Annotated in this window: 51 protein-coding genes and 1 pseudogene (2 of these 52 cut by a window edge); 48 read left to right on the top strand and 4 right to left on the bottom strand. The window is 56.0% G+C overall.

Annotation, left to right across the window (positions count from 1 at the left end; genetic code table 11):
• The 14 genes from E0E20_RS10005 to yicI form a co-directional block, all read left to right on the top strand.
• Positions 1 to 375, top strand: partial view of a DUF4422 domain-containing protein gene (locus tag E0E20_RS10005; RefSeq protein ID WP_130838066.1) — the 3' portion only. It extends 453 nt beyond the left edge of the window; the window shows 375 of its 828 coding nt (coding positions 454-828); its start codon lies off the left edge, out of view; its stop codon occupies positions 373 to 375.
• Between the two features lie 88 nt (positions 376 to 463).
• Positions 464 to 1,399 (top strand): LicD family protein, encoded by a 936-nt coding sequence (locus tag E0E20_RS10000; RefSeq protein WP_130838065.1) that lies wholly within the window; start codon positions 464 to 466, stop codon positions 1,397 to 1,399.
• Between the two features lie 54 nt (positions 1,400 to 1,453).
• Positions 1,454 to 2,176 carry an IspD/TarI family cytidylyltransferase gene (locus tag E0E20_RS09995; RefSeq protein WP_130838064.1) on the top strand — a complete coding sequence of 241 codons (723 nt, stop codon included), beginning with the start codon at positions 1,454 to 1,456 and terminating at the stop codon, positions 2,174 to 2,176.
• A gap of 110 nt (positions 2,177 to 2,286) precedes the next feature.
• Entirely contained in the window at positions 2,287 to 3,555 is a 1,269-nt protein-coding gene (locus tag E0E20_RS09990; RefSeq protein WP_130838063.1) for a CDP-glycerol glycerophosphotransferase family protein, read from the top strand.
• Positions 3,552 to 4,754: an acyltransferase family protein gene (locus tag E0E20_RS09985; protein ID WP_130838062.1), complete on the top strand. Its 1,203-nt coding sequence runs from the start codon at positions 3,552 to 3,554 to the stop codon at positions 4,752 to 4,754. The genes E0E20_RS09990 and E0E20_RS09985 overlap by 4 nt, the downstream gene beginning before the upstream one ends.
• Before the next feature lie 55 nt (positions 4,755 to 4,809).
• Positions 4,810 to 5,592 (top strand): ABC transporter permease, encoded by a 783-nt coding sequence (locus E0E20_RS09980; RefSeq protein WP_130838061.1) that lies wholly within the window; start codon positions 4,810 to 4,812, stop codon positions 5,590 to 5,592.
• Positions 5,593 to 5,614: 22 nt separating this feature from the next.
• A complete protein-coding gene (locus E0E20_RS09975) occupies positions 5,615 to 6,538 on the top strand; it encodes an ABC transporter ATP-binding protein (protein ID WP_130838060.1) in 924 nt (307 codons plus the stop codon).
• Positions 6,538 to 7,617 (top strand): NAD-dependent epimerase/dehydratase family protein, encoded by a 1,080-nt coding sequence (locus tag E0E20_RS09970; protein ID WP_130838059.1) that lies wholly within the window; start codon positions 6,538 to 6,540, stop codon positions 7,615 to 7,617. The genes E0E20_RS09975 and E0E20_RS09970 overlap by 1 nt, the downstream gene beginning before the upstream one ends.
• A gap of 41 nt (positions 7,618 to 7,658) precedes the next feature.
• Positions 7,659 to 9,287 carry a glucosyltransferase domain-containing protein gene (locus E0E20_RS09965; protein WP_130838058.1) on the top strand — a complete coding sequence of 543 codons (1,629 nt, stop codon included), beginning with the start codon at positions 7,659 to 7,661 and terminating at the stop codon, positions 9,285 to 9,287.
• Positions 9,288 to 9,716: 429 nt separating this feature from the next.
• On the top strand, positions 9,717 to 11,921 hold the full coding sequence (gene nrdD / locus E0E20_RS09960) for an anaerobic ribonucleoside-triphosphate reductase (protein WP_130838088.1): 2,205 nt from the start codon (positions 9,717 to 9,719) through the stop codon (positions 11,919 to 11,921).
• A gap of 271 nt (positions 11,922 to 12,192) precedes the next feature.
• Positions 12,193 to 13,377: an MmcQ/YjbR family DNA-binding protein gene (locus tag E0E20_RS09955; protein WP_130838057.1), complete on the top strand. Its 1,185-nt coding sequence runs from the start codon at positions 12,193 to 12,195 to the stop codon at positions 13,375 to 13,377.
• A gap of 173 nt (positions 13,378 to 13,550) precedes the next feature.
• The gene (locus E0E20_RS09950; protein ID WP_165444064.1) at positions 13,551 to 14,432 is read left to right on the top strand and encodes a polysaccharide deacetylase family protein; all 882 of its coding nucleotides are present in this window, start codon (positions 13,551 to 13,553) and stop codon (positions 14,430 to 14,432) included.
• An 18-nt stretch (positions 14,433 to 14,450) separates the two neighbouring features.
• Complete coding sequence (nrdG, locus tag E0E20_RS09945) at positions 14,451 to 14,972, top strand: anaerobic ribonucleoside-triphosphate reductase activating protein (RefSeq protein ID WP_130838055.1); 522 nt, start codon at positions 14,451 to 14,453, stop codon at positions 14,970 to 14,972.
• A 259-nt stretch (positions 14,973 to 15,231) separates the two neighbouring features.
• Positions 15,232 to 17,559: an alpha-xylosidase gene (yicI, locus tag E0E20_RS09940; RefSeq protein ID WP_130838054.1), complete on the top strand. Its 2,328-nt coding sequence runs from the start codon at positions 15,232 to 15,234 to the stop codon at positions 17,557 to 17,559.
• Between the two features lie 164 nt (positions 17,560 to 17,723).
• Here yicI and E0E20_RS09935 read toward each other — a convergent pair whose 3' ends face one another.
• Positions 17,724 to 18,473 carry an IclR family transcriptional regulator gene (locus tag E0E20_RS09935; RefSeq protein WP_130838053.1) on the bottom strand — a complete coding sequence of 250 codons (750 nt, stop codon included), beginning with the start codon at positions 18,471 to 18,473 and terminating at the stop codon, positions 17,724 to 17,726.
• Between the two features lie 351 nt (positions 18,474 to 18,824).
• Between E0E20_RS09935 and E0E20_RS09930 the strand changes: the two genes are divergently transcribed.
• The 16 genes and pseudogenes from E0E20_RS09930 (at position 18,825) to prfB (ending at position 36,854) form a co-directional block, all read left to right on the top strand.
• The gene (locus tag E0E20_RS09930) at positions 18,825 to 19,781 is read left to right on the top strand and encodes an ABC transporter permease (protein WP_165444063.1); all 957 of its coding nucleotides are present in this window, start codon (positions 18,825 to 18,827) and stop codon (positions 19,779 to 19,781) included.
• A 19-nt stretch (positions 19,782 to 19,800) separates the two neighbouring features.
• A complete protein-coding gene (locus tag E0E20_RS09925; protein WP_130838051.1) occupies positions 19,801 to 20,721 on the top strand; it encodes a carbohydrate ABC transporter permease in 921 nt (306 codons plus the stop codon).
• Between the two features lie 48 nt (positions 20,722 to 20,769).
• On the top strand, positions 20,770 to 22,419 hold the full coding sequence (locus tag E0E20_RS09920; protein WP_165444062.1) for an extracellular solute-binding protein: 1,650 nt from the start codon (positions 20,770 to 20,772) through the stop codon (positions 22,417 to 22,419).
• Between the two features lie 89 nt (positions 22,420 to 22,508).
• Positions 22,509 to 24,911 carry a hypothetical protein gene (locus E0E20_RS09915; protein ID WP_130838049.1) on the top strand — a complete coding sequence of 801 codons (2,403 nt, stop codon included), beginning with the start codon at positions 22,509 to 22,511 and terminating at the stop codon, positions 24,909 to 24,911.
• Positions 24,912 to 24,988: 77 nt separating this feature from the next.
• Positions 24,989 to 25,930: a dihydrodipicolinate synthase family protein gene (locus E0E20_RS09910; RefSeq protein ID WP_130838048.1), complete on the top strand. Its 942-nt coding sequence runs from the start codon at positions 24,989 to 24,991 to the stop codon at positions 25,928 to 25,930.
• A gap of 300 nt (positions 25,931 to 26,230) precedes the next feature.
• Complete coding sequence (locus E0E20_RS09900) at positions 26,231 to 26,605, top strand: GntR family transcriptional regulator (protein ID WP_130838047.1); 375 nt, start codon at positions 26,231 to 26,233, stop codon at positions 26,603 to 26,605.
• Positions 26,578 to 26,889, top strand: coding sequence for a hypothetical protein (locus E0E20_RS09895; RefSeq protein ID WP_130838046.1), 312 nt, complete (start codon positions 26,578 to 26,580; stop codon positions 26,887 to 26,889). The genes E0E20_RS09900 and E0E20_RS09895 overlap by 28 nt, the downstream gene beginning before the upstream one ends.
• Positions 26,890 to 27,243: 354 nt before the next feature.
• Positions 27,244 to 27,885 carry a phosphoribosyltransferase gene (locus E0E20_RS09890; protein WP_130838045.1) on the top strand — a complete coding sequence of 214 codons (642 nt, stop codon included), beginning with the start codon at positions 27,244 to 27,246 and terminating at the stop codon, positions 27,883 to 27,885.
• Positions 27,886 to 27,918: 33 nt separating this feature from the next.
• Positions 27,919 to 28,218, top strand: coding sequence for a hypothetical protein (locus tag E0E20_RS09885; protein ID WP_165444061.1), 300 nt, complete (start codon positions 27,919 to 27,921; stop codon positions 28,216 to 28,218).
• A 15-nt stretch (positions 28,219 to 28,233) separates the two neighbouring features.
• Positions 28,234 to 28,649 (top strand): annotated as a pseudogene (locus E0E20_RS09880) (glycoside hydrolase family 125 protein).
• Complete coding sequence (locus tag E0E20_RS14780; protein ID WP_165444059.1) at positions 28,606 to 28,875, top strand: glycoside hydrolase family 38 C-terminal domain-containing protein; 270 nt, start codon at positions 28,606 to 28,608, stop codon at positions 28,873 to 28,875. Before E0E20_RS09880 ends, E0E20_RS14780 begins: the two are co-directional and overlap by 44 nt.
• Positions 28,853 to 30,754 (top strand): beta-N-acetylhexosaminidase, encoded by a 1,902-nt coding sequence (locus E0E20_RS09870; RefSeq protein WP_130838041.1) that lies wholly within the window; start codon positions 28,853 to 28,855, stop codon positions 30,752 to 30,754. The genes E0E20_RS14780 and E0E20_RS09870 overlap by 23 nt, the downstream gene beginning before the upstream one ends.
• Before the next feature lie 261 nt (positions 30,755 to 31,015).
• Positions 31,016 to 31,948: a phosphate acyltransferase gene (locus E0E20_RS09865; RefSeq protein WP_130838040.1), complete on the top strand. Its 933-nt coding sequence runs from the start codon at positions 31,016 to 31,018 to the stop codon at positions 31,946 to 31,948.
• Positions 31,949 to 31,995: 47 nt separating this feature from the next.
• Positions 31,996 to 33,063: a butyrate kinase gene (gene buk / locus E0E20_RS09860; protein ID WP_130838039.1), complete on the top strand. Its 1,068-nt coding sequence runs from the start codon at positions 31,996 to 31,998 to the stop codon at positions 33,061 to 33,063.
• 48 nt (positions 33,064 to 33,111) lie between these two features.
• Positions 33,112 to 35,691 (top strand): preprotein translocase subunit SecA, encoded by a 2,580-nt coding sequence (gene secA, locus E0E20_RS09855; RefSeq protein ID WP_130838038.1) that lies wholly within the window; start codon positions 33,112 to 33,114, stop codon positions 35,689 to 35,691.
• Positions 35,692 to 35,735: 44 nt separating this feature from the next.
• Positions 35,736 to 36,854 carry a peptide chain release factor 2 gene (gene prfB / locus E0E20_RS09850; RefSeq protein ID WP_130838037.1) on the top strand — a complete coding sequence of 373 codons (1,119 nt, stop codon included), beginning with the start codon at positions 35,736 to 35,738 and terminating at the stop codon, positions 36,852 to 36,854.
• 29 nt (positions 36,855 to 36,883) lie between these two features.
• Here prfB and E0E20_RS09845 read toward each other — a convergent pair whose 3' ends face one another.
• Together E0E20_RS09845 and E0E20_RS09840 are read right to left on the bottom strand one after the other, a co-directional pair.
• Positions 36,884 to 38,056, bottom strand: coding sequence for a sensor histidine kinase (locus tag E0E20_RS09845; RefSeq protein WP_130838036.1), 1,173 nt, complete (start codon positions 38,054 to 38,056; stop codon positions 36,884 to 36,886).
• Entirely contained in the window at positions 38,049 to 38,729 is a 681-nt protein-coding gene (locus tag E0E20_RS09840; RefSeq protein WP_130838035.1) for a response regulator transcription factor, read from the bottom strand. Before E0E20_RS09840 ends, E0E20_RS09845 begins: the two co-directional genes overlap by 8 nt.
• Positions 38,730 to 38,932: 203 nt before the next feature.
• On the opposite strand from E0E20_RS09840, the gene E0E20_RS09835 reads away from it, so the two are divergent.
• From E0E20_RS09835 to nagB, 15 genes are all read left to right on the top strand, one after another.
• Positions 38,933 to 39,097: a CD1871A family CXXC motif-containing protein gene (locus tag E0E20_RS09835; protein WP_130838034.1), complete on the top strand. Its 165-nt coding sequence runs from the start codon at positions 38,933 to 38,935 to the stop codon at positions 39,095 to 39,097.
• A gap of 19 nt (positions 39,098 to 39,116) precedes the next feature.
• The gene (locus E0E20_RS09830; RefSeq protein ID WP_130838033.1) at positions 39,117 to 40,007 is read left to right on the top strand and encodes a 4Fe-4S binding protein; all 891 of its coding nucleotides are present in this window, start codon (positions 39,117 to 39,119) and stop codon (positions 40,005 to 40,007) included.
• A 17-nt stretch (positions 40,008 to 40,024) separates the two neighbouring features.
• The gene (locus E0E20_RS09825; RefSeq protein WP_130838032.1) at positions 40,025 to 40,882 is read left to right on the top strand and encodes a TlpA family protein disulfide reductase; all 858 of its coding nucleotides are present in this window, start codon (positions 40,025 to 40,027) and stop codon (positions 40,880 to 40,882) included.
• 17 nt (positions 40,883 to 40,899) lie between these two features.
• Entirely contained in the window at positions 40,900 to 41,736 is an 837-nt protein-coding gene (locus tag E0E20_RS09820) for a CPBP family intramembrane glutamic endopeptidase (RefSeq protein WP_130838087.1), read from the top strand.
• 203 nt (positions 41,737 to 41,939) lie between these two features.
• On the top strand, positions 41,940 to 42,779 hold the full coding sequence (locus E0E20_RS09815) for a transporter substrate-binding domain-containing protein (RefSeq protein ID WP_130838031.1): 840 nt from the start codon (positions 41,940 to 41,942) through the stop codon (positions 42,777 to 42,779).
• Positions 42,780 to 42,928: 149 nt separating this feature from the next.
• Positions 42,929 to 43,630, top strand: a complete 702-nt coding sequence (locus E0E20_RS09810; RefSeq protein WP_130838030.1) for an amino acid ABC transporter permease — start codon at positions 42,929 to 42,931, stop codon at positions 43,628 to 43,630.
• Positions 43,617 to 44,339 (top strand): amino acid ABC transporter ATP-binding protein, encoded by a 723-nt coding sequence (locus E0E20_RS09805; protein ID WP_130838029.1) that lies wholly within the window; start codon positions 43,617 to 43,619, stop codon positions 44,337 to 44,339. The genes E0E20_RS09810 and E0E20_RS09805 overlap by 14 nt, the downstream gene beginning before the upstream one ends.
• Positions 44,340 to 44,385: 46 nt before the next feature.
• On the top strand, positions 44,386 to 45,465 hold the full coding sequence (locus E0E20_RS09800; RefSeq protein WP_130838028.1) for a pyridoxal phosphate-dependent aminotransferase: 1,080 nt from the start codon (positions 44,386 to 44,388) through the stop codon (positions 45,463 to 45,465).
• 106 nt (positions 45,466 to 45,571) lie between these two features.
• Complete coding sequence (locus tag E0E20_RS09795; RefSeq protein ID WP_130838027.1) at positions 45,572 to 46,048, top strand: COG2426 family protein; 477 nt, start codon at positions 45,572 to 45,574, stop codon at positions 46,046 to 46,048.
• Between the two features lie 98 nt (positions 46,049 to 46,146).
• Positions 46,147 to 46,635 (top strand): GNAT family N-acetyltransferase, encoded by a 489-nt coding sequence (locus E0E20_RS09790; protein ID WP_165444058.1) that lies wholly within the window; start codon positions 46,147 to 46,149, stop codon positions 46,633 to 46,635.
• A gap of 102 nt (positions 46,636 to 46,737) precedes the next feature.
• A complete protein-coding gene (gene hslO, locus E0E20_RS09785; RefSeq protein WP_130838025.1) occupies positions 46,738 to 47,640 on the top strand; it encodes an Hsp33 family molecular chaperone HslO in 903 nt (300 codons plus the stop codon).
• Positions 47,641 to 47,678: 38 nt separating this feature from the next.
• Complete coding sequence (locus tag E0E20_RS09780; RefSeq protein WP_130838024.1) at positions 47,679 to 49,628, top strand: NAD(+) synthase; 1,950 nt, start codon at positions 47,679 to 47,681, stop codon at positions 49,626 to 49,628.
• 69 nt (positions 49,629 to 49,697) lie between these two features.
• On the top strand, positions 49,698 to 50,609 hold the full coding sequence (gene dapF / locus E0E20_RS09775; RefSeq protein WP_334295342.1) for a diaminopimelate epimerase: 912 nt from the start codon (positions 49,698 to 49,700) through the stop codon (positions 50,607 to 50,609).
• 112 nt (positions 50,610 to 50,721) lie between these two features.
• Positions 50,722 to 51,741 carry an SPFH domain-containing protein gene (locus E0E20_RS09770; RefSeq protein ID WP_130838023.1) on the top strand — a complete coding sequence of 340 codons (1,020 nt, stop codon included), beginning with the start codon at positions 50,722 to 50,724 and terminating at the stop codon, positions 51,739 to 51,741.
• Positions 51,742 to 51,898: 157 nt separating this feature from the next.
• Positions 51,899 to 52,633, top strand: a complete 735-nt coding sequence (nagB, locus tag E0E20_RS09765) for a glucosamine-6-phosphate deaminase (protein WP_130838022.1) — start codon at positions 51,899 to 51,901, stop codon at positions 52,631 to 52,633.
• Between the two features lie 27 nt (positions 52,634 to 52,660).
• Here the strand turns inward: nagB and E0E20_RS09760 are convergent, their stop codons facing one another.
• Positions 52,661 to 54,022: an MATE family efflux transporter gene (locus E0E20_RS09760; protein ID WP_242622749.1), complete on the bottom strand. Its 1,362-nt coding sequence runs from the start codon at positions 54,020 to 54,022 to the stop codon at positions 52,661 to 52,663.
• Positions 54,023 to 54,458: 436 nt separating this feature from the next.
• On the opposite strand from E0E20_RS09760, the gene thrS reads away from it, so the two are divergent.
• The 3 genes from thrS to E0E20_RS09745 form a co-directional block, all read left to right on the top strand.
• Positions 54,459 to 56,237, top strand: coding sequence for a threonine--tRNA ligase (gene thrS, locus E0E20_RS09755; RefSeq protein ID WP_130838021.1), 1,779 nt, complete (start codon positions 54,459 to 54,461; stop codon positions 56,235 to 56,237).
• 56 nt (positions 56,238 to 56,293) lie between these two features.
• Positions 56,294 to 56,800, top strand: a complete 507-nt coding sequence (locus E0E20_RS09750) for an SEC-C metal-binding domain-containing protein (RefSeq protein WP_130838020.1) — start codon at positions 56,294 to 56,296, stop codon at positions 56,798 to 56,800.
• A 118-nt stretch (positions 56,801 to 56,918) separates the two neighbouring features.
• On the top strand, positions 56,919 to 57,671 hold the 5' portion of the coding sequence (locus E0E20_RS09745) for a ZIP family metal transporter (protein WP_130838019.1). 27 nt of this gene lie beyond the right edge of the window; only the first 753 of its 780 coding nucleotides appear in the window; the start codon lies at positions 56,919 to 56,921; its stop codon lies off the right edge, out of view.

Below are 57,671 nucleotides of genomic sequence, written 5' to 3'. Positions count from 1 at the left end.
ATTCTCGCGAACCGCTGTCCGGAATATCTCGCGGCGTTCGACCGCGTCATGATGCAGACCGGCGGCTATATGTTCAACATGATGATTATGGAAAGAGAACTTTTCTCCGCCTATGCGGACTGGCTGTTCTCGATTCTCGGGGAGCTGGAGCGCCGCGTCGACACCACGGAGCTCTCGTATTATCAGGGGCGTTACTGCGGCAGGGTTGGGGAGCTGATCTTCAACGTCTGGCTGGAGTATCAGATCGAAGCGGGAGAACTGCTGCGAAGCGAGATCCGCGAACTGCCGTTTCTGTATACGGAGCCGGTCAACTGGCGGAGGAAAGCCGTATCTTTTCTGAAAGCCAAGTTTTTGCATGAGAAATATGAATTCTGACTGCGGCGCACTGCCCGGAGTCGCATGCGTGGCCTGCGGATTCCGGGTCTGCGTGAGGCAAATCTGAGCTCCGGGGAGGGAGAACGCCGTGTCTTTGTCCACTGTCGATGCGTTCAAGCATATCCGTTCTGACCGCTGCATAGAGCTGAACGACGTGCAGCTCCGGCAGCTTCAGCGTGTGCTCATGGATATTCTGGATGATATCTGCACGATCTGCGATGAAAACGGAATACTCTACGAGCTGGGCGGCGGCTCGGCACTGGGGTGCTATCGCGAGCATGATTTCATCGCGTGGGACGACGATATTGACATCAACATGCCGCGGGCGGATTACGAGCGCTTTGTTCCGCTGTTCCGGGAACGCTTCGGCAGCCGCTACTGGGTGCACACGCCGCAGGATACACCAGATCATGGGCTTTTGCTGTCCCGCGTCGTGCGGAAGGGGACCTCGGTGGTGACGCGGGAGGACTTCTACAACCGGGAGGCGGGCGCCTTTGTGGATGTTTTTGTGATTGAGAATACCTATGACAGCCCGGTTCTGCGCCGGATCCATGAGCTCGGCTGCATGGCCTACGGTTTTCTCGTGTCCTGCCGGAAGTTTTACCGCGACCGGAAGCCACTTATGGAGCTGGCCCGGAGCACCGGAGATGCGGAGCTGATCCGGAAGTTCCGCGTAAAAATCCGTATTGGGAGGCTTCTGGCGTGGAGAAGTCTGGATGCGCTTGTCCGGCGGGGCGACCGCTGGAACGGCCGATGCAGGAACGAGTGCTCCCGCTATGTGGTCATTCCGACGGGGCGCCGCCTCTTTCGCGGAGAGCTCTACCGGCGCGAGGAGCTGTGCGAGACGCGGGAATATCTCTACGGCGGGAAGCTCCGCCGGTGTCCGGCCGCCATCGAGCGCTACCTTTCGAGGCTCTACGGGAGCGATTTTATGACGCCGCCTCCTCCGGAGCAGAGGGAGAGGCATGTTTTTTTCCGACCCTTTGATCTGGGAGGGCTCGGCTTGACAGACCGCGAAAGTTAGGGTAAAACGGAGGGCAGCACGTCCTGTGGGAGGTGCGCCTGCACGGAGGCGGATATGAAGAACTGTGCGCTGATCTTTGCCGGCGGAACCGGAACCCGTATGAAGAATACCTCGGTTCCCAAACAGTTTCTCGAACTGTACGGCAAGCCGATCATCATATATACATTGGAAAAATTTGAAAACCATGAGGAGATCGACGGGATCATCGTCGTCTGCCTCGAAGCATGGATTACGAGGATGTGGAAATATATCCGCAAATTCGGGATCACCAAGGTGAAAGCGGTGGTGCCCGGCGGCGCGAGCGGGCAGGACTCGATTCGCAACGGTCTTGTCGCGGCAACGCAGTATTTCCCGCAGGACTCGCTGATGCTGATTCACGACGGCGTGCGGCCTCTGGTTGCGCCGGAGACGATCAGCAGGGCAATTGCGTGCGCGGACAAGCACGGCAACGCCATCACGGTCGTCCCGGCGACGGAGACGATCTTTCTGGACAGCACGGACGGCATGGTCGGGACGATACTGGACCGGCGGCAGTGCGAAATGGCGCGCGCCCCTCAGTGCTTTCTTCTGATGGACCTGCTGAATCTTCATCAGAGGGCCGCGCTCGAGGGCCGGAACGATTTCATTGACTCCGCCAGCATGGCGCGGCACTACGATATGCCGCTCTACACCGTGCAGGGGCAGACAGAGAACATCAAGATCACGACACCGGTCGATTTCTATATTTTCCGGGCCATCGTCGATGCGGGCGAGAGCCGGAAGATTTTCGGATTATAGCGATTTGTGCCGAAGCCCAAACCGCCCCTGATCGCAGCCGTAAAACCGCCGGCGCAGGGTGGTTTTACGGCGCGTGCCTTGCACGGAGTGCTTCGGCATGGAGGATTAATATGCTGGGAAAGATCATGAAGCGCAAGTGGAGCCGTTTTTATCCGGCCGCGGTGGAGGGCGTCTTCTTCCGCCGCATCGGCGTGGCATGGAAGCAGTTCAAGACATGGGTGGACCGTTCGATCGGCTACCAGTGCAGGAAAGGGCTTTCCCGCCGCATGGCGACGGCTCCGAACCGCATTATGTTCATTACCTTTCAGCACGCCTACGCCTGCAATCCCAAATATATCTGCGAGGAGCTGCTCCGCCGCGGCGAAGACCTCGACATCTGCTGGGGCGTGTCGGATCCCCTCGGCCGCGACGGTGTGCCGGAGCTGCCGAATGTCCGCGTGGTCTGGATGAACAGCTACGAATATTTTGAGGCGGCCTGCTCGGCGCGGGTCATTGTCATCAACGGTCTCCTCGGGGATAAGTTCTATCCGTTTCCCGTAAAGCCGGATCAGATTATCTGCGAGACATGGCACGGGTCTCTCGGCATCAAGCGCTTTGACCCGGCGCATTACAACACCAATGCTTCATGGCCGGTGGCGGCGGCGCGTACGGGCAGGCTCACGACGCTCTGCATCACCAACAGCCGGTTCGAGGAGGTCGTCTTCCGCGAGACATTCTGGGAGAAAACGCCTCTCCTGCGTCTGGGACACGCCCGCAACGATGTCTTTTTTGACAGCTATGCCGGACAGCGGGCAAAGTGGAGGCAGGCCTTTATCGAGGATAACGATCTGGAAGAGGACGTGAAATTTGTTTTGTATGCGCCGACGTTCCGCGACACGCACAATTTTGCGGTCTACGATCTTAAGGCGGACCGCGTGCTCCACGCCTTTGAACAGCGCTTCGGCGGGAACTGGAAGCTGCTGGTACGCTATCATGACAACGATAAGAAGAACGCTGAACGGAAGAACCGCGTCCGCTCGGGGGACGTGATCAATGTCACCTCGTATCCCGACATCCAGGAGCTGCTGGCATTCTGCGATGCCGGTATCACGGATTATTCCTCGTGGATCTATGATTTCATGAACAGCCGCCGCCCCGGCTTTCTCTATGCGCGGGACAAGGAGCTCTACAACGATGAGAGGGGCTTCTATTTCACGCTGGAGAGCACGCCGTTCCCGGTGGCGTCCGACAACGATGAGATGGTCGCCAATATTCTTGCCTTTGATGAAGAAAAATATGTCCGGGAGGTCGATGCGTGGCTGGCGGAGCGTGGGAGTGTGGACGACGGTCATTCCTCAGAGAGGATCGCGGACGAGCTCTGCAGGTATCTGAAGAAATGAGCCGGGCCGGGAGGGAGAACCGCCGGAACGGCGAGATCGATTTTCTGCGCTTTGTCTTTGCTCTGATCATCGTGCTGCATCATACGCGATATCTGCTGGGCGATGAGAAATGCCTTTTTCTCGGCGGCTCTCTGGGCGTCGAGTTTTTCTTTGTGGTGTCGGGGTATCTGCTCATGAACACGGCCGCCCGGCGCGCGGGTCTGCACACGCTGCTTCCGGCGGCAGGGGCTGCCGGGACAGAGGCCGCCGGGACAGGGGGCGTGGCAGGATGCGCCGCCGATGCGGGAGCCCCCGGCCCGGGGGCTCTGCCCGGGGAGACGCCGTTTCTCAAAACGCCCCTCGGAACAGAAACGGCGGCGTTTCTTTGGCGCAAGCTGTCGGGGATATGCCCGGAATTTCCGATTGCGTGGGCCGTGGGCTTTGTCTTCGTTTCTGCGGCGAGGGAGTTGTCCGGGGCGGAGATGCTGCAGATGCTCGTCCGGGATTTCTGGGAGCTCACGCTGCTGAAAATGACCGGCCTGTTTACCGGCGGCTTCGACGGAGTGATCTGGTACGTATCGGCGATGCTTCTCTGCATGGCCGTGCTGTATCCTATCCTCCGCGCGCATACGGATTTCACGATGCGGATCGGCGCGCCGCTCACGGCGCTTCTGCTTCTGGGGTATCTGTGCCGTAACTTTGACCATCCCCGCGATCCGGCCGTCTGGCTGGGCTTTTGCTACAAGGGCGTCGTGCGCGCGATGGCGGAGCTCTGCCTCGGAATTTCGATTTTCCCTTTCGTACAGCGCCTGAAAGAGCGGAGACTGACCCGGCCCGCGCGCCTGCTTTTATCCCTCGCGGAGTGGGGGAGCTATCTTGCGGTGATCTGGTATATGTATGCGAAGAAACCGTCCCGGAGCGACTTTTTCTTTCTGTTTCTTCTGTGCGGCGCGGCCGCGGTCAGCTTCAGCGGACAGAGTCTTGCGGCGGCGCGGCTTCGGGGGCCGGTATGTTCGTTTCTTGCAAAGCTCAGCACGGCGTTCTATTTTTCTCATATTTATTACGCGCAGAATCTGAACCGCATTCTGCCGGATGCCATGGGGGACGCGGCGAGGACGGCCGTATATCTTTTCTGCTCGTTTGCGACGGCACTTTTTGTGCTTGTGGTGTCGGAGGCGCTTCGCCGGCGCTCCGGCAGGCTTCGGGAGCGGAAGGCGTGAGCCGGAACCCGGGCCGGACGCAGGCGCCGGGCGGCGGCAGAATGAGGAATCCGAAATGAACAACTCTGTGACAAGACTGATGCAGGGCATCCGAAAAAATCACTTTCTGTTCGAGCAGCTGGTGCACCGGGATTTCACGCAGAAATACAAGCGGAGCATACTCGGCATGGGCTGGAGCGTGCTGTCGCCGCTGCTTACGCTTCTCATCATGAAAATCGTGTTCAGCAGCTTCTTTGCAAAGCATATTCCGCACTACACGATTTATCTGCTGAGCGGTAACATCGTGCTTTCCTATTACAAGGAGGCCACGAAAAACGGCATGAGCTCGCTCGTCGACAACGCGAAGATCTTTACGAAAATCAATGTGCCGAAGTACATGTTTCTGCTGTCGAAAAACGTATCGGCGCTCGTCAATTTCGGCCTTACGGTTCTCGTCTATTTTATTTTCTGCCTGTTTGACGGAATCCTGTTTCACCCGAGGATGCTCCTGCTTGTCTACCCGGTGCTGTGCCTGCTTCTGTTCAATATCGGCGTGGGGCTGGTGCTGTCGGCCATGTTCGTTTTTTTTCGCGACATCCGCTATCTCTACGATGTGTTCCTGACCATGATCACCTACCTGTCAGCCATTTTCTACTCGGTGGACCGCTTTGCGCATCCGGAGCTGTTTCTCCTGAATCCGGTGTATGTCTATATCAAGTATTTCCGGTTGATTGTGATTGACGGAAAAATCCCGTCGCTGCCGTACCATCTGCTCTGCGCCTTTTATGCGCTGATTTTCGTCGCGGCGGGCGGACTTGTGTACCGCAGGCACAATCATTCTTTCCTGTATTATCTGTAAGCCGCGTTATCGGGAGGCGTTTGTGAAAAATCATGAGGATTTTGCGTCGCGGGGCCCGGAGGAACAAGCAGGGCAGAGCGGCGGAGCAGTCATTGCATGCGAGCATGTCAGCATCCGCTACATAACGGGAGATTTCCGGGCCATCGGCCTTAAGGAGTATCTGATCCGCCGTCTGACGGGCCGATACAAGGTGAGGGAGTTCTGGGCCGACAGAGATGTGACGTTCCGTCTCGGCCGGGGCGAGATGCTCGGCATCATCGGCTCGAACGGAGCGGGAAAGAGCACGCTCTTAAAGGCCGTCACGGGAATTATGGTGCCGACGGAGGGAACGCTGCACGCGGAGGGCAGCATCGCGGCTCTCCTCGAGCTGGGGAGCGGCTTTGACGGCGATATGACGGTAAAGGAAAACGCCTATCTGCGCGGTGCGCTGCTGGGCTATACGCGGGCGTTTATGGATGAAAAATACGAGGAGATCATCCGCTTTGCCGAGCTGGAGGAATTTCAGGACTACCAGTTCAAACAGCTCTCGAGCGGGATGAAGAGCCGGCTCGCCTTTTCCATCGCCTGTCTCGTCAACCCCGACATCATCATTCTCGACGAGGTGCTGAGCGTGGGGGACGGCGCGTTCCGCAAAAAGAGCGGCGATAAGATGAAAGAAATTCTTGCCAGCGGGGTGACGGGGATTCTCGTCAGTCATTCCATCGATCAGGTACGGGAGCTGTGCAGCAGGATACTCTGGCTGGATCACGGCAGACAGGTCACGTTTACGGACGAGGTGGCGCTCTACTGCGACGCCTACGAGGAGTTTCTTATGACGAAGAAGCTGCCGAAGGATCATGCGGCCGTGGAGAAGCTGGCGGAGGGACATCTCCGGCGCAAGCGGCGGGAGGAAGAGAAGCGGATGCAGGAGGCGCTCAAGGGGGCGGGAGGGGAGGAAAGGCGTTGATGCGGAATATACTGGAAAGCCCGAATGACCCGTGGCTGCAGGAGGATCTGGAAAGACTGGCGGCAAGTGATCTGCCGCTGCAGGAGCTGGAGGGCCGGGCGGTTCTCGTGACGGGGGCGACGGGTCTTATCGGCTCGCAGACTGTCCGGGCGCTGGCGGCAGTCAACCGCCTGCGCCGCATGAATATCCGGATTCTCGCGCTTGTCCGGAACATCCGCAAGGCGGAGCAGATTTTCGGGGATCTTCTGCAGCGGGGCGACATATATCCGGTCATCGCCGATCTCACCGCGGAGCTCACGATCGCGGCGCCGATCGACTACATCATTCACTGCGCGGCGGTCACGGCGTCGAAGACGATGGTGACGAGGCCCGTGGAGACAATCGGGACGGCCCTCGACGGTACGCGCAGTATCCTCGAGCTTGCGCGGGAGAAGAACGTCGCCGCGTTCTGCTACCTGTCCTCGATGGAGGTCTACGGGCAATGGGACGGCAGCCGCATGGTGACCGAGGATGTCATGGGCTATGTCGATCCGCTTGTGGTGCGCAGCAATTACCCGATGAGCAAGCGCATGTGCGAAAACCTCTGCGCCTGCTACCGGTCGGAATACGGTGTGAATGTGCGCATCGCCCGGCTCGCGCAGACGTTCGGCGCGGGGGTGCTCCCCGGGGAAAACCGCGTGTTTGCGCAGTTCGCCCGGGCGGTGATGCGCGGCGAGGATATCGTCCTGCACACGGCCGGTCAGTCGGAGGGGAATTACTGCTACACGGCGGATACCGTGCGGGCGCTGCTCACCATCCTGCTGCGGGGGGAAAGCGGACAGGCCTATAATGTCAGCAACGAGGCGGCGCACACGACGATCGCCGGCATGGCGGACTTTGCCGCGCGGGTTCTGGCGGAGGGCCGCATCCGCGTGGTCTTCGATATCCCCGAAACCAATACCTTCGGCTATGCGGCGGACACGAAAATGACGCTTTCCTCGGCGAAGCTCCGCGCCCTCGGCTGGGAGCCGGAGTACAGTCTGGAGGACTGCTACCGGCGGCTGATGGGGAGTCTTGCCTGTCAGGAACAGGGTCAGTGAAGTCGGGAACAGAATCAGTAAAGTGAAAGGAATGGTTCGGCATGGATCTCATGAAAGAGCTCCGGGATCGGATACCGGCATACGCAGGGGTCTGCTTTTTCAGCGCGTTTGCGGCAGGCCTCCTCACGCATCTGTATGTGCTGACCAATAAGCTCCCGAACTGGGACGATATCAGCAATATCGACAAGCCCGGCGCGATGAACGATTTCGGGCGCTGGTTTCTGCGCTTTGTGCAGCCGTGGATTTCCTCATACAGCGTTCCGGCGCTGAAAGGTGTGGTGACGATTGCCCTGCTCTCGCTGACGGCGGTTCTGGTGCTCCGCGCGCTGGAGCTCCGGAGCATGACCTCGGCGGTCCTCATCGGCGTCACCATGACGACGTTCCCCGCCGTGACGAGCGGTATGCTGTTCATGTTCACCGTGGCCTCGTATTCCGTCGCGGTGCTGTTTGCGGGCGCGGCGGTGTTCTGCACGCTGCGGCGGCGCTTTGGCTGGATCCCGGGCGCGGTGCTGCTGTGCTTCTGTCTCGGGATCTATCAGGCATATCTGCCCTTTGCCGTGTCGGTCTTTCTCATCGCGGTGCAGCTTCGCATTCTGCGGGGAGCCCCTCTCCGGGAGGTGCTTCGCACGGCGTTTCGGGAGGCGCTGGCGCTGGGGGGGGGCCTTGCCGGCTATCTCGCCATGCTGAGCCGCTATCAACTGTCGGATTACCGCGGGATCAGCAGCGTCGGAAAGACGGCGCCTGCCGATTTTCTGGAGGCGTTTCTCCGGGCGTATCACCGCATTCTGCAATATTTCGTGACAGAACCGATGAGCTATACCTCCGGCTTTCAGCATGCTCTTCATCTGCTGCTTCTGCCGCTGATCGCGCTGCTCCTGCTCCGTCTCACGGCCCGGCGCAGGCTCCCGGAAAGGCCGGCCACGGCGGCGGCCCTCGCGCTCACGGTCTTTCTTACGCCTCTCGGCATGTCGCTCGTCTATCTCATGGCGCCGGAGGTGACGAATGCCTCCACGCTGATGATCTTTTCCTATATGACGGTCTATTTTCTCGCGGCGGGGCTTGCGGAGCTCTGCGCGGGAGAAGCCGCGGCACCGGCGGCGCCCGCCCCGTTTTCTCGGACACAGCGCCCCGCCCGTTCCCGCAGCCGCAGGTCCTCCGGGGCCGGAGCCGGAGCGCGGCTTACGCGGCTTTCGGGCCTTGCCTTTCCGTGCATTCTTCCCGCTGCGGCAGCGCTGATCGTGCTCCTTATCGCGTGCAGCAATTACCGCATGGCGAATGAGGCGTATTTCCGGACCGGGCTGGCATTCCAGAGGGTCAGCAGCTACTATGAGCGCATCATCTCGCGTCTTGAGGGAGAGGGCGGCTGGAATTACGGGGAGCGCTACGCGATTGCAGGAGATTTCTGGCCGGAGAAGAACATCCTCTCCTCCTATGATCTGCTGGAGGGACGGTTCGCCGATCTGGAGGGCCTTGCGATAGAGAACGGCCTGTTTACCTCGGGGGTGCGCCGTGATTTTATCCGGAGCTATCTGGGAATCGACGCGCCGTATGCGAGCGAAGAGGAATATGAGGCGATTCTCGCCTCCGGGGAATTTGCGGAGATGGCGGCGTACCCGGAGGAGGGATGTGTACGGCAGATTGACGGCATATGGGTCGTGAAGATACGCTGAATACCGGGAAGAGGGTACAGCCGGGAAAAAATCCGCGGCGGGACAGCGGATGGAGCCGCGCGGACAGCGGAAAGAGCCATGCGGGAAGCGGGCGCAGCCACAGGATATAGTGGGTGCGCCCGCGTTGATTCTACAATACCGTGTGGCGTTTCTTCCGGAAAGTTCGGGAAGACGCGGCTCTTACATAGATTTATCTACAACTTGTAGATGGGATTTTTGTATAAAACCACTAAATATTGTGTTTTGTTAAAAATGGACTGGATATTTCGTCCGGCGCTGGCTATAATAGCTCTTGCACGGGGAGCTTCCCGCCTATTCCGGACAGGGAGCGGCACATTTCGCAGAGGGAGCCCGGCGCAGATAATTCTGGAGGGGACTATGTATAACGAGACATTGGATGGAAACGCATCCGTTGAGGATAGCAGAAAAATGTGTGTTATGAAGCGTTCGGGGGAGCGTGTGCCCTTTGACGCGGAGAAGATCGCCGGAGCGATCGTCAAGGCCAACAACGAGGAGGGGATCGTCAGCGAGCGTCTGACGGAGGAGCAGATCCGCCTCATCGTGGACGGCATTGCCAAGGATGCCGGCAATGCGGGCCGCGATCTCTCGGTCGAGGAGATACAGGATAAGGTGGAGGATGCCCTCATGGCCTCGGGGAAGACGAAGGTCGCGCGCCTCTACATTACCTATCGCTACAAGCACAATGAAATGCGCAAGATGAGCGACATCGATCAGAAGATCGCGGGCGTCGTCGAGCGCGACAATGAGGAGGTCAAGCAGGAGAACTCCAATAAGAACCCGACCGTGCTCTCCGTACAGAGAGACTACATGGCCGGCGAGTGGAGCCGCTACTACACGGACCGCTATCTTCTGCCCGAGGACATCGTCCGGGCACACAAGGAGGGCGTGATCCACTTCCACGACGCGGACTATTTTGCGCAGCACATGCACAACTGCGATCTGGTCAATCTCGAGGATATGCTGGACAACGGGACCTGCATCAGCGGAACGAGGATCGACACCCCGCACAGCTTCAACACGGCCTGCACAGTGGCGAGCCAGATCGTCGCGCAGGTGGCCTCCTCGCAGTACGGCGGGCAGACCATCACCATGTCCCATCTGGCGCCCTATGTCGACGTCAGCCGGCAGAAGATCCGCAGGAGACTTGCGAGCGAGCTGCAGGCTGCGGGCGTGGAGCTTCCGGAGGATAAGTTTGCGGTTCTTGTGGAAAAAGAGGTCCGCAAGGAGGTGGAGTCCGGCTGTCAGACGATCCAGTATCAGCTCATTACGCTTCAGTCCACCAACGGACAGGCGCCTTTCGTCACGGTTTTCCTCTATCTGAACGAGGTGCCGGAGGGGCGCACGCGAGAGGACCTCGCCATGATCATCGAGGTCATGCTCGCGCAGCGCATCCTCGGCGTCAAGGACCGGAGCGGCGTGTATATTGCCCCGGCGTTCCCGAAGCTGATCTATGTCCTGCAGGAGGACAATATCACGGAGGGGAGCAAATACTATTATCTCACGGAGCTCGCCGCGAAGTGCACGGCGAAGAGACTGGTTCCGGACTATATTTCCGAGAAAAAGGCCCTTGAGCTCAAGGGGGACGTCTATCCCTGCATGGGCTGCCGTTCTTTCCTCACGCCCGACCGCTTCACCGACGCGGGGATCGGCAATATTGCGCGGGCGGCGAATTATGATGAGAAGAAGCATAAGTACTACGGGCGCTTCAATCAAGGGGTGGTCACGATCAACCTTGTGGACGCGGCGTGCAGCTCCGGCGGCGACGAGGAGAAGTTCTGGGAGATTATGAAAGAACGCCTCGATATGTGCCACCGCGCGCTCCGCATCCGCCATGAGCGGCTTCTCGGGACGCCCTCGGACGTCGCGCCGATACTCTGGCAGGACGGCGCTCTGGCCCGTCTTGAGCCGGGAGAGACGATCGACAGGCTGCTGTACGACGGATATTCCACGATTTCGCTCGGCTATGCGGGGCTTGCGGAGTGCGTCTATTACATGAAAGGCGTCTCGCACACCAGCGAGGCGGGCAAAGAGTTCGGCATAAAGGTCATGCAGCTTCTGAACGACAGCTGTGCGGCATGGAAAAAGGCGGAAAACATCGATTATTCGGTCTACGGGACGCCGCTGGAATCCACGACCTATAAGTTTGCAAAGTGCCTGCAGAAGCGCTTCGGCAAGATCCCGGGCGTGACGGACCGGAACTATATCACCAACAGCTATCACATTCACGTGACCGAGAACATCGACGCGTTTTCCAAGCTCACGAAAGAGGCGGAGTTCCAGAAGCTCTCTCCGGGCGGCGCGATCAGCTACGTTGAGGTGCCGGATATGAACCAGAACATTCCGGCGGTCATGCGGATCCTGCGGCACATTTATGATTCGATTCTCTATGCGGAGCTCAATACCAAGAGTGATTACTGCGATGTCTGCGGCTTTGACGGGGAGATCCGGATTGTGAAGGACGACACCGGAAAGCTCATATGGCAGTGCCCCAACTGCGGAAACACGGATCAGACGAAGATGCACGTGGCAAGGCGCACCTGCGGCTACATCGGTACGCAGTACTGGAATCAGGGGAGAACCGCGGAGATTGCGGACCGGGTGCTGCATCTGTAAGATGGCCGGTATTCGGGCAGATATCAGAAAGAATAAAGGCAGATTAGATTTTTCTGACAGGTGTAACAGTAGGGACAGACGTAACGGCAGGGACACGCGTATCGGCGGTCCCTGCTTTTTATATCCGCCGGATGCAGGCTGTGCTTTGAAACGGAACCTGTTTGAAGCGGCACCTGTATTTTTATATCCGGCGCTGCGTCCTGCCGATTGAATAACGCCGATAAAAAGCATATGATCGTTGTGAGAGGAGGCGGTTTCCGGAAAGACAGCGATGAGCATTGAGAGCGATGTGTTTGAAAGAACCGTGATTCATCCGGAGAAGCTCGTTCCGTACGGCTTTGTCCGGACGGAGAACGGCTATGATTACGGCAGAGAGCTGATGGACGGAGACTTCCGGGCGGCGATCCATGTTTCGGAGGACGGGTTATTAACCGGATCAGTCATTGATCGGATGACGGACGAGGAATACCTGCCGCTCCGCGCGGCATGGCAGACCGGACCGTATGTCAGCACGCTCCGCTATGAATACGAGGAGCTCCTCCGGGATATTGCGGAGCACTGCGGAACGGAGCTTCCGTTTGTATCGCCGCAGGCGAACCGGATCACCGAGCGGATTCGCGCGCTTTACGGCGACCGGCCGGATTTTCCGTGGGACGATGGAAATAAGGCGAGCGGTGTGTTCCGCCACGCGGCGGACCGGAAGTGGTACGGACTCATCATGCGGATTGATGAGCGCAAGCTCCAGTCCGAGATCGCAAAGAGCGAGGCGCCGGAGAAGAAGAGAGACGGCCCGGGCAAAGGGCCCGGGAAGCGGAAGAGAGCGGGGGCGGAAACAGAGAAGCCGGAAGCCGGGGAGACAGAGAAAGGGGAGCAGGAAGCGCCCGGGGAAGCGGTCCTCATTGATGTCATGAATCTCAAAATCCCTCCGGAGGACGGCGCGGCGCTGCATTGCGAGAGGGGCATCACCCCCGCGTTTCATATGAATCACCGGACATGGATTTCCGTGCGGCTCGACGATACGCTGAGCGATAAGAGGATCATGGAGCTGGTTGCGCAGAGCCGGCGCCTCACGGGCGGAAGGGCGGGGCTCAGACGGCCCGCGGGCTGCCGCGACTGGGTCGTTCCCGCCAATCTGAAATATTATGACGTATGCAGCGACTTCGACAGCAATGACGATTCCGACTGGAAGCAGGGGAAAGGAATCGAGGTCGGTGATATTGTCTACCTGTACGTCGGCGTGCCGTATTCCGCGATTCTCTATAAGTGTCAGGTGACCGGGACGCATATTCACTATCCCGACTGGGAGAGTGAGGGAATGAATGTCCACATCATGGAGCGCTACGAGAAAGGGAAGTTCGGCCTGAAAACCGTCATGTCGAAATTCGGCGTGACGACGGTGCGGGGGCCGCGCTTTATGCCCCGGGAGCTGATCGAGTATATTGAGCGGAACCGATAATAATGAAACGATAGAAACGGGACCGATATCAATGCCGCAGGGGACGCGGCGGGGAGTATAAGCTTGAACGTTCTGCTGATGCAGAACGTTCAAGCTCCGACCTCGGTGCGATGCACCGAGTCGTAGATCGCATCGGCGAATTTGAAATTCGCCTCGCGGGAAAGAGGAAAAGCATGAGCTTTATGGCAAGGGACCGGATTTACTGGCCGGGCGGAAAAACAAAATGTCTGACATTCAGCTATGACGACGGCGTGGAGCAGGATCTGCGCCTCACGGAGGTGATGCGCGCGCACGGCGTACGGGGGACGTTCAATCTGAACCCGGGACTGTTCGGCAGGAACGGACGGGTGACGGGCGGCAAGCGGGAGGTCGCCCACAACAAGCTTTCAGCAGAGCGTGTTCCGGAGGTCTACCGCGGGCAGGAGATCGCCGCGCACGGCTGGGAGCACGCGGCTATGTCCGGCATGGATACGGCCCGTTGTGTGAACGAGATCTTAAAGAGTCGCGCCGCGCTGGAGGAGCTCCTCCGGCAGCCGGTCACCGGCTACGCCTACGCGTTCGGAACCAATGACGATACGATCGTAAAGGCCGCGCAGGCGAGCGGGCTGCGCTATGCGAGAACGGTCGTATCGACGGAGCGCTTTGACATTCCGCAGGACTTCCTGCGCTGGGATCCGACCTGTCACCACAACGCGGAAAAGCTGTTCGAGCTTGCGGAGGAATTTTTGTCGGATAAGTCGTATTTTTCCTTTTTCAGTCCGGCAAAGCTCTTTTATATCTGGGGACATGCCTATGAGTTCGATCAGGACGACAACTGGAAGCGCATGGAGAAGCTGCTGGAGCTCCTCGGCGGCCGGGACGACGTCTGGTATGCGACAAACGGCGAGATTGAGAGCTATGTGGCGGCATGGAAGAGCCTGATTTTCAGCGCGGATTCCTCGAGTGTGCAGAACCCGTCCGCCACACCGGTGTGGCTCGGAAGCTCCTTTGACCGGGAGACGGTCTGCGTCGGAGCGGGAGAGACGGTACGGCTTCTGTCCAAAAAGGAAATGTGAGCCAGTCAGGAGTAAGCAATGTACTACGGGAACATCAAGGATCTTGATATTGCAGACGGCGAGGGAGTCCGCGTGACGCTCTTTGTCTCCGGCTGCACCAACTGCTGCAAGGGCTGCTTTCAGCCCCAGACATGGGATTTCTGCTACGGGCAGGAATACACGGAGGAGACCGAGGCAAAGCTTCTTTCTCTGCTGGACCGGCCGATGATCGACGGCCTCACGCTGCTTGGGGGGGAGCCGTTCGAGCCGCAGAATCAGCGCGTGCTGGTAGGACTCCTGCGGAAAGTGAAAGAGCGCTTTCCGGACAAGACGGTCTGGAGCTATACCGGCTTTGTCTACGAAAAGGATCTGCAGGAGGGACAGCGCCGCCACTGCGAGGTGACGGATGAAATGCTCTCGTATATCGACATTCTGGTGGACGGTCCCTTTGTTGAGGAGAAAAAGAACCTTTCCCTCGCGTTCCGCGGTTCGGAAAATCAGCGGGTGCTCGATCTCAGGAAAACCCGGGAGACAGGCGTGCCGGTGAAATACCTCGACTGACACGGCAGATTCATTACCGGAGGCCGGCGGGTCACAACGGCAGCGGCCTGTGCCGCGCTGATACCTGCGGCGGATATCGGCCCGGCGTGCGGGAGGACGCGTACATTTTTCAAAGAGATTTATACAACTTTTTACAGACAGAGCGTGTATTCTGGAGACAGGGCCGCAGCAGGCGGATCACTCCGGAACACACGCTTTTTATATGCTTCCATATTTTTTGCGTGCCGGGGAAAACAGAACAGACAGGAAAGGAACGACTATGAAATTTACAGACGGCTACTGGCTTCGCAGTGAAAGAGTACAGGCATCCTACGCCTCGCAGGCGTTCCGTGTCGAGCGCATTCCGAACGGCATGCGCATCGTCGCGCCGGAGCGTCCGATCCGCTCCCGCGCGGATGCGCTTGATCTGACGGTTCTTCTCGTGGATTTTCAGTCCGCGGGACACAACGACATTGCGGTGACGGCGACGCACTATCAGGGCTATGATTCCGGGGAGCCCCGCTTTGCGCTGCATGAGAATCCGGACCCGGTCACGATCACGGAGACGGAGGGCGAGGTGCTTATGCGGGCGGGCGATATCACGGTCCGCGTGAACCGGGAGAACTGGTCATACCGCTTCGAGGCGGAGGGGAAGCTCCTCACCTCCTGCGGCTTCCGCAATCTCGGCTATATGCGGCGCGACCGCATCCCGGCCTCCAAAGGGCCGGAGGCCGATTATCTCATGGAGGACTATACGCCCTACATGGTGAACGAGCTGTCGCTGAAGCCGGGAGAGACGGTGTACGGCCTCGGCGAGCGCTTTACGCCCTTTGTAAAGAACGGACAGACCGTCGATATGTGGAACGAGGACGGCGGCACGGCCTCCGGCGTTGCCTACAAGAACATCCCGTTCTATATGACGAGCGAGAGCTATGGCGTTTTTGTCGATCACGCGGGCCCGGTCTCCTTTGAGGTCGGCAGCGAAAAGGTCGAGTATGTCGGCTTTTCCATTGAGGGGGAGCAGCTCCGGTATCACCTGTTTTACGGCAGAACGCCGGCGGATATCGTGGGGGCTTATACGGCGCTGACCGGGAAACCCGCGCTTCCGCCGGCATGGAGCTTCGGCCTGTGGCTGTCTACCTGCTTCAAGCCGCAGTACGATGAAAAGACGGTCACGGAAATGATTGACGGTATGCAGGAGAGGGAGATCCCGTTCCGGGTGTTCCACTTCGACTGCTACTGGATGAAAGCGCTCCAGTGGTGCGATTTCGAGTGGGATGATGAGCAGTTTTCCGATGTAAAGGGGATGCTGGAGAGGTATCACGCGAAAGGGCTTTGCATCTGCGCGTGGATTAATCCGTACATCGCGCAGAACACGCAGGCGTTCCGCGAGGGAGTGGAGGGCGGATATTTCCTGATGCGGAGCGACGGGCGGGGCGTGAAGCAGCTCGACTCATGGCAGCCCGGCATGGCGCTTGTCGATTTCACGAATCCGGATGCTGCGGCATGGTATCAAAATAAACTCCGGGGTCTGCTGGAGGCCGGCGTCGACTGCTTCAAGACGGATTTCGGCGAGCGTATCCCGATCGACGTGGAATATTCCGACGGCAGCGATCCGATGACGATGCACAATTACTATACCTATCTGTATAACAGAACCGTGTTCTCTCTTCTTGAGGAGGAGAGGGGACGGAGCGATGCGGTTCTCTTCGCCCGCAGCGCGACCGCCGGCTCGCAGCAGTTTCCGGTGCACTGGGGAGGAGACTGCTTTGCAAGCTACGGCTCCATGGCGGAGACGCTGCGCGGCGGCCTTTCGTTTGCGATGAGCGGCTTTTCGTTCTGGAGCCATGATATCTCGGGCTTTGAGAGTACGGCGACGCCGGACCTTTACAAGAGATGGCTCCAGTTCGGCATTTTTTCGACGCACAGCCGCCTGCACGGCTCGGACAGCTATCGCGTGCCGTGGATCTTTGATGAGGAGGCCTGCGAGGTGGCGAAGACGTTCAGCGCGCTCAAATGCCGTCTGATGCCCTACCTCTTCTCGATGGCGGTCAGGGCGCACGAAAAAGGTACGCCGGTTATGCGGCCGATGCCGTTCGAGTTCCCCGGCGATCCCGCCTGCAAATACCTCGATCAGCAGTATATGCTGGGGGATTCTCTGCTCGTCGCGCCGATTTTCAACGACCGGGGCGAGGCGGAGTTCTATCTGCCGGAGGGACGCTGGATGAATCTCCTTGACGGAGAGCGGAGAGAGGGCGGCCGCTGGCACCGCCGGAGCTATGATTATTTCCATATGCCGGTTTTTGTCCGGGAAAATACTCTGCTGGCCATCGGCAGGAACGGCGAAAAGCCGGATTACGAGTATGCAGAGGGCGTGACGCTCCATTATTACCTGCCGGCGGAGCGGGCCGGAGAGGAGCGGCGGGCGGTCTGTGAGATTCCCGATACCAAGGGGCGGACCATCCTGCGCGCCGCCGCGGAGCGCACAGAGAACGGCCGGATCCGCTTCACGCTCTCGGACGCCGGCTTTGGCGTCTCCTATGTCATTCACGATGCCGACGGCACGGAGAGAGAGGGCGCGCTCACGCAGGAGATCACGGAAATCTGAAGCCTGAGCCGGGAGCGGGGAAGCCGCGTATTCCGGCGCGGAAAAGGCATATCGGATCATATCGGCGGCTTTGCCCCGGGGCGTTTTGCTCCGGGGCTTTTTCCTTTACGATAACAAAAGTTCTCGAAAAACACTTACCTTTATGCGCGACAGCATTGACTTAGTTACCAAATGGCATATTGAACTTCTCGGAGAACCTCGCTGCAGATTTTGTAGATGTTCTCAATGGTACTGACGTCAAAACGCAGAGAGGGGCCGGAAACGCTGACGGCACAGACAGGCTCCTTGTCGTGGTCAAAGACAGGTACGGCAACGCAGGATACACCGAACTCATGCTCCATATTATCAATGGCATAGCCTCTGGCGCGGATCAGTTTGAGCTCGTCTTTCAGGCGCGCTCCCGTCGTGATGGTATTGTTGGTAAAAGCAGGAAAAGTGTCCGGAAGAGCAGGTCTTTTATCCTCAGAGGTGAAAGCCAGCAGGCATTTCCCGAGCCCGGTACAATACATGGGTGCTTTTTCTCCAAGAATGGTGCGGGGAACGGTAGTATGGGGCGTTCTTGTTGCAAGATAGAGAACCTGATCCTCATAAGGCACTGCCAGAAATACCGTTTCCGACGTTTTGTTGGCAATCTGCTGCAGATAAGGCTCCATACGGCGGGTCAGGTCCATCTGCTGATTGATCACATAGCTGAATTGAAGCAGCTTCAGCCCAAGATGATACTTGGATGTCGCAGGATCCTGTACCAGATATCCCATGGATGCGTAAGTATCCATGATGTTATAGACGGTTGCTTTATTATATCCGAGTTTTCGGGCAATTTCCGATACGCCCAGAACCGGATCTTTTGTTGTAAAGCATTCCAGTACCTGAATTGCCTTGATCAGGGACTTTACCTTAGCTTCTTCTTTCATATTTTCCTCCAGAAAAGAAAATGAATTATTAATAGATATTATAACATAAAATAAAAAATGTTTAATAATAATAAATAGAAGTACATAAAAGTAGTAAACATGCACAATAAATCAATATAAATATGTGCATACCCACGCGATGACACCAGAAAAATAGAGAGATATAATGTAATTGTATAATAAATAAAACGATGTTTATTAATAATAAACAATAAATTTTGAGGCGATCTGTACAGATGAAAACAATTGATAAAACGCCGGGAGAATTGCGGACAAGCTTTGCGCAGGCAGCATCAGGAGTGTCCCGATTGCAAAAGCAGACAAATGCTGGTACTGGCATGGAGGATTCATATGAAAGCAGGGGAAATGACCGGAAATACAGGAAGAGGCGGCTCGGCACATGGATGGAAATATGTAAAGAAACAGCTTTATAAGAACCGCTGTCTTTATGCAATGATCGCATTTCCAATCCTGTACTTTATCATTTTTAAGTATGGAGCAATCGGCTGGCTGGGTATTGCATTTAAGAACTTCAATGCTCATGCCGGATTCTGGAAGAGCAAATGGGTAGGACTCAAGTACTTTAAGATGTTCCTCAAAGATCCTTATTTTTACAGCATCCTGAAGAATACTGTCCTGATCAGTCTCTGGTGCCTGGTTTTTTACTTCCCGGTGCCGATTATCCTGGCGCTTCTGATCAACGAAGTAAAGAATTATATGGCGAAAAAACTGGTCCAGACGATTACCTATCTTCCCTATTTCATTTCAACGGTCGTTGTCTGCAGCTTGGTAGTGAATATCTTTGCAACGGACGGACTGATCAATGAGGCGGTTGTCTTTTTCGGGGGAGAGGCAAAAACGTATATGTCCGATCCCTCATGGTTTCGTCCGATTTATGTTATTACCGAAATCTGGCAGCATGCGGGATGGGGATCCATTATCTATCTGGCAGCTCTGTCCGGGGTCGACCAGCAGCTTTATGAAGCGGCTTCGATCGACGGAGCGACAAGATGGCAGCAGGTTCTGCACGTCAGTCTTCCGGGAATCGCCTCGATTATTTCCATTCAATTTCTTCTGATGGTCGGAAGAATGCTTACCGTAGGGTATGAGAAGATACTGCTGCTCTACACCGGATCCACCTATTCCACAGCAGATGTCATTTCAACATATGTTTATCGCAGAGGCCTGATCAACGCGAATTACAGCTACGGAGCAGCAATCAGTATATTTCAGGCAATGCTGTCACTGATCCTTATTTTTGCAGCGAACAAAGCGGCAGATAAGATTGGCGCTGCGAGCCTTTGGTAAATCCGGATGAGAGGGAATTATGGAACAAATATTAATGCGATCGAATTACAGTAAGAAGCCTCACAGGATGCGAAAAACACCCGGTGAGCATGCGTTTGGGATCATCACTGCCATCATCCTGATCTTCTGCTGTGTGATGGTCATTTACCCGATCTACTATATGTTCATCGTCTCGATCAGTGATGGTTATGCCGTCACAAGAGGAGAGGTCGTCCTATACCCGATCGGCGTTAATTTCAAAGCATATAAAATTGCGCTCGGATATTCTTCCGTTGTCCGGTCTTTCTGGAACTCTGTCCTGTATACCGTTGTAGGAACGCTGATCGCGGTCGTTATGACGGCCCTGTGCGCATATCCTTTATCAAGGAAAAAAATGTTCGGGAGAGGAATGATTACTTTTATTGTCACATTTACCATGTTCTTTGATTCCGGGCTGGTCGCCAATTACATGATAGTGTCATCACTGCACATCAAGAACACGATCTGGGCTATGGTTGTTCCGGGAGCCATCAGTGTCTGGTACATGATTATCATGAGGACGTTCTTTCAGGGAATACCGGAAGAGCTGTATGAGTCAGCTTATCTTGATGGTGGAAATGACTGGACGATCTTCATAAAGATTATTCTCCCTCTGTCCAAAGCGGTTATTGCGACCATCGTTCTGTTTTATGCCGTTCAGATATGGAACGCTTTTATTCCGGCTCTTCTTTATCTGGATGATTCCAATAAATATCCGATGCAGCTGCTGCTCAGAAATATCGTTATGGGCAGCAACAATGCGGCGACCGGCACCGCTACCGTTGCGGGAGATTCCGCTGTTCTCGGCAAGAACATCAAATACGCGGTCATCTTCATTACGACGGCTCCGATCCTGGTCGTATATCCTTTCGTTCAGAAGTATTTTGTCAAGGGCGTTATGGTCGGATCTATTAAGGGTTAATTGCGGGAATCCGCACAATATAGATTCATGATGTATAGGAGGAGAGGTATGAAAAAGCATAATTTACAGCGAATCATGGCCGGTGCTGTCTCAGCGATGATGACAGTCGGATTGATGGCAGGCTGCGGGGCATCTTCCGCATCAGGCAGCAATGTTTCAGATGACGGCACGGAATCTGAAACATCGACTGCCGCAGCCGGAGCCCAGGCAGAGAGCAGCTCTTCGGAAGAGCTGATCACCATTACCTGGATGAGGTCCCAGTCTTCGGTTCAGCCTATGTCCGAGGAGAACAAGATCGTCTCCATGATCGAGAAAGCTCTGAATGTCAAGATTAAGCTCCAGCTGATTCCTGATGCGGATTTTGCAACCAAGAAGTCCGTTGCACTTGCATCAGATGACCTTCCCGATGTCATTCAGGGACTCACGATTGATGAACTCAGGCAGTATGCGCCTACAGGGATGTTCGTGAATCTGTATGATTATCAGGAGGATGTCAGGGATTACCTTGATATCGTTCAGGCGGATGATCGAGCAAAGGCCACTCGCAATTATGAAGTAGAGGGAGGCATGTATGGATTCCAGACATTGGAATATGACCGTGTCGATATCGCGTCTCTTCCTGCTATTCGGATGGATCGTCTGGCAGAGACCAAAATGGAAACGCCCGGGACATGGGGTGAGTTCTATCAGGTAATGCTTAAGATCAAGGAGCTCTATCCTGATAATTATGTTTTTTCTACCAGAAATGGGACGAAATACATGCTTGGTCAGTTCGCATTCAGCATGGGCAGCGGTGGATTTCCGACGTTCAGTAAGTCCGGTATGTATTATGAGCCGGATCAGGACAAGTGGCTGTATGGACCGACGGAGGATTCTTTCTTCTCGGTTATTACGTTCATGGCAAATGCTTATAAGGATGGACTTCTCGATCCCGACTATGCTTCCATGGATAAGGATACAGAGCAGGAGAAGCTCTCAAATGGCGGACTCTCTGTCGTCTATGATAATAACTCTTTCGTCGGACGTGTCTACAATCCTGTTCTGAAACAGCTTAACAAGGACACATATTTTGATATTATTGAGCCCATGGAGAGCGAAAATAATACGAGGAGAGCTCTTCGCTATGAGAGAGACTGGACTGAGTTCACCTGCGTGAATGTTAATACCGAGTATCCGGAAAGGGTTCTTCAGGCAATTAACTGGATGTATACGGAAGAGGGAAGAATGGTCACCAACTTTGGCGAGGAGGGTGTCGATTATACCGTAGATTTTGATGGAAACATCATTACCAGCCAGGATCTGATTGACAGGCACAGGAATGACGCCGATGTTTTCTCCGGTATTCAAGGCGCTCTCGGTGCCGGACTCCTCGGAATTGGTCACTACATTGATGAGTCTCTGTACGCACAGGTCTCTGATCCCTCCATGATTGAAGAGGGCAAGCTGATCCGTGAATGGACTGAGGCAGGAGAAGTCTGCTACAACACGCCGGCACCTACATTCACAACAGAAGAGCAGGAAGAGGTCACTGAGCTTGAGCAGGCGATTGATAATGTCTTCTCTCAGGAAATTGATTCGTTCATTAATGGCAACAGGACCCTGAATGAGTGGACGGATTTTGTTCAATCGCTGAAAGATCAAGGAACAGAAAGACTGGCAGAGCTCTATAACACCGCTTATCAGCGTTCATTACAGTAATCTGAGTCATGTAATCGTCAGCGCACTGAGTAAGAGGCTGGGCTGTCCGATTGGGCAGCCTGGCTTTGTTCAATCCATAACAGGTGAATATGATGATTGATATTACAGCCTCGATCGTGTTTACAGCGGCCTCTGCGTCAGTCTTTGAACTCAAAATCCGGAAAGTATTCTGTGAGGAAGTAAAGCGAAAGAGCGGAATCGAACTGCCTCAGAGTGCTGAGGCGGGAAAGGTCAGCCTTGAATTTTACCATGAAGAAAATCTTCGGGAGTATCCGGAAATTCCCGAGCTGTTCAAAGACATACAGGAAAGTCGGAAAGAAGGCTTCAGGATCCGCATTGTCACTGCTGAAAACGGCAGGGTCCGCGTTATCGTTCTTGGCAGGGACGAAAGAGGAGAGTTTTATGGCATGGCCAGGATTCTTCGAAAGCTCTCTTTCCACGAAAGAAAACTTCTGATTCCGGAAAGTCTGGATGGTATTTCCATCACTCCGCAATACCCGCTGAGAGGACATCAGCTGGGATATCGTGATAAGAATAATACGTATTCTGCGTGGACCATTGCAGACTACGAGCGCTATATCCGCGATATGGCCCTGTTCGGCGCCAATTCCATCGAGCTGCTTCCTCCGAAAACGGATGACAATCTCTATTCCGCGAAGTTTAAGGAGGATCCTTTCGAGCTCATGATAGAGGCATCGAAGATGATCCGTTCTTATCATATGGATGTATGGCTCTGGTATCCGAATACAGGAAAGGATTATGACGATCCGGAGTGTATGTACAGGGAGCTGAGGGAAAGAGAGAGGATCTTTTCTTCTATTCCTTATTTGGATGCCATTTTGGTTCCGCTGGGGGATCCGGGTTCTCTTTGGCCGGCGAAAGCTTTTAGAGTGACCGAGGAATTTGTGCGCATCCTTCATAAGTTCCATCCCGATGCAAAGGTTTGGGTTGCGCCCCAGCATTTCCAGCCGGAGCCCGGATGGTATGATGAGTTTTATGCGGAGATCGCCAAGGAACCGGACTGGGTCGAGGGAGTATGCTTTGCTCCGTGGGAACAACATGAGATCGCGGAGATGGCCGCAAGGCTTCCTGCGAAATATCAGCATAATATCCGAAACTATCCGGATATTTCCCATAACACGAATTGTCAGTTTCCTGTCCCGGAATGGGATGACGCATTTGCCCTGACGGAGGGAAGAGAAAGCTATAATGCCCGCCCGGAGGGAATGAAATATATCCACAATCAGATTGAGCCTTATACCTGCGGTGCAATTACCTATTCAGAGGGGATTCATGATGATGTCAACAAGGTGATCTGGGGAGATCAGGATTTTGACAGTTTCGTCTGCGCAAGAGAGACCATCGAGGACTATATTCGCATGTTCATCGATTCGGAGCTGGTGGGGCCTCTCTCAGAGATCATGATGGGACTGGAAAAGAACTGGGAAGGACCGGTTCTTAAAAATGAACATATCGATGAGATGTATCGGAAGATACAGATCATTGACAAAAGGGTCAGCAATCGCGTCAAAAAGAATTACCGCTATCAGATGCTGCATTTAAGAGTCCTCAGTGATTACTGGATCAGAAAAAAATACGGGTTCGATCAGAAGAAAGAAAAAGAAGCGAGAGCAGTTATCGATGAAGTGACGGAAAAAGGTTCTGTCTGTGTCATCAAAGAGGCCAGAAGTCTGCTCAACGAGTGCAGGGACCATCCGGCAGCAGAAGAGCTGCTCTTTGAAATGGAAAAGCTGGCAGACCTGCTGTACCAGACCTGCCGTATCCAGCTGACCGTAAAGCGTCATATGGGACAGAACTGGATTCGCGGAGCCTATCTTGAGACGGCGGGGATGCCACTTAATGAATATCAGTATCTGATGCAGAGCTTTAAGAGGATCGAGAGGCTTGACAGTGAAGAGGAGAGGGCGAAAGCGCTTCAGCATCTGAATGCAGGACGGAACGTCGGAGATGGTAATATCTACTGTAATCTTGGAAGCTATGAGGGCTTTTCTCATGTGACACATTACAGGACATGGAAAGAGGATCCCGGATATCTGAGGACTCCTCTTATGGATCACAGCATTTATGGTCTCGTTGCACTTTTTCGTGAGATGGATGGCTGGTATTACGAGTTCCCCATGCCTCTCAGCTGGGCGGCCAATGCGACAGTACTGTATGGGACTCCGCTGGAAGTGACCTTTGATTCTCTTGATCCGGACGCTGAGTATGAGCTTCGGGTTTTCTACCCGCATTCTCTTCAGAAATCAGTATCCCTCATGCAGGCGCCGCGGGAAGAGATGCAGGTCCATTTCTGGGCCGGAAACTGCCTGCTGGCGGACAGCATTCCCGGTCAGGGATTGTCCGAAGCGGCCTGCTGGATCTATGATCTTCCGAAAGAATCATACAGCAGCGGTACCTTGAGACTGAAATGGCAGGTTTATGGAACACGGAAAGCATTTGCCGTCAGTGAGATCCGGATCATCAGAAAATAGAGGACTTGCCGAATATTTTATACTATCAGAGGCTTCTGATCCGGGGAACAGGAATACAAAATGGAGAATAAGTGATTATGAGCGGGACAAGCAATTTTGCCGGTGAGGTGTGGCCTGTCATGCTGACTCCTTTCACAAAGGAGAACAGCATCGACGAGGATGGACTATGTCGGCTGACTGAGTGGTATATCAATAACGGGGTGAACGGGCTTTTTGCCGCTTGCCAGTCCAGCGAGATCTTTTATCTGACGTTTCGCGAGAGACTGAAGATTACAGAGATTACAATCAAGGCGACAGCAGGGAGAGTTCCTGTCATTGCCAGCGGCAATACATCAGACAGCATTGAGGATCAGGCCAAAGAGCTCAATGCAATATGGGGGCTCGGAGCAGATGCCGTTATTCTCCTTTCCAATCGTCTGGCAAAGCAGAGTGAGGGGAGTGAAGTGTGGATCTCCAATCTTCATAAGCTCCTCGATAAGCTCGATCCTGATATGAAGCTGGGCATCTACGAATGTCCCTATCCCTATAAAAGAGTCATTAGCGAGGAAGAAATGAAAGCAATGGTGGATACGGAAAGGTTCTATTTTGTCAAGGACACCTGCTGCGACGCGGCAACGATCCGCAGAAAGCTCTCACAGATCAAAGGCAGTATGATCAGGCTCTTCAATGCAAATACGGCGACGCTTCTGGAGTCCCTTCGCGACGGTGCGGATGGATACTGTGGCGTCATGGTAAATTTTCATCCGGAATTGTATGAGTGGCTTTGCAGCCATATTGATGATCCCAACGCGGACACCGTATCAGATATCCTGACCATGTGCTCCTTTATTGAGGGACAGCTGTACCCGGTCAATGCCAAATGGCATCTGTCTCATCTTCGGAATGTACCGATCGAGCTTGTCAGCCGTACGCAGGACTGCGCGAAGATGAATGATACCATTATTTCTGAAGTGGAGCAGATGGAGGATCTTGTACGGAAGATCCGTTCGTCGCTTAAAAGCGGTGCCGGACTGTTATGAGAGTCACTATTGGCATATTGTAAGGGAATATACATTTTCCCCAAATTGTTCAGGTTGTCTTCTTTGATATTCAGTTGTCAGAAATTGTTTGGTGTATATCTCACTGTGATGATATGCACCTCTTTCTTTTCTTTCAGCGCGTGATAGATGAGGGCATAGATTCCGTCCAAATCCCTGCAGACACGAGCAAAGGGCATCGCGTGCATCCGGCAATTCACCGTCTGCGGCAAACATATTTATAAATCAGGGATTGCATCATCTGTTTATACTGTATATACTGAGTATAGATAAGGGGACGTCATGGAAATATTACTGGACTATTACAGCGGCATACCGATTTATGAGCAGATCTGTACGCAGATGAAAAACCAGATCATGGCCGGAGAACTGGATACGGACGATCCGCTGCCCTCCATCCGGAATCTGGCAAAGGATCTGCGGATCAGCGTCATAACCACTAAGCGGGCGTATGAGGAGCTCGAAAAGGAGGGCTTTCTGTATAAGATAGCGGGCAAGGGCTGCTATGTCGCGAGGCGGAACGAGGCGCTGGTGCGGGAGAACAGCCTGCGGAGCATCGAAGAGAAGATGGAGCAGATTCGGGTGCTTGCGGCCTCGGCGGGTCTTGACAGGGAGGAGCTGCTTGCGATGTGGGACACGATCTGGGAGGAAGCCTGACAGTCGCGTTGATACGGAGCTTTCGAAGCTTCTCGATCACCAGAGGAAATTTTGATCGCAGGGGAATTCGCCTGCGCGGAATTTTTCTCTCGGGCGCCGCAGGGAACGCGGCAATGGAGGATAATGTGAAAAATCACGCTGATGCGCTGATTTGCTCCGTGAGCGAAAAGTGCTGTTACGTAGTGGGACGGCATGAGACGCGAAGCGGCTTGCATCTCTGCGCGCCGGCGCAGGGTGCTTACAGCGCGTGCCTCGCAAAGGAACGCTTCGGCATGGAGGATTAAAGTAAACGCGCATGCCGGCTGCGTCGGCGCCGCCATAGGTATAAGTCCCAGCGCTGCTTCTCTGCTTTCGGCAGCTCCCGCAGCGCTGACAGGTATGAGAAATCCGGGTTGTCGTCCTGCTTGGCTCATACCGGTTGTCCTGTCAAATGCTGAAATGTCCTCTCATGCCGGCATGGCGTCCATTTCATCGTTTGACAGGGGACGTATACAGTAAAAAAGGCATAAAGTACAGCAGGAAATGTTATAATATAAATCAAGGGACAAATGGTCACGGAATGGATGCCGGCATCCGTTTTTGCGACTGTGAGACCCGCTGAAATTTGCTGCAGCATAACAAAAGCAGGAGGTGACTTTATGCAGGGGTACAGGAAGATCAACTGTAAGAGAGCGCCGGAGGTTTTCATGAAAGTGATTCCGGGGCACTTTGTCACGCCGAACTCGCATATCAATTACTATATTGATATGACGACGATGAAAGCGCGTCTGAGCGAAGCGCAGAACGCAGCGAAAGCGCTGGCACAGGACTACGTGGCGACGACCATTGTGGACTCTGTCATCTGCATGGACGGCTGCGAGGTGATCGGCGCGTTTCTTGCGGAGGAGCTGACGCGAGCCGGTGTTCTTTCCATGAATCAGCATAAGACCATCTATGTCGTGACGCCGGAATACGATCTCTCCGGGCAGATGATCTTCCGCGAGAATATGCAGATGATGGTGCGCGACAAGAACGTGCTGATCCTCCTCGCCTCGACGACCACCGGGACGACCCTCGGACGGGCAATCGACGGCATCCGCTATTACGGCGGGCGGGTCAGCGGCATCTCAGCGATCTTCTCCGCAGCGAGCCGGATCGGCGGGATGGACATCCACGCGCTGTTCGGCCCGGCGGACCTCCCGGATTACCGGAACTACGCGCCGGACCGCTGCGATCTGTGCCGCCGCGGAGAGGCGGTCGACGCCATCTGCAACGGCTTCGGCTTCTCGAGGTTGGGGTGACTCCGGCAGCAGGGTGATGAACATATCATATACGTGATGACGGTAAGGAACCGCCTGCCTCTCTGCGATGAGGGGCAGACGGTTTTTGCGGTTTTGTTAGTTTTTGGAGAATGGCGGAAATTATCAGAAAGGCTCTGCCGGGCATCCCGCGGCAGGTTGGAGAAATACCGGAGAGACGGGGCATTTCACGGAGCGCTGGCGGAGGCGGTACGGACGGTGCTTTGGGTATTCCGCACGGAACAGCGCCACGAGGAGCTGTCTTCCTACCGCTTTGAGCGCTCGGACTGTCCGTGGACGGATCGCTCTCCCGGGGAGGGCGCGGCGCGCTTGTAAAGGATTGCGGAGGCGGTGTATCGCGACGGGGAGCTCTGCCTCGAGGCGTCCGGCTTTGCCCCTGCGCTTCGAGCGGCGATCGAGACATGGGGCGTTCTTCCCGGCATGAAAGAAAAAATTTATGCCTATGAGGTGGACGGCTTCGGGGAGTACAATGTATGTGACGACGCCAATCTGCCAAGCCTCCTGTCCATGCCGTATATCGGCTATTGCGGCCGGGATGATCCGGGCTATCTTGCCACGAGAGAGTTCATGCTGAGCGACGGGAACCCGTTTTATTACCGGGGCGGGGCAATGCGGGCACCTTTCTGATGCACGAGAGCGTCTGCGCCGACGACCCCTCGCAGTACACGCGGCCGTGGTTTTCATGGGCCAATTCCGTATTCTGTGAAATGCTGCTGGCGCTGTGCGGAATATCGTTGGAACGCTGAAAAGAGCGGCGAGGCCGATTATGAGATTCAGTTCGGTTATATCCGCCGTCCTATGCATGGCAACACCTCGTGGGACGCTGCGCCCCTTGAGGTCAGAACATTCCGGGTGATCCCGGAGGATGGAAAGGAGCAGTGTGAAAAACCATGCGGATGCGCTGGTTTCTTGTACGGCTCGCGCAAAATGTTTCAGAATGGAGGACGCTATGTTTCGACTGACGGAATGTGACAATGCGGCAAGGACGGCGGCCAGAGAGCTGCTGGAGAGCTTTTTCCGGGGTGGAAAAAGTGCAGAGCTTGTGATCGCGCTGGGAGAGACGGCAGAACCGCATGGTTATGAGGCCGTCTATGATCCCGATGCGGGCCGCGTGACAGTCCGCTGCGATGAGCTTCGCACGTTGGGGCGGGCGCTGCTCATGGCGGACGCGCTTCTTAAGGAGCCGAATGCGGGAGACGGAACCGGGGCGCTGAGACGGGTCTCCGGAGCCTGTCCCTTTCCTGATTTCGGGATTATGCTGGACTGCTCCCGGAACGCGGTGCCCCGCGTATCGGCGGTGAAGCAGATGCTCCGCATCGCCGCGCTTCTGGGCTATTCTTATGTGGGACTTTACACCGAGGACACGCTGCGAGTGCAGGATGAGCCGTATTTCGGCTATATGCGCGGGGCCTTTTCGCGGGAGGAGATCCGGGAATGCGATGCCTGTGCGGCCAGCCTCGGACTGGAGCTTCGCCCCTATATCCAGACGCTTGCGCACATCAATCAGATTGTCCGCTATCAGGACTATTTTCCGGCGGTGGACACCGGCGATATTTTGAAAGCGGGTGCGGAGAGGACAGAACGGCTTCTTCGTCATCTCATCCGTCAGGTGTCGGAGGATTACAGCACCCGCCGGGTCAACATCGGCATGGACGAGGCCGAGCTGGTGGGTCTTGGCAGTTATCTTCAGGAGCACGGCTACCGAGGTCAGATGGAGGTCATGCAGGAGCATCTTGACATGGTGTTGGGACTGTGCCGCGAGTACGGGCTGATTCCGCAGATGTGGAGCGATATGTTCCTCAAAATCGTCTCCGGCGGCGCCTATGATGTGTCGGATCCGGCACGACTGGAGGCGGTTCGCATTCCCGAGGGGATTTCGCTGTGCTACTGGGATTATTATTCAAAGGATTATGAAAATTACGACCGCAAGCTCCGTCTGCACCAGAAGCTGACGGACCGGATCGCGTTTGCCGGCGGTGCGTGGAAGTGGAGCGGCTTTGCCCCGCACAATCAGTTCAGCATCCGCTGCGGCGCGGCGGCCATCCGGGCCTGCCGGGACAATCGGATTCCGGATGTCGTGCTCACCTGCTGGGGAGACGACGGCGCGGAGGCGGATATGTTCAGCGTGCTGCCCGTACTTTTTGCGGATGCTGCGGCCGCCTACGGGGACGGGCTGCCGGAGGAGGCGTTCAGAACCCTTTCCGGGGGTTATTCCATGGAGGAATTCCTTGCGCTCGACGATGTGAATATCCGCAGCCGCAGCGAGGAAAGCTGCAGCAACAGCAGTAAATATCTTCTTTATCAGGATCCCCTTCAGGGGGCCTTTGACTCTGTCGTCGATCAGGCGGCGGCGCAGGAATTCGGGCAGACGGCGGCGCGGCTGGAGGCGCTTGCGGTACAGAAAGAAGGACCATACGCATTCCTGTTTGAGACGGCGGGGGCGCTGTGCAGGGTGCTGGAGAAGAAAGCGGATCTGGGGATCCGGCTCCGGGACGCGTACCTTGCGGGGGACCGGAAGGCGCTTGCGGCGCTGTCGCGGTGCGAGCTGCCGGAGCTTCTTGTCCGGCTGGACCGCTTCTATGATCTGTTCCGGGCACAGTGGCACCGGGACAACCGATCGTTCGGCTTCGAGGTGCAGACCATACGGATCGGAGGCCTCCGGCAGCGCCTTGCAGACATCATTCGGCTCGTGGAAAGCTATCTTGACGGGACGCTGACCTCCATTGAGGAACTTGAGGAGCCGCAGCTCCCTTATGGATATAGTGGAAAAGATAAGCCTCTTGGGAAGCTCGGCTACAATCGCTGGACCGACATGACGTCGGCGTCGAGGCTGACCTTTGGCGGCGTATGATGCGATCATGCCGGAACTCTATGACTGTGCAGAGAAGGATGCCTGCCGGCGGCAGAGGTAAACGGGCGGCGCAGACGCAGGACAGGGATGGAAGATTCCGCCGGATTATGCTATGATTCTAACCGATATGGCCGCAGCGGGATTTCTGTGCCCTTTTATACGCCGCATCCCGGGGCTGGCAGCTTCGTAAATGCGTTCACAGGTTCATAAATTTTATAGGTTCATAAATTTCACGGGTTTATAAATTTCAGGAGGATTTTCATGAGTGCATCATTCGATGGAATCATCGCCAAAGTCAAGTCGCTTCCGATGAAGAAGCTCTCCGTTGCGGTGGCGCAGGACGGCCGGGTGCTGGAAGCGGCGTCCAGAGCGCGGGAGCTGGGAATTGCGGATCCGGTGCTGTTCGGAAATGAGAGAGAGATTCGCGAGATCGCGGCGGATCGCGGCGTTTCCATCGAGGGCATGGAGATTGTAAACGAGGAGGATGTAGAGCAGGCCTCCCTGAAAGCGGTCAAGAGGGTGCATGACGGCGGTGCGGAGATGTACATGAAGGGCGAGCTTCCCACCTCGATGTTCTTAAAGAGCGTCCTCAATAAGGAAGTGGGACTGCGGACCGGCAAGACGCTCTCGCATGTCTGTATCTTCGAGATCCCCGGAATCGATCGCCTGCTCTTCTTTTCGGATGTGGCGTTCCTGCCGTATCCGACGCTCGAGGATAAGGAGCAGATCATCAATATGTGCGTACGCGTGGCATCCGCCTGCGGCGTTGAGGAACCGAAGGTTGCGCCCCTTGCCGCGGTGGAGGTGGTGAATCCCAAGATGCCGGTGACGGTCGAGGCGGATCAGCTCACGAAGTGGAACCTCGAGGGCCGCATTGCAAACTGCATTGTGGACGGCCCTCTCTCTCTTGATCTCGCGATCGATCCGACCGCGGCAGCGCATAAGCCCGGCGCGGAGAACCGCCGTATTGTCGGCGATGCGGATATCCTTCTCTTCCCGGATATCCACGCGGGCAATCTTGTGTACAAATCCATCACCCACCTGACGCCGGGCGTCCGGAACGGAAACATTCTCATGGGCACCAAGGCCCCGGTGGTTCTGACCTCGCGCTCCGATTCGGTGGAGGTAAAGCTCAATTCCCTCGCGGTCGCGGCGGTCGTCGCCGAGCGTCTGAAAGAGACCGGCTGGGACTGACGGCCGGATGCTATATCCATATATTATATTGAAAAAGGAGTTTTGCCATGTCGATCAGAAGTCTGATTATCAATCCGGGTTCCACGTCAACCAAGATCGGTGTTTTTGATGATGAAACGCAGGTGTTTGACCGGACGCTGCGCCACAGCACCGAGGAGATCGCGGCGTTTGAGCACATCGTCGATCAGATGAGCTTCCGCCGGGACATCATTCTCACGGCGCTGCGGGAGAATAGCATCGACGTCTCGTCGCTGAACGTCGTCGTCGGCCGCGGCGGTCTCCTGAAGCCCATCGAGGGCGGCACCTATGCGGTCACCGATAAGCTTGCGGCGGATCTGCGGGCCGGTGTGCAGGGCGAGCATGCCTCGAACCTCGGCGGCCTCCTCGCGCGGGAGATTGCGGAGACGATCGGCGTCCCGTCCTACATCGTCGATCCCGTCGTCGTGGATGAGCTGGCGCCGGTTGCGCGTATTTCCGGCGTTCCGGAGATCGAGAGAGTTTCTATTTTCCACGCGCTGAACGCCAAGGCGATGGCACGGCGCTATGCCCGCGAGACCGGTGTGAAGTACACGGACATCAATGTAATCGTGGCGCACATGGGCGGCGGCGTCTCGGTCAGCGCGCATGAGAGAGGCCGGGTCGTGGATGTGTTCAACGCACTTGACGGCGACGGCGCGTTTTCGCCGGAGAGAGCTGGCGGTCTGCCGTCAGGCGCTCTGGTAAAGCTCTGCTTCGAGAGCGGCCTCACGGAGCAGGAGGTTCGGCGCAAAATCGTCGGAAACGGCGGCTTCAACGCCTATCTCGGCACGAACGACGCGAGAGACGTGGACAAAATGTGCGAGGTCGGCGATGAGAAAGCGATTCTTGTCCGCGATGCCTTTGTCTATCAGCTCTGCAAGAACATCGGCGCCATGGCGGCGGTGCTGGGCGGCCGGGTCGACCGCATCGTGCTGACCGGCGGGATCGCGCATGACAGCTATGTCACGGCGGAAATCGAGAAGAAAGTTTCGTTTATCGCGCCGATTACCGTCTACGCCGGCGAGGACGAGCTGCTTGCGCTGGCGCAGGGCGCTCTCCGCGTCATGAACGGCGAGGAAGCAGCGAAAGAATATTGAGAAGCAGCACCGCCGCATTCCGGACGCGGGAGCGGCATGAGGTCGTCTATGGCAAGAATTGTCGATAAAATTTTTGGTACGCACAGCGAGCACGAGCTGAAACGCATCATGCCGCTGGTGGATAAGGTGGAGGCTCTCCGGGACGCCATGCAGGCGCTTTCGGACGAGGCCCTTCGCGGCAAGACGGAGGAATTTCGCCGGCGTCTTGCGGAGGGCGAGACGCTCGATGATCTGCTTCCGGAGGCATTTGCGGCCATCCGCGAGGGCGACCGGCGCGTTCTTGGCATGGAGCCGTTTCGCGTGCAGGTGATCGGCGGCGTGATTCTTCATCAGGGGCGCATTGCGGAAATGCGCACCGGTGAGGGCAAGACGCTGGTGGCGACGCTTCCGGCCTATCTGAATGCGCTGGACGGAAAGGGTGCGCACATCGTCACGGTGAACGATTATCTGGCGAAGCGCGACTCGGAGCAGATGGGCGAGGCGTTTCGCTTCATGGGTCTGTCCTGCGGCGTGGTGCTTAATAGCATGACGCCGGAGGAGCGCAGAGCCGCCTATAACTGCGACATCACCTATGTCACCAACAATGAGCTGGGCTTTGATTATCTGCGCGATAACATGGCGATCTACAAGAAGCAGCTCGTTCTGCGGGGGCTTCATTATGCCGTCATCGACGAGGTCGACTCCATCCTCATCGACGAGGCCCGCACGCCGCTCATCATTTCCGGCCAGAGCGGAAAATCGACAAAAATTTACGAGGCCTGCGACATTCTCGCCAGACAGCTTACCCGCGGCGAGGATATGGAGGATCTTTCCAAGATGGATGCCATCATGGGCATCGAACGGGAAGAAACCGGCGACTTCATCGTCAATGAAAAAGACAAGATCGTCAATCTGACGGCGGACGGCGTGGAAAAGGTCGAACGCTTCTTCCATCTTGAAAACTATGCGGATCCGGAGAATCTGGAGATTCAGCACTGCATGACGCTGGCGCTGCGTGCCAACAACCTGATGCACCGGGATCACGATTACATCGTAAAGGACGACGAGGTTCTGATCGTCGACGAGTTTACCGGGCGCGTCATGCCGGGCAGACGCTTTTCGGACGGCCTGCATCAGGCGATCGAGGCCAAGGAGCATGTACGCGTCAAGCAGGAGAGCAAGACGCTCGCGACCATCACGTTCCAGAATTTCTTCAATAAATTCACAAAGAAGTGCGGCATGACCGGAACGGCGCTCACCGAGGAGCGCGAGTTCCGTGAGATCTACAACATGGACGTGGTCGAGATTCCGACGAACCGTCCCGTGATTCGCATCGACCATCAGGATTCGGTCTATAAGACCCGCGCGGAAAAGCTGAAAGCCGTCGTGGACGCGGTCAGAGAGCGCCATGAGGCCGGCCAGCCGGTGCTTGTCGGCACCATCACGATCGAGGCCTCCGAGACGCTCTCGAAGATGCTGAAAAAGGAGGGCATCCCTCACAACGTTCTGAACGCCAAGTACCATGAGCTGGAGGCGGGGATCGTCGCGGATGCCGGACAGCACGGCGCGGTCACAATCGCGACCAACATGGCGGGACGCGGAACCGACATCAAGCTTGATGAGGAGGCGCGCGCTGCCGGCGGGCTCTGCATCATCGGCACGGAGCGCCATGAATCGAGGCGCATCGATAATCAGCTCCGAGGCCGTTCCGGGCGGCAGGGGGACCCGGGCGAATCGAGGTTCTATATCTCGCTGGAGGACGATCTGATGCGTCTTTTCGGCTCGGACCGCATGATCGCCATGTTCAACGCGCTGGGAATACCGGAGGGACAGGAGATTCAACACAAGGCGCTGTCCCGCGCCATCGAGAACGCGCAGAAGAAGATCGAGACGAACAACTTCGGGATCCGCAAGAATCTGCTGGATTACGACGAGGTCATGAACGAGCAGCGTGAGATCATCTACGATGACCGCCGCAAGGTACTGGACGGGGAATCCATGCGCGATTCGATCTACAAGATGATTGCGGACATCGTCGAGGAGACCGTCGACGATACGGTGGGAGAGAACAGCAACAGCGACGACTGGGATCTCAAGGGACTCAATGAGCGCCTGCTTCCGATTATTCCCCTGCAGGTCGTCACGCCGGAGCGGATCAGCGACCGGACGAAGAACGGACTGAAGCAGCAGCTCAAGGAGGAGGCTGTCCGCTTTTATGAGAGCAAGGAGGCGGAGTTCCCGAATCCGGAGCAGATCCGGGAGATCGAGCGCGTCGTCCTGCTCAAGGTCATTGATCAGAAGTGGATGGATCACATCGACGATATGGAGCAGCTCCGTCAGGGCATCGGCCTCCAGTCCTACGGGCAGCGCGATCCGCTGGTCGAGTACAAGATGGCCGGCTACGAGATGTTCAGCGGGATGCTCGCCAGCGTCCGTGAGGACACGGTGCGTCTTCTGATGCACATCCGCATCGAGCAGAAGGTGGAGCGCGAGCAGGTTGCCAAGGTCACGGGCACCAACAAGGACGAGAGCGCGGTGAGAGCGCCGAAGATGCGCTCCCAGAAGAAGATATATCCGAATGACCCCTGCCCCTGCGGCAGCGGAAAGAAGTTCAAGAACTGCCACGGCGCGGGCGCCGGGATTGTGTAAAAAAACAGGATTGTGTAAAAAACAGACAAGCATGGAGAAAATGTATGGTTGAGCTTGACGCCATGAAAATTGAGCTGCAGCAGTATGCGCAGTCGCTGGAAGAGGTGAGGGCTTCCCTCGACCTCGAGCACAAGGCGCAGCAGATCGAGGAGCTGTCCAAAGAATCGGAATCTCCGGACTTCTGGTCGGATGCCGAACGGGCCAATACCAGAATGAAGCAGCTCAAGGACCTGCAGAAAACCGTGGGTGAGGCGGACGGCCTGTCGGCTCTCTACGGCGACATTCTGGATCTGATCGCCATGGGCAACGAGGACAGCGATCCGGCGATCATTCCCGACGTGCAGGCGGAGCTGGATGATTTCAAGGAAAGACTGGAAACGCTGCGGCTTTCTACGCTGCTTACCGGGGAGTACGATCACTGCAACGCGATCATTTCGCTGAATGCCGGCGCGGGCGGAACAGAGGCCTGCGACTGGTGCGCGATGCTCTACCGCATGTATTCCAAGTATGCCGATAAGCACGGCTTTTCGATGGAAATACTGAACATGGTGGACGGGGATGAGGCCGGCATCAAGAACGTTGATTTTCAGATGAACGGAACCAATGCCTACGGCTATCTCAAGTCCGAGCACGGCGTGCACCGCCTTGTTCGGATCTCGCCCTTTAACGCGCAGGGCAAGCGGCAGACCTCGTTTGTTTCCTGTGAGGTTATGCCGGAGATCGACAAGAGCATTGATATCGAGATCAATCCGGACGACATCCGCATCGACACCTACCGCTCGAGCGGCGCGGGCGGACAGCACATCAACAAAACCTCCTCGGCGATCCGCATCACGCACTTCCCGACGGGCATCGTCGTCACCTGCCAGAACGAGCGCTCCCAGTTCCAGAACAAGGACAAGGCATTCGAGATGCTGAGAGCCAGGCTTTACATGAAAAAGCTGGAGGAGGAGGAGGCGAAGCGCGCGGCAATCCGCGGCGAGGTCAAAGACAATGCGTGGGGCAGCCAGATCCGCTCCTATGTTCTGCAGCCCTATCAGATGGTCAAGGACACGCGGACGGAGGCCGAAACCAGCAATACGGACGGCGTGCTGAACGGCGATTTGGACCTTTTTATCAATTCCTACCTCCGCATGGTCAGCCAGCAGGGGAAAGACAGGTAAAACAGGGAAAATACCGGGCGGACGGCAGCTCATACCCCTGCGGTTGCGGTGATTGCCGGAGGGGCGGCACGCAGCGTCAGCTCAATTTGCGTACCATGCTCTGAACTCCGAACGACCCGGACGTCGCCCCCATGCTGATGTGAAATTTCTTTTACAAGCGCGAGCCCCAGACCCGCGCCTCCCATATCACGGCTCCTTGATTTATCCGCTCTGAAAAACGGGTCGAATATCTGCTCCCAGTCGCTTCTGTCAATGCCCGTACCTGTGTCGGAAACAATTACTTTTGCAAATTCACCACTTTCTGTAATTTCAATGGAGACCTCTCCGCCCGGATGATTATATTTGATTGCGTTTTCGATCAGATTATAAATTGCTCTGTATATCAGGGTGTCATTGCCCGTAATCTGCGCATCGCCGGGCTTCTGAATAATCCGTACTCCCTTTTTGTCTCCGACAGCCGTTAAATCGCAGACAACCTCCTCTGTCATCTCGGCAAGCAGGATGCGATCGCTTTTTTTTGCGGACTGAAGCTCCGTCATTTCCAGAAGGATATCAATTACGTGCGATAAACGGTCTGTCTGCGTTCTCACCATATTAACGGTTTCCTGATAATCGCTGAGCACAGGACTGCGTTTTTTTTCAAACACCTCAAGCCTGGTCCGGATAACTGCAAGAGGGGTGCGGAGCTCGTGCGCGGCATTGGCGGAAAATTGCCTCTGTGCGGAAAAAGTATTATTCAGTCTTTTAAGCATTTCATTAAAGCTGTTGGTAAGACGTACAATTTCAATGGAGCTGCTGTCTGAAATGACGAGGCGCTGCAGGTTTCTGGCCTGAATATCTTCAATCTGTTTGCTCAGTTTCTGCAGCGGATGCAGAACATATCCCATAATAAAGTACATCATGGAGCAGCTCAGCAAAGTGATGATAAGCGTGATAAGCAGGCTCTTTGTCCAGAATTCCGCCTGCGTGTTTTTTATCATCTCGGAAAGCATGGACTGGGGATCAATATACACCTCGATCACGTCGGATGAACGTTCGGAAAAGCTTTCTTTCGGGAAGATTGACGTCGCGGAATCCTTAATTTCGCCCATATAAAAGATGGCGGATCTGCTGATGAAACAGCTGATGGCAAGGCAGGACGCAATCACCATGAACGCAGTTACGGCCGTGAGCCTCCATTGCAGTGAACGACTTTTATTCATTCGGGCGCCCTCCTATCACATAGCCCTGTCCGATGCGGTTCGTAACGGGATCATAGCCCAGGACGGCTCTTATTTTTTTGCGGAGTGCTGAAATATGGACGCGGATGGAATTGCTGAAGCTGTCGACGCTTCCATCCCATACATGCTGTATAAGCTCCTCCTGACTTACCGGACGCTCCTGATGGAGCATAAGATACTCCAGTACCCCGAATTCCTTCCGCGTCAGCGACAGCTCTGTTCCCCGCGCGAATATGGTGCGTGCTTTTGTATCAAGTGAAAGCTCTCCGCACATGAGGATGAGATTGTTCTGAATGACGCGCCTTCGCGTGAGGCTGCGCACCCGTGCCTCCAGCTCCTCAAAATGAAACGGCTTACAGAGATAATCGTTCGCCCCGCTGTCAAGTCCGTCAATTTTATCCTGCAGCTGTCCCCTTGCGGAAAGGATAAGCACGCCGGTTTCTTCGTCCTCCTCGCGGATATTCCGAAGCACTTCCATGCCGTCCATTTCCGGAAGATTCAGATCCAATATGATAAGATCATAGCTTTCTGACAGTATTGTGTCCCGGGCGGTCTTTCCGTCAAAGCAGGTATCCACCTCATACCCGTCGAGGCGCAGGCCCTTTGCGATTGTCTCGCAAAGGGTCTTTTCGTCTTCAACCACCAATATTCTCATCGCTGATATACTCTCCTTCTCTGCTGTCTGAGGAATGTTCATCCGATTTTCGGAAGCTGCCGTATGCAAGGGAGCTTTCCGCTTATTCATTATAGCAGGAATAAGATTTTTCCGAGGAGGGCAAAAAGTTTTTGATCTTAACAAAGATTTTATATCGGATTTGCTATATTGCGGATGCGAAGAAAACAAAGGAGGGATAACACATGGGTTTTGCGAAAAAATGTCCGATCCGGACAAAATATGCGGTACAGCTGATACTGATTCTCACTTCAGTCGTGTTTGTGTGTGTGGGCGCATATCGCGGCGAGGCGGAAACGGTGTTCAGCAAGGCGATTCGCCTGTGTCTGGAATGCGTGGGAATCGGATGAAGCGGGAGCGGAGGAGAAGATGGTTTCATTAGGGAAATTCCTTAAAAAAAGGAATTCTGTTCAAATATTTGCTGCTTTTTTAACAAATATTCATCTCCCGAATTTTTTAAAAGGAGTTTTGTACAACGGGAAAGTGAAACGGCTGTGTGTGCCCGGACTCAACTGCTATTCGTGTCCGGCGGCGACGGGAGCCTGCCCCATCGGTTCCTTTCAGGCTGTGGTCGGTTCGTCCAAATTCAATTTTTCGTACTACGTAACAGGCATACTGATTTTTTTCGGTGTCATGTTCGGGAGATTTATCTGCGGCTTTCTCTGTCCGTTCGGATGGTTTCAGGATTTGCTGCATAAGCTGCCGACCAGAAAATTCAGTACAAAAAGGCTTAAGGGGCTGACATACATAAAATATGGAATTCTTCTGACGGCGGTTGTCGCATTGCCGATCCTGCTTACAAATAAAGCGGGAATCGCTTCGCCTTATTTTTGTAAGTACATCTGTCCGCAGGGGATATTGGAGGGCGGCATACCGCTTTCCATCGTTAATGGAGGCATCAGGGCAACGCTCGGGGCTCTCTTTACCTGGAAACTCGGAATACTGGTGACTGTCATCATTCTTGCGGTGTTTTTTTACCGTCCGTTCTGCAAATGGATATGTCCGCTCGGCGCATTTTATGCATTGTTTAACAGATTTTCCCTTCTCAGCTACCATGTGGATCAGCACAAGTGCATCTCCTGCGGAAAATGCAGCAGAACCTGCAGGATGGACGTGGATATTACCAAAAACAGCGCGCACACAGAGTGCATTCGCTGCGGCGAGTGCGTAGAGGTGTGTCCTACGAAGGCAATCAGTGTGCGCTGGGGGTTTGAGAAAACCGCCGAAGCAAAAAAAACAACAAATTGCGAAAAGTCATGATCAGGAGGAAAAGTAAGATGAACGCTGTAAAAAAGATAATGCTTATCATTGCGGCAGCAATGCTGACAGTTTCACTGGTGGCCTGCGGAGCCGGGAACGGTTCGCCAGCCGGAGCAGAGAAAAAGGAGGTTTTTCCTGCGTTTCAGGGAAAAGATTTCGATGGGAATGATATCGACGAATCCGTGTTTGCCAAAAATGAAGCGACGCTTCTCAATTTCTGGTTCAACGGCTGTGCTGCCTGCGTGAATGAGATGTCCGCGCTTGAAAAGCTGAACGCCGAGCTTCGAGAAAGAGGAGCTGAGCTTATCGGCGTGAATGTACAGGTGACAGAGCAAGGGGAAGTTCTTGAGGAAGCAAGGGGCATCCTTTCAAAGCAGGGGGTCAGCTACAGAAACATATATATTAACGGCGGACAGGAGGCCCAGGATTACGTCAGGGAAATTTTCAGCTTTCCGACAACCGTTATAGTAGATAAGCAGGGCAATATTGTAGGAAAGCCTATTCTGGGAAGCATTGAGAGTAAGGAAAGAATAGATAAGATTCTTAATATAGTGGATGAATTGAAAGCGGGCGGGGATGTTTCAGGAACCTCCGTTGTCTCTGAGGATCCTGAAACGGATAAAGCGATGGAGCTTCTGAAAGAGGAAAGTAATATTTTCTCTGAGCACAAGGAGGTCTGGGACAAGCTGTTCGCCAAAGTTGAAAAGGATAAGGCGGTGCAGGGAGAGGATGCGTCTTATGTTGAGTTTCTGAAGTCACAGATAGAAGGAATAAAGGATTCTTTTTCCGAGGAAGAACGGAATACTCTGTACGATGATCTTAAAAAAATTGAAGAAATTGAAAAACAGATTCAGGAACTTGGCCAGAAGGACTGATCCGGAGGTGAGATGTGATGGAAAGCGGTGCGGGCAGGCGGCATGTGAAGCGCTATATAGCGCTTCCCGTTCTCGCGATAGGAGTACATTTTATACTGTCGAATCTACTCTATTACTCTGTTGAAAAGCTGTTCCTGTATGTCCTGCGGATACCGGAAAAGCAGTTCATGAAAGTTGCATATTTAGGTGAAATCCTTATATCCATTGCGCTGTTCCTTATATTTTTTGCCATTTACAGACTGATCTGGAAAGGGGAAGGGAGCGAGAGAAGGGAGCAGACGGATTTTAAGAATTCGGCGATGAGCGTGATAGCGGGAACAGGCGTATCGGGAGTTTCCTTTCTCTGGATCAGGCTGGCGGAGCGTATCCCCGGCTTTCAGAGAAGCATTGACGCGATGAACCGGGGAAATGAGAATATCGGCGGAGGAACCATTATCGGCGAAATTCTGATTGCCGTTATTGCGGCACCTCTCATAGAGGAAATTCTGTTTCGCGGGATTGTTCTTCGCTCCTTACGCCGGATCAGCCCTGCCTGGGTGGCAATACTGCTGTCCTCTGTATTGTTCGGAGCCTATCATATGAATGTGGTTCAGGTAGTCTATGCCACCTTTATGGGGGTGGTCGCCGGTATCATTTACGAGAAAAAAAAGAACCTGCTTCTTCCGATACTGGTGCATATGGCAAACAATTTTTTGGCTATGATACAGGGCCGCGTTCCTCCATCGGCAGGAGCAATCATCAATATTCTTTCTCTTATTATGATCCTTCCTCTGGGAGTCGTTATCTTTCGCCTGCGTCCGTGCAGCTGCGGGAGCGGTAGTCTTCCGGTTGGTGATGAAAGCGACAGGAAGTAAACCGGACGGCGGTCTGAAACAGTTTTCGTTTCGGACCGTTGTTTTTGTGTTGGTCCGCACTCCCTGAGCGGGGATCAATGCTGTATAAAAAATGGAATTTATGCATAAATATAAAATTTATACTTGAAATATTCAAATCAAATGCATATAATATCCACTGTCAACAGACATGCGGAAAGAGAACTTCGAAACGGAGGAGTATTATGAAAAAGAAAATAACTGCACTGGTCTTGGTGGCGGCGATGATGGCAGCGCTGGCCGGCTGCGGAGGAACGGCGGCGCCGGCGGACGCGAGCTTTGCGGCGGACGCAAGCTCTGTGGAGGAGGCGAGCTCTGCGGAGGAGGCGAGCGAAGCGCTTGCGGACGGCGTTCTCACGGCGGGAACCAATGCGGCTTTCCCTCCCTTTGAATATGTGGGCGACGACGGAAAGCCGGAGGGCTTCGATATCGCGCTGATCCGGGCGATTGGCGAGAAACTCGGCGTCGAGGTCGAAGTGCGGGATATGGAGTTTGATTCCCTTGTGACCTCCATCGGCAGCAAGATCGATGTCGCGATTGCCGGAATGACCGTTACGGAGGAGAGAAAGGCGATGGTGACGTTCTCCGATCCGTATTATGATGCGGTGCAGTACGTCATTCTTCCCGCGGGTTCCTCTATCGCATCAATCGAAGACCTGAAAGGGAAAAATATCGGCTGTCAGCTCGGCACCACCGGAAACTATCTGATTGAGGACAGCATCGAGGGGGCCGCGGCGCAGACCTACAACAAGGCGATCGACGCGGTGAATGATCTCATCAACGGCAAGCTGGAGGCGGTGATCATCGACCAGAATCCGGCGGAGGTTTTTGTGAAAAATCATCCGGACGAGATCCGTCTGATTCCGGGTGCGGACTTCGGCTTTGAGGCAGAGCAGTATGCCATCGCGATGCCCAAGGACGACGCGGCGCTGGCGGAGGCGGTCAATGCGGCGCTGGCGGAGCTGAGGAGCGACGGCAGCTATGACGCTCTGGTTGAGCAGTATATCAACAGCAGCGAAAACTGACGGAAAACAGTTATTTTGTTCCGGCATCATACACGCCATGGGAACCGTTTGGAATTGAAGACGATCCCCGTGGCGTGTTATCATGAGAAGCGCCGGCGCTCCGCGGCAGGGGAAGCGTGCGGAAGAGCGGTTCGGCATGGAGGATAGTCATGGCACAATGGTGGGCGGATGTCCAGATGAAATTTACAGCGGCTTTTATCACTGGAGACCGGTGGAAGCTGTATTTCAGAGGACTCGGGCTGACGCTGGAGGTTGCGGTATTCGCCGGAATCATCGGCGTTGTGATCGGGACGGCGATTGCACTGATGAAGCTTACCAGAACGCGCGGCGGAAAAGAGACGGCTTTTTCACGGATCGCGGAGATTTACATTGATGTGATCCGGGGGACACCCTCTGTTCTGCAGCTTCTCATCATGTGGTTTGTCATTATGAAGAGCAGCACCAACAGCGTTCTGGTCGCAAGTCTCGCGTTCGGAATCAACTCGGGCGCCTATGTGGCGGAGATCATCCGCGGAGGGATTCTGGCCGTCGATGCCGGGCAGACCGAGGCGGGACGAAGCGTGGGGCTCTCCAGCTGGCAGACGCTTCGCTGCATTGTGCTGCCCCAGGCATTCAAGAATGCACTGCCGCCCATCGGGAATGAGTTTATCACGCTCATCAAGGAGACGGCGATCTTGGGCTATGTCGGTCTCTCTGATCTTACCCGCGTGGCCAATCAGATCACGACCCGCACGTACGAGGCATTCATGCCCCTCATCGGTGCGGCGGTCATTTATTTCGTTATCATCAAAATCCTGACGATTCTGCTCGGGATCCTTGAGAGGAGGCTGCGCAAGAGTGATAACCGTTAAAGAGCTGAGAAAGAGCTTCGGGGATAATGAGGTTCTCCGCGGCATCAATTATAGAATTGAAAAAGGGCAGAAAATCGTCATCGTCGGGCCGTCCGGCTCGGGCAAATCCACGTTTCTGCGCTGTCTCAATCTGCTGGAGACGCCAACCGGCGGACAAATATGGATTGATGGACAGGAAATCACCGATCCGAAGACGGACATCAACCGGATCCGCCGGAAGATGGGGATGGTGTTTCAGCATTTCAACCTGTTCAACAATCTGACCATTATGAACAACATCACGCTGGCTCCGGTCAAGCTGGGCATCATGAGCCGCGAGGAGGCGAAGGAGAAAGCGCTGCAGCTTCTCGGGCGGGTGAACCTTGTGGACAAGGCGGACGCCTATCCGGCGCAGCTCTCCGGCGGACAGAAGCAGCGCATCGCGATTGTCCGCTCTCTTGCGATGAATCCGGAGGTCATGCTGTTCGACGAGCCCACCTCCGCCCTCGATCCCGAGATGGTCGGCGAGGTGCTCGAGGTCATGAAGGAGCTCGCGGAGTCCGGCATGACGATGATCTGCGTCACGCATGAGATGGCCTTTGCCAGAGAGGCTGCCAGCAAAGTGATCTTCATGGATGAGGGTGTGATCATGGAGGAGAATACGCCGCAGGCTTTCTTTGACAGCCCGCAGTGTGAACGGCTCCGGGATTTCCTGTCAAAGGTGCTGTAAATGCCGTGCGGTCCGTGCGGCCGTTTTTCTGCGGAGAGAGCTGTCGATGAAGTGGGAAGAAAATGTGCGCCGGGTGGTACCCTACATTCCGGGAGAGCAGCCGAAAGAGCGTAATATCATCAAGCTGAATACGAACGAAAATCCTTATCCGCCGTCTCCGGAGGCGCAGCGGGTGCTCCGGGAGCTGACGGAGGACGGCCGCTGGCCGGATCTGCGGCTCTATCCGGATACGGATGCCGCACCGCTTGTCCGCGCACTGGCGGAAAAATACGACCGGCGGCCGGAGGAAATCTACGTGGGGGTCGGCTCGGATGACGTCCTTGCCATGTGCTTTCTGACCTTTTTCTGCTCGCGGCGTCCCGTGCTGTTTCCGGACATCACCTATTCCTTTTACGATGTCTGGGCGGAGCTGTATGGGATCCCCTATGAGCAGATTCCCCTTGATGAAAACTTTTGCCTGCGTAAGGAGGATTATTTCCGGGAAAACGGCGGTATTATTTTCCCGAATCCGAATGCGCCGACAGGCGTGGAGCTGCCGGTTTCCGCCATTGAGGAAATCGCCGCGGCGAATCCGGGGAGTGTCGTCATCATCGATGAGGCGTATGTCGATTTCGGCGCGGAGAGTGCCCTGCCTCTGATTGATCGTTATGATAATCTCATGGTCGTGCAGACTTTTTCCAAGTCGCGTGCCATGGCGGGAATGCGCATCGGCTACGCGATGGCAAATGAGAGGCTGATCCGATGTCTCAGGGATGTCAGGCGTTCGTTTAATTCCTATACGATGAACCTGCCGTCGATTCTCTGCGGTGCGGCGGCGGTCCGGGACGACGATTATTTTCGGAGCATCTGCGGGTGTATTTCAGAGACGCGCGAGCGCTTCGAGGAGGAACTGAGCGGGTTGGGCTTTCGCTTCTGCCGATCCCGGAGCAATTTTGTCTTTGCCCGGCATCCGGATTTTCGCGGGGAGGAGCTGTACCGCGCGCTCCGTGAACGGGGAATATTGATCCGGTGGTGGAACAAGGAGCGCATCTCGGACTATCTGCGCATCACCATCGGCACGTCCAGGGATATGCGCGAGGTCGCGCGGGCGCTCCGTGATATTGTAGAGCACCCGGAGGCGTGCTGACCGGACGGCAGCGTGAAGAGGGCCCTGCACGACGCATACCTATGCCCGCCGGAGCCACTCCGCATCGCGGGCGCCTTACACAAAATGCTTTGGCATGGGGATTTTTATGCTGAAAAGTTATATTCTGACCTTTTTGATTTCCATGGTGCCGGTGATTGAGCTCCGGGGAGCGATTCCCTACGGAACGCTGGCCTGCAATCCTCCGGTTCCTTTGGTGCAGGCTTATATCCTTGCGATTGTCGGGAATATGCTGCCGGTTCCGTTTATTTTTTTCTTTGCCCGCAGGGTGCTGGAATGGGGAGCGGATAAGCCGGTGATCGGCTGCTTTTTCAGTTGGTGTCTGAAAAAGGGGCACCGCGGCGGGGAAAAGCTCAGGGCCTCCGCCGGACATGGTCTCTACTGGGCGCTGCTCCTCTTTGTGGGGATTCCCCTCCCCGGAACAGGCGCGTGGACGGGGACGCTGGCGGCTTCTTTCCTCGATATGGATTTCAAGAAGAGCGTGCGGGCCGTCATGGGCGGCGTGCTTCTTGCAGGCCTCATCATCGGCATGCTGTCCGCGGTGGGAATCAACGTGCTGCAGTGACGAGGCCATGCATGGACGCAGAACGCTTCTGTACACGGTGCTCCGGTGCGGGAAAACGGTGGGCGTATGACACAAGGTGTAATGATAGGAGGATAGTTATGGAAGAAAACGGACGCCGCTCCGGCGATATGCTGACGCGTCTCATGGAGCTTCCGGCGGAAACGCTGCCGGAGGGGGTCCGCATCGTGCGGGCTCTTGCGCTGGATAAAGGCAAGGTTCTTGATTTTGTGCGGGAAAATTTCGGGGAGGGATGGCTCGGCGAATGTGAGGCCGCGCTGCTTCATCAGCCCTCCGGCTGCTATATTGCGATTCGAAACAGGCAGGTGATCGGTTTTGCCTGCTATGACGCGACAGCGCCGGATTTCTTCGGCCCGATCGGCGTTGCCGGAGAGGAGCGGGGAAAGGGCGTCGGCGCAGCGCTTCTCGTCCGCACGCTCCGCGCTATGCGCGAGCAGGGCTATGTCTATGCGGTCATCGGCTGGGTGGACGACGCGGCGCCGTTTTACAGAAAGTTCCTCGGAGCGGAATTTATTGATGGCGGCGGTCCGGAGCACAGCATATTCCGCGACCGGATCGAAGCGGTGTGATACAATAGGCCCGGGAGGTCGCGGATGCGGCTCCCGGGCTTTGCCGTTGCCGCGGGAACCGGGAGGAGGGAACGGCGGTGCTTTTAAAGAACAGGAGAGTTGATGAAAGAATACAGAGATTATCTGGTGCAGGCGACCGCGGCGCCGAATGCGCAGGGCGAGCCGCAGATCCGCGCGTTTGCCGTCACCGCAAGGCAGCTTGCCGAGGAGGCGCGGCGTATCCACAATACGGCGCCGGTCTGTACGGCGGCGCTGGGGAGGCTTCTGTGCGGCGCGCTGATGATGGGGAGTATGATGAAGTCGGACGGAGATCTTCTGACTCTCCGGATCTGTGGGGACGGACCGATGCGCGGTCTCACGGTCACGGCGGACGGAAATGGCAATGTCAAGGGCTATGCGGACAATCCAGATGTGGTTCTGCCGCCGAACGGGAGCGGACATCTGGATGTAGGAGGCGCTGTCGGCCGCGGCTCTCTTACGGTGATCCGGGACATGGGGCTGAAAGAGCCCTATTCCGGGACGGTGCAGCTTCTCAGCGGTGAGATCGCCGAGGATCTGGCCTGGTATTACGTCTCCTCCGAGCAGATTCCCTCCGCAGTGAGCCTCGGCGTGCTGGTGGATACGGACGGCACGGTGCGGCAGGCCGGCGGCTTTCTGATCCAGCTTATGCCGTTCGCGGATGACAGCCTCATCAGCCGGATCGAGGAGAACGTCGGGCGTCTTGCGCATGTGACGATGCTTCTTGAGGCGGGCGATGCGCCGGAGCAGTTTCTGGAGCAGGCGCTGGCCGGTTTTCCGGTACAAGTCACGAAGAGCATGCCGGTGCAGTATCACTGCGGGTGCAGCCGGGAGCGTGTGGCGGGGGTTCTCATGAGCATCGGGCGCAGTGATCTGGAGGAGATGATTGCGGGAGGAAAGGACACCGAACTGAACTGCCAGTTCTGCAGCCGGAGCTATACATTTTCTCCGGGTGAGCTGAGGGAGCTCCTGAACGGATCACGATAAGGACAAATCAGCATAAAAAGTCGGCATGGAGAATTAGTATGAAAGACGGTTTTATTAAGGCAGCAGCGATCACTCCGAAGCTCCGTGTGGCGGATCCGGAATATAATGTGTCGGAGCTCATGCAGTGTTATGACGAGGCGGTGTCGCACGGTGCGAGGCTGATCGTATTTCCGGAGCTTGCGGTTACAGGGTACACCTGCGGGGATCTGTTCGGGCAGGAGCTCCTGCTCCGCGGAGCGGCCGAACAGCTTGAGGCCTATGCGGAGCATACACGGGGGACGGATGCGCTCAGCTTTGTGGGCCTGCCTCTGCGCCGAAACGGAAAGCTTTATAACACAGCGGCGGCTGTGCAGGACGGGCGCATCCTCGCCTTTATTCCGAAGCGTTTTCTTCCGAATTATTCTGAATTTTACGAGCTGCGGCACTTTGCGCCGGGGAACCTTACGGCGGAGCCGTTCCTCTTCCGCGGAAAAGGGGAGCCCGTGGAGCTGCCCTTTGGCAGCAGGATACTTCTGGATCTGGACGCGGTAGAGGGACTTTGTGTATCAGTAGAGATCTGTGAGGACGCGTGGACCACGGTCTCGCCCGGTGCGGAGCATGCGCTGGCGGGATCGACCGTAGTAGTCAATCTGTCGGCCTCCGACGAGGCGGTCGGCAAGGGGCAGTACAGGAGGCTTCTGATTTCCGCGACGAGTGCAAAGAGCATCTGTGCGTATATTTATGCCAATGCGGGGGACGACGAGTCCTCCACCGATCTTGTGTTCGGCAGCCAGAACATCATCGCGGAAAACGGGACGATACTCGCGGAATCTCCGCTGTTTGACGCAAACGTCTGCTATGCGGATCTTGATATTGCGAGGCTTGTGCATGAGCGGCAGAGAATGAATTCGTTCGGCCTTCCGGAGAGGGGGGCGGCCCTCTGCGGAGAGCCGGAGTATCTGCACATTCCGGTGCATATGGAGAGCGCCCGCACGCCGCTGGAGCGCCGCTTTGATCCGCACCCCTTTGTGCCGTCTGACGAGGCGCAGCGGAAAAGCCGCTGCGAGGAGATTTTTGCGATTCAGTCGCGCGGACTTGCGAAGCGCTGCGGGCATGTGGGGACGAAAGCTGCGGTACTCGGCGTTTCGGGCGGCCTCGATTCCACGCTGGCGCTGCTGGTGACGGCCCGGGCCTTTGATATGCTTGCCATCGGACGCGAGAATATTCTGGCGGTGACGCTTCCCTGCTTTGGAACGACCGACAGGACTTGCCGGAATGCCTGTGACATGGCGCGGGCGCTGGGAGCCACGCTGAAAGAGATCAATATTCGCGAGGCCGTGAGCCTCCATTTCCGCGATATCGGGCACGATCCGGCGGTGCGCGACGTCACCTACGAGAACAGTCAGGCGCGTGAGCGGACACAGATCCTGATGGATTTTGCCAATCAGGTGAACGGTCTTGTCATCGGGACGGGCGACATGTCTGAGCTCGCACTGGGCTGGGCGACCTACAATGGAGATCATATGTCCATGTATGCGGTCAACGCGGGTGTGCCGAAGACGCTGGTGCGCCATCTTGTCCGCTACTGCGCGGATACGGCGGAGGACGGCGCGCTCCGGGACATTCTTCTCGACGTCCTTGATACGCCTGTTTCGCCGGAGCTTCTTCCTCCGTCGGAGGACGGCGCGATTGCGCAGAAGACGGAGGAGATCGTCGGCCCCTACGAGCTGCACGATTTCTTCCTCTATCATATGCTCCGCTGGGGGAGTGCGCCGGCAAAGATACTTCGCCTCGCGCAGGCCGCGTTTTCGGACGACTACGACAAAGAGGCGATACTTTTCTGGCTGCGAAAGTTCTATTGGCGTTTCTTCACGCAGCAGTTCAAGCGCTCCTGCGTGCCGGACGGGCCGAAAGTCGGATCGGTTGCCCTGTCTCCCCGCGGGGACTGGCGCATGCCCTCCGATGCGAGCGTACAGCTCTGGATCCGGGAACTGGACGCTCTGCGGTAAGGATGGAGCTTGTCTGAAAGTGAGGATCGGTGTCCGCGGATTCCGGCGGACGGAAAGGAACGGATGCTGCTGCATTTTACGAAGATGGAAGGCTGCGGGAACGATTATGTCTATGTGAACGGCTTTGCGGAGAAGCTCCCGCAGGAGGAGAAGCCGGAGCTGGTGAGCAGGATCGCCGACCGTCATTTCGGTGTCGGCGGCGACGGCGTCATTTTCATCAATCCCGGCATGACCGCGCCGTTCGAGATGGAGATGTACAATATGGACGGCTCCCGGGGCGAGATGTGCGGGAACGGGATGCGCTGTGTCGCCGCCTATCTCTATGACCGCGGCATAGCGGCCGGCGTGGAATTTGAGGTGGAGAGCGCGGGACAAAAGCATCCGGTGCAGGTGTTCCCGGGGGAGGACGGCCGCGCCCGCTCCGTACGCGTCAATATGGGAGCGCCGGTGCTTGCGCCGGAGAGGATTCCGGTGATTCTGCCGGCTGCGGAGCTTTTGGGGAGCGAGCCGGGGGGCGCGGGAACGGGAGGGAAGGTGTTCGTGATTGCGGAGCCGATTATGGTTCTCGGAGAAAGTTATGAGATCACCTGCGTCTCCATGGGAAATCCGCACGCGGTCGTATTTCTCCCAGAGGATGTCTCCCTTGCGGATTTTGATATCATGAGGATAGGGCCGGCCTTTGAATCCGACCCGCATTTCCCGAACAAAACGAATACGGAATTTGTGCGCCCGGTGGATGAGAGCCATGTGGAGCTCCGCGTCTGGGAGCGGGGAAGCGGTGAGACGCTGGCCTGCGGGACCGGGTGCTGTGCGGCGGCGGTGGCAGGGGCCCTGAACGGCGTGACTGGGAACCGGGTTCATGTGCGTGTGCCCGGCGGAGAGCTTTTCATCGAGTGGGACAGGGAAGCGGATGAGGTTTTCATGACGGGTCCGGTACGGACGGTATTCGAGGGTACGCTCGAGACGGAGAATTTCCGCTAAGAGCGGAAAGGGAGAAGAAGCGCGTCAAAAAATGCGTGGCGTCCGTTTCGATATGATAAAATAATAAAGGTGTATCAGAGACTTTGCGACAGCCAGAAAAGGAGAAAACAGAATGCCCATCTTTCTTATTGTGCTTGTTATTGCTCTTGTCATTCTCATTCCGAACATCCGCATTGTCAATCAGAGCAAGGAGGCGGTTGTTGAGCATCTGGGAAAATTCAAATGTATCTGGGGTGCCGGCATCCACATCAAGATTCCGCTGCTCGATCGTGTGGTGCGTACGGTTTCCCTCAAGGAGCAGGTGCTCGACTTCCCTCCGCAGCCCGTCATCACGAAGGACAACGTGACCATGATGATCGATTCTGTCGTGTTCATGCGCGTTTTTGATGCGAACCTCTATACCTACGGCGTGGAGAATCCGATCGCCGGCCTGCAGAACCTCTCGGCCACGACGCTCCGCAGTATCATCGGCGACATGGAGCTCGATCAGACCCTGACCTCGCGCGAGACGATCAATAACCGGATGCAGGCGATTCTTGACGAGGCGACCGACCCGTGGGGCATGAAAGTGACCCGTGTCGAGATCAAAAACATTCAGCCGCCAAAAGAGATCGAGGAGGTTATGACCAAGCAGATGCGTGCTGAGCGTGAGCGCCGCCAGACGGTTCTCGAGGCACAGGCGCATCAGGAGGCCGTGGTTTCCCGCGCCGAGGGAGACAAGCGGGCCAAGATCCTTGCGGCGGAGGCGGAGAGGGACGCACAGATTGCTCTGGCAGAGGGCCGCGCGCGCTCGATCAAGATGGTTTACGAGGCGGAGGCCGATGGTCTTGAGGCCCTCAAGAACGCGAATGTCAGCGATTCCGTTCTCCGCCTGAAAGGGCTCGAGGCGCTCAAGGACGTCGCGGACGGTCGGGCCACGAAGATTTACATGCCGTCGGATATTGCGGGCGTGGTGTCATCGCTCGGCGTGATGGCCGAGTCTCTGGGAATCGGTGACGCGACGCCGGTGGACAGAACGCCGAAGCCGCAGCCGCAGCCCAAGGAGGATCCCTGCCTGACTCCCGAGAGCAGCAAAGTGACGAGAGAGGCATCCCGCACGACGCAGGCCATCATCGCGGACGTGGAAGATTGAGCGCTTTCCGGCGGCGGGGCTGCGCGGCGGCAGGTGAGGTCACTGCGGCAGGCAAGACATCTGTGAAGCATTGTGAGGCTCCGTGTAATTCGGTATAATGAAAGAAAAATTCTTCACATAATTATGCATGGAAGAGTATTCCAAAAAGGAGAGCGTCATGCGCATCATCAGAGGGAAGAACTACGACGAAATCAGCAGGAAGGCAGCGGAGCTTCTGGCGGCACAGGTTGTGCTGAAGCCGGACTGTGTGCTGGGACTTGCCACCGGCTCCACGCCGATCGGCCTGTATCAGTATCTGGCGAAGTGGTACGAGCAGGGAGATCTCGATTTCAGCGCGGTGACGACGGTCAATCTTGATGAGTACTGCGGCCTTTCGCCGGAGCATGACCAGAGCTACCGTTATTTTATGAACGAGAATCTGTTCCGTCACATCAATATCCGCCGGGAGTGCACCTTTGTCCCGGACGGTCTTGCGGCGGATGCGGAGGCGGCCTGCCGCGCATACGATGAGACGGTGCGGCGGACAGGGGGCGTGGATATTCAGCTCCTCGGCATCGGCAACAACGGCCACATCGGCTTCAATGAGCCGGCGGAGACCTTTGCAGACGGAACGCATATCGTAAAGCTGACGGACAGCACGATCGAGGCGAACAAGCGCTTCTTTGCGAGCCGGGAGGAGGTGCCGGGGGAAGCGATCACCATGGGCGTCGGCACCATCATGCGGGCGAAAATGGTTGTTCTTGTGGCGAGCGGCCGGGCAAAGGCGGAGGCGATCTGCAATTCGTTCTTCGGGCCGGTGACGCCTGCGGTTCCGGCGTCGGTTCTCCAGCTTCACCCGAATGTGGTCGTCGTGTGCGACGAAGAAGCGCTTTCGCTCACGGATGTGAAGTAAGAGGTCTCTGATAAGTCAAAGGCGAACCTACCGCGTCAGATTCCGCAGCCACCTGCCGCTTCGGTAATGGATGAATTCGGGCAGGAGCTTGACGTATTCATCGGTGCAGAGCAGAAAGTAGACCCAGATCGGCGGGAGCTTCAGCACAAAGGCGCTGATGAGGCCCAGCGGGACAGCGTAGGCCCACATCGAAAGAATATCGAGAATCATGCCGTAGCGGGAATCGCCGCCTGCCCGGAAGAGAGAGCTGATGATGACCGTGTTGACAACCTGCGGAATCTGGTAAAAGACATTGATGTACAGCATGATGCGCAGATAACCGCGGGCCGTTTCGGTGAGGCGGGTGAGGTCCGGAATGACGGGACTTACGAGGAAAAGGATCAGCCCGGTCGCCGCACTCGAAAGGAACGAGAGCATGAGAATCGCGTCTGCGTCGTTTCCCGCCTGCTCGATGTTGTTTTCGCCCAGTTCCTTGCCGATGAGGATGGAGGAGGCGGCCGAAAGGCTGAATCCGATGGTGGTGCAGAGGTTCCGGCATACGGTGACGACGGAGTTTGCCGCGACGATGTCGGAGCCGAGATGCCCCATGATCACGGAGTACATCGAATAGGCGACGCCCCACGCGATATCGTTGACAAGCGCGGGGACGGAGTAGCGGATGAAATCGAGCACCAGCGTCTTCGGTATGCGAAATATGATGCGGGGGTGCATTGGCAGGAGCTTCTGGCGCAGCATGTCGAGCACACAGATGAGAAGCTCAAGGCCGCGGGCGATGGAGGTGGCGAGCGCCGCGCCGCGAATCCCCATGACCGGCGCGCCGAAAAGTCCGAAAATGAGCACGGCGTTCAGGAGGATGTTGAGCAGCAGCGTCGAGCCGGATACCAGTGTGGACAGCAGGACGCGCTCACAGCTCTTCATCACCGAGAGGTACATCTGCGAGATGCCCATGAAGAGATAGGAGAGCGCGACGAAGCGCAGATAGTGCATTCCCTCGGCAATCAGCTCCGCATCGTTCGTCCAGATGGACATGAGAAAACCGGGACAGAAGAGCGCGAGCAGCATGGCCGCGGCGGACAGAGGCACGGAAATCAGAAGCGCGAGGCCGTAGATTTTCGAGACGGTCGAACGGTCGCCCTTGCCCCAGTACTGGGCGGCGAGGATGGTGATGGCAGACTGCATGCCGAAGAAAAAGATGCTGAGGATGAAAGCGACCTGTCCGGCGAGAGAAGATGCCGAGAGGGCGGTCTGCCCGACCATGCCGAGCATCACGACATCGGCGGTTCCGACCGCCGTGCTGATGAGGTTCTGGAGAATGATCGGGAGAACGAGAGCGAATACTTCGGGATAAAATCCCTTTCTGACCTTGATGCGGAGCATGCTTCTGTACACCTTCTTAAAGAGTTTCTGCACCTTTGCCGTTTGACTTTTGCCTGCCCGGGTTGTATATTCTAGTCAGCAATGACGGAGAACACAGTCCGCTCATGATCTGAAGCAGAGATCCGGTATCGCTCCCCTTTTCGGGAACGGCTGCAATTACCGGACAGACCGCGGCGCTGTGCACCCCTCCCGAGCTGTGATGCGAGACAGCAAGCATCACCGTATTCCGGCGTTAACGGGGCATGAGTGAAAAGTCAAGGTGGAACCGTGCGAATGATCAGCACCCTTGGGCAACTTTCGTTGTTCGCGGGTGTTTCTTTTATTTCCGTGAGCAATGAGCCAAATGGACATGCTTGCATGTCCGCCTGGCGAATGCCGAATCATTTACTTATTATGAACGATGGCTTCCGCGTTCGCAAGCGGAAGCCGGAGCAGGAGGTATCGCAGTATGAAGATTTTGTACAATGACGGCAGAGTGGAGGAGTGCCCCGTGCAGGACGAGCTCCATGTGATCCGCCACAGCGCCGCGCATATCATGGCGCAGGCGGTGCAGCGCCTTTATCCGCAGGCGAAGTTCGCGTTCGGCCCCGCGACGGAGAAAGGCTTCTATTATGATATGGATCTGGGGGAAGCGAAGCTGACCGACGCCGACCTCCGGCGGATTGAGGACGAGATGCGGAAGATCGTGAAAGAGAATCTTCCGTTCAAGACCTTTGAGCTTCCCCGCGCTGAGGCGGTAAAGTTCATGCAGGAGCGCGGACAGGACTACAAGGCGGAGCATATCGGCGATCTTCCGGAGGATGCCCGCATCAGCTTTTTCCAGCAGGGCGATTACATCGACATGTGCACCGGCCCGCACCTGACTTATACCAAGGCGCTCAAGGCGTTCCGCGTCACGGGACAGTCGGGCGCGTATTGGAGGGCGGATCAGAACAACAAAATGCTGACCCGTATCTCGGGGACGGCCTTTGCCTCGAAAGAGGAACTGGAAGAGTATGAGAAGATGATCGAGGAGGCGGCAAAGCGCGATCACCGCCGGATCGGCAGGGAGATGGAGCTCTTTGCGTTCATGGACGAGGGGCCCGGTTTTCCGTTTATTCTTCCGAACGGCATGATTGTACGCAACGAGCTGATGTCCTACTGGCGGGAAATTCACACCAGAGAGGACTATCACCAGATCGAGACGCCGATTATGCTGGATCAGTCCCTCTGGGTCACCTCCGGTCACTGGGGACATTACAAGGACAACATGTTCACCTCGAGCATCGACGATCAGCTCTTCTGCATCAAGCCGATGAACTGCCCCGGCGCGATGCTGGTGTACAAGCAGCGCCCGCGCTCCTACAAGGAGCTGCCGCTGCGCTATGCCGAGGTCGGTCTTGTGCACCGCTATGAGAAGTCCGGCGAGCTGCATGGCCTTATGCGCGTCCGCTGCTTCCATCAGGACGATGCGCATACGCTGCTCTCGCTGGAGCAGGTCGAGCAGGAGATCGGGAACATCTCCCGCATCATCAATGAGGTCTATCATAAATTCGGCTTTACCTATTATGTGGAGCTGTCCACCATGCCGGAGGATCACATGGGCTCCGACGAGGAGTGGGAGAACGCGACGAACGGTCTGCGCCACGCGCTCGAAAAGCTCGGACTGGACTATATCGTCAACGAGGGCGACGGCGCTTTCTACGGCCCGAAGATCGACTTTCACCTCCGCGACTGCCTCGGCAGAGAGTGGCAGTGCGGCACAATCCAGCTTGATTTCCAGCTCCCCCGGAACTTCGATGCGAAGTATGTGGGGGCGGACGGCGAGCTTCACACGCCGGTCATGATTCACCGCGTCGTGTTCGGCTCGGTCGAGCGCTTCATGGGCATTCTCATCGAGCATCTCGGTGGCAAATTCCCGTTGTGGCTTGCCCCGGTGCAGGCGAAGATTCTGCCGGTTTCCGACAAGAGTCTGGACTATGCGGGAAAGCTCTATGATGAGCTGAAAGCCGCGGGCATCCGCGTGAAGCTCGACGACCGCTCCGAGAAGATCGGCTACAAGATCCGCGAGGCGCAGCAGGTCGACCGTGTGCCGTATATGCTGGTCATCGGCCAGAAAGAGGTTGAGGAGGGTACGGTGACCGTACGGAACCGTGATACCGGCGAATCAAAGACCATGACGACAGAGGCGTTCCGGGACGCGGTGCTGCGGCAGATCGCGGATCGTGAGATGGAGCTCGGCGTATGACGCCGATATGACACCGCGGTAACACAGGCCATAACAGAAGCAAGGAGACAGGGATTATGGGAATTCTTCAGGACTGGAGAAACAAGGCGTATAACGAAAAGGCGAATAAGGGTGATCTGCAGAGACTCTGGGCAGACTATTTCAAAAAGGAGCGCGATGTGTACGCCGAGCTCCTTAAGGAGCCCGATACGGAGGTAAAGGGGACGGTCAGCGGTCTTGCGGAAAAGTACGGCCTTTCTCTGGAATATATGGTCGGCTTTCTGGACGGGATCAACGATTCACTCGAGACGGAAAATCCGATTGAGACCATGGACGAGAACACGGAGGTCTCCCTCGCGTTCAACACGGAGAAGCTCTATAAGAACATGGTGGCGGCCGGCGCGGACTGGCTGTACGGGCTGGAGGAATGGAACAGCATTTTCCCGGAGGAAAAGCGTAAAGAGCTCTATCTCGAGCAGAAGAAGTCCGGCACGGTCGTAAAGGAAAAGAAAGTCTATCCCAACGATCCCTGCCCCTGCGGCAGCGGCAAAAAGTACAAGAAATGTCATGGAAAAAATGCGTAAACAGGCAGGTTTTGTGCACATCCTGCATCGGAACGCTTTGTAAAGCGCTCTTCCGGGCTTTGGCCGTTCAGGTGAAAAGGCCGGCGGGTGTTTTTTACCGGGAATGGGGTATCATCGTATGCTTTTACAACTGACAGCGGGAGCCTTGATCCCGTTTTTTGGAACAACATTCGGCGCGGCGCTTGTGTTTTTTATGAAAGCGGAGATGTCAGCGGCGCTGCGAAAGGGCCTTGGCGGCTTTGCGGCGGGCGTTATGGTGGCGGCCTCTTTCTGGAGTCTTCTGCAGCCGGCGATCAGCAGCTCTGAGGCGCTTGGAAAGCTGGCGTTTCTTCCCGCGGCAGTAGGGTATCTTGCGGGTACCGGTTTTCTTCTGCTCCTCGATGTTGTCACACCGCATATGCACATGGATCACCATGCGGAGGGGCCGCGCAGTCCCCTCAGTCAGACGACGAAGCTGATTCTTGCCGTCACGCTCCATAACATTCCGGAGGGAATGGCGGTCGGCGTCGTCTTTGCGGGGTGGATTGCCGGGGAGGCGACGGTCAGTCTGGCCGCGGCTCTGGCTCTCTCTGTCGGAATCGCGATTCAGAACTTTCCGGAGGGCGCCATCGTCTCGACGCCGCTTCTTGCCGAGGGGATGCCGAGGAAGAAAACTTTTTTTTACGGCATGCTGTCCGGTGCGGTGGAGCCTGCGGCGACTGCTCTGACCGTGCTGGCCTCGGCCGCTGTCGTGCCGGTTTTGCCGTATCTTCTGGCCTTTGCGGCGGGTGCCATGATGTATGTCGTTGTCGAGGAGCTGATTCCCGAGATGTCGGAGGGGGAGCACTCGAATATCGGCACGCTTGCGTTTTCAGTCGGCTTTGTGCTCATG

Origin of the sequence: Lachnoclostridium sp. Marseille-P6806 (assembly GCF_900625025.1) — a bacterium.
Lineage (GTDB): Bacteria > Bacillota > Clostridia > Lachnospirales > Lachnospiraceae > CAG-791.
The sequence above is the reverse complement of the archived record's forward strand: the minus strand, read 5'-3'. Positions and strand labels throughout refer to the sequence as shown.

Excerpts from the sequence above, each read along its gene's own strand:
- E0E20_RS09995 (WP_130838064.1), top strand. The coding sequence starts at position 1,454 with ATGAAGAACTGTGCGCTGATCTTTGCCGGCGGAACCGGAACCCGTATG.
- E0E20_RS09990 (WP_130838063.1), top strand. The coding sequence starts at position 2,287 with ATGCTGGGAAAGATCATGAAGCGCAAGTGGAGCCGTTTTTATCCGGCC.
- E0E20_RS09985 (WP_130838062.1), top strand. The coding sequence starts at position 3,552 with ATGAGCCGGGCCGGGAGGGAGAACCGCCGGAACGGCGAGATCGATTTT.
- E0E20_RS09980 (WP_130838061.1), top strand. The coding sequence starts at position 4,810 with ATGAACAACTCTGTGACAAGACTGATGCAGGGCATCCGAAAAAATCAC.
- E0E20_RS09970 (WP_130838059.1), top strand. The coding sequence starts at position 6,538 with ATGCGGAATATACTGGAAAGCCCGAATGACCCGTGGCTGCAGGAGGAT.
- E0E20_RS09965 (WP_130838058.1), top strand. The coding sequence starts at position 7,659 with ATGGATCTCATGAAAGAGCTCCGGGATCGGATACCGGCATACGCAGGG.
- nrdD (WP_130838088.1), top strand. The coding sequence starts at position 9,717 with ATGTGTGTTATGAAGCGTTCGGGGGAGCGTGTGCCCTTTGACGCGGAG.
- E0E20_RS09955 (WP_130838057.1), top strand. The coding sequence starts at position 12,193 with ATGAGCATTGAGAGCGATGTGTTTGAAAGAACCGTGATTCATCCGGAG.
- E0E20_RS09950 (WP_165444064.1), top strand. The coding sequence starts at position 13,551 with ATGAGCTTTATGGCAAGGGACCGGATTTACTGGCCGGGCGGAAAAACA.
- nrdG (WP_130838055.1), top strand. The coding sequence starts at position 14,451 with ATGTACTACGGGAACATCAAGGATCTTGATATTGCAGACGGCGAGGGA.
- yicI (WP_130838054.1), top strand. The coding sequence starts at position 15,232 with ATGAAATTTACAGACGGCTACTGGCTTCGCAGTGAAAGAGTACAGGCA.
- E0E20_RS09935 (WP_130838053.1), bottom strand. The coding sequence starts at position 18,473 with ATGAAAGAAGAAGCTAAGGTAAAGTCCCTGATCAAGGCAATTCAGGTA.
- E0E20_RS09930 (WP_165444063.1), top strand. The coding sequence starts at position 18,825 with ATGAAAGCAGGGGAAATGACCGGAAATACAGGAAGAGGCGGCTCGGCA.
- E0E20_RS09925 (WP_130838051.1), top strand. The coding sequence starts at position 19,801 with ATGGAACAAATATTAATGCGATCGAATTACAGTAAGAAGCCTCACAGG.
- E0E20_RS09920 (WP_165444062.1), top strand. The coding sequence starts at position 20,770 with ATGAAAAAGCATAATTTACAGCGAATCATGGCCGGTGCTGTCTCAGCG.
- E0E20_RS09915 (WP_130838049.1), top strand. The coding sequence starts at position 22,509 with ATGATGATTGATATTACAGCCTCGATCGTGTTTACAGCGGCCTCTGCG.
- E0E20_RS09910 (WP_130838048.1), top strand. The coding sequence starts at position 24,989 with ATGAGCGGGACAAGCAATTTTGCCGGTGAGGTGTGGCCTGTCATGCTG.
- E0E20_RS09900 (WP_130838047.1), top strand. The coding sequence starts at position 26,231 with ATGGAAATATTACTGGACTATTACAGCGGCATACCGATTTATGAGCAG.
- E0E20_RS09890 (WP_130838045.1), top strand. The coding sequence starts at position 27,244 with ATGCAGGGGTACAGGAAGATCAACTGTAAGAGAGCGCCGGAGGTTTTC.
- E0E20_RS09870 (WP_130838041.1), top strand. The coding sequence starts at position 28,853 with ATGTTTCGACTGACGGAATGTGACAATGCGGCAAGGACGGCGGCCAGA.
- E0E20_RS09865 (WP_130838040.1), top strand. The coding sequence starts at position 31,016 with ATGAGTGCATCATTCGATGGAATCATCGCCAAAGTCAAGTCGCTTCCG.
- buk (WP_130838039.1), top strand. The coding sequence starts at position 31,996 with ATGTCGATCAGAAGTCTGATTATCAATCCGGGTTCCACGTCAACCAAG.
- secA (WP_130838038.1), top strand. The coding sequence starts at position 33,112 with ATGGCAAGAATTGTCGATAAAATTTTTGGTACGCACAGCGAGCACGAG.
- prfB (WP_130838037.1), top strand. The coding sequence starts at position 35,736 with ATGGTTGAGCTTGACGCCATGAAAATTGAGCTGCAGCAGTATGCGCAG.
- E0E20_RS09845 (WP_130838036.1), bottom strand. The coding sequence starts at position 38,056 with ATGAATAAAAGTCGTTCACTGCAATGGAGGCTCACGGCCGTAACTGCG.
- E0E20_RS09840 (WP_130838035.1), bottom strand. The coding sequence starts at position 38,729 with ATGAGAATATTGGTGGTTGAAGACGAAAAGACCCTTTGCGAGACAATC.
- E0E20_RS09835 (WP_130838034.1), top strand. The coding sequence starts at position 38,933 with ATGGGTTTTGCGAAAAAATGTCCGATCCGGACAAAATATGCGGTACAG.
- E0E20_RS09830 (WP_130838033.1), top strand. The coding sequence starts at position 39,117 with ATGGTTTCATTAGGGAAATTCCTTAAAAAAAGGAATTCTGTTCAAATA.
- E0E20_RS09825 (WP_130838032.1), top strand. The coding sequence starts at position 40,025 with ATGAACGCTGTAAAAAAGATAATGCTTATCATTGCGGCAGCAATGCTG.
- E0E20_RS09820 (WP_130838087.1), top strand. The coding sequence starts at position 40,900 with ATGGAAAGCGGTGCGGGCAGGCGGCATGTGAAGCGCTATATAGCGCTT.
- E0E20_RS09815 (WP_130838031.1), top strand. The coding sequence starts at position 41,940 with ATGAAAAAGAAAATAACTGCACTGGTCTTGGTGGCGGCGATGATGGCA.
- E0E20_RS09810 (WP_130838030.1), top strand. The coding sequence starts at position 42,929 with ATGGCACAATGGTGGGCGGATGTCCAGATGAAATTTACAGCGGCTTTT.
- E0E20_RS09800 (WP_130838028.1), top strand. The coding sequence starts at position 44,386 with ATGAAGTGGGAAGAAAATGTGCGCCGGGTGGTACCCTACATTCCGGGA.
- E0E20_RS09795 (WP_130838027.1), top strand. The coding sequence starts at position 45,572 with ATGCTGAAAAGTTATATTCTGACCTTTTTGATTTCCATGGTGCCGGTG.
- E0E20_RS09790 (WP_165444058.1), top strand. The coding sequence starts at position 46,147 with ATGGAAGAAAACGGACGCCGCTCCGGCGATATGCTGACGCGTCTCATG.
- hslO (WP_130838025.1), top strand. The coding sequence starts at position 46,738 with ATGAAAGAATACAGAGATTATCTGGTGCAGGCGACCGCGGCGCCGAAT.
- E0E20_RS09780 (WP_130838024.1), top strand. The coding sequence starts at position 47,679 with ATGAAAGACGGTTTTATTAAGGCAGCAGCGATCACTCCGAAGCTCCGT.
- E0E20_RS09770 (WP_130838023.1), top strand. The coding sequence starts at position 50,722 with ATGCCCATCTTTCTTATTGTGCTTGTTATTGCTCTTGTCATTCTCATT.
- nagB (WP_130838022.1), top strand. The coding sequence starts at position 51,899 with ATGCGCATCATCAGAGGGAAGAACTACGACGAAATCAGCAGGAAGGCA.
- thrS (WP_130838021.1), top strand. The coding sequence starts at position 54,459 with ATGAAGATTTTGTACAATGACGGCAGAGTGGAGGAGTGCCCCGTGCAG.
- E0E20_RS09750 (WP_130838020.1), top strand. The coding sequence starts at position 56,294 with ATGGGAATTCTTCAGGACTGGAGAAACAAGGCGTATAACGAAAAGGCG.